Genomic DNA, 57671 nt, shown 5'->3' with positions numbered 1-57671 from the left:
ATCATTCGTCAAAAAACAGCTACTTTAATTTCAGCTTGTTGTGGTATTGGTGCCGCATCTGTTGGAAGTTCTGAGGAGGAAATTCAAAAAATGAGAAAATTTGGAGAGCTGATAGGAATTGCGTTTCAAATAAAAGACGATTTGTTTGATTATACCGATGCTAAAATTGGAAAGCCAACAGGCATTGATATTAAAGAACAAAAAATGACATTGCCTTTAATTCACGCTTTAAATACCAGTTCAGATTCTGAACGTAAATGGTTGTTGAATTCGGTAAAAAAATACAACAAAGACAAAAAAAGAGTCAAAGAAATTATAGCTTTTGTAAAAGAAAAAGGAGGTATTGAGTACACTACCGCCAAAATGAAGGCATACCAATCACAAGCCTTAGAAATTTTAAATAGCTACCCAGACTCACCATACAAAGACTCTTTATTAACAATGGTTAACTATGTTATTGAGCGTAAGATATAGTAATTAGAGTCTATTTTAAACTTACTATTTAATAAAAATTAACAACCAACAGCAAATTCCATTTCTAACAATTCATCTAGGTGTTTACGCGAATTAGACAAGCGGGGAATTTTATGTTGTCCACCTAATTTTCCTTGTTTTTTTAGCCATTTATAAAACAGTCCTTTTTTAGCCAAATTTATTTTTGGTTCGGTCAAAGTCATATTTAAATAACGTTTGGCTTCGTAATCAGAATTGATTTCTTTTAAGGTATTGTCTAGTATTGTGGCAAATGTATTTAAACATTTAGGTTCAGTTTTAAATTCAATTAACCATTCATGCGCACCACTTTTTTCATCAGTCATAAAAATTGGTGCAACAGTATATTCAGACACTTCGGCACCCGTTTTTAAACACGCTATATGAAGTGCTTCTTCTGTATTTTCAATAATTAATTCTTCACCAAAAACATTGATAAAATGTTTGGTTCTGCCAGTAACTCTTATTCTGTATGGTTCTAATGAAGTAAATTTAACAGTATCCCCAATTAAATAGCGCCACAAACCACCGTTGGTTGTAATTACAATAGCATAATTGATGTTGAGTTGCACTTTTTGTAGCGGAATTGCATTTGAATTCTCGCCATTAAACTCATTCATTGGAATAAATTCATAAAAAATGCCATAATCTAACATCAACAATAAATCTTGCGAATCGTTTTGGTCTTGTAGTGCAAAAAAGCCTTCCGAAGCATTGTAAATTTCAAAATATTTAAAGTCTTTTTTTGGAATTAATTTTTTAAACTGCTCACGGTATGGGTTAAAATTTACACCTCCGTGAAAATAGACTTCTAAATTTGGCCAAACCTCTAAAATGTTTTCTTTTCCTGTTCGCTCTAAAACTTTATTTAAAAGTACCAACATCCAAGACGGTACACCCACCAAGCTTGTAATGTCTTCGTGAATGGTTTCTTCAACAATGGCTTTCATTTTACTTTCCCATTCGCCCATTAAAGCAATTTCTTGTTTTGGCGAGCTGCTAAAATCTGCCCAAAAAGGCATATTTTCAATAATAATAGCCGATAAATCGCCAAAAAAAGTTTCGTTATCTTCATAAACGGCGCTACTACCCCCTAAACGCAATCCTTTTCCAGAGAAAAGTTCGGTATCTGGGTTGTTGTTAATGTACAGGCAAAGCATGTCTTTTCCGGCTTCAAAATGGCAATCTTCTAAAGCTTCATCGCTAACAGGGATAAATTTACTTTTAGAATTGGTAGTGCCACTTGATTTTGCAAACCATCTAATAGGCGTTGGCCAAAATACATTTTGTTTGCCTTTGCGAGTAGATTCTATCAAAGGTTCTATAGATTCGTACTGCTGAATAGGTACTTTATTGGCAAAATCTGTATAGTTTTTTATAGCAGAAAATTGGTATTTTTGTCCTATTTCTGTTAATTCTGCTTTGCTAAGTAAATTAAAGAGTAATTCATGCTGAACATCAATTGGATATTTTAAAAATAACTCCATTTGGTGTTTGCGTTTTTTTAAAAACCAAGAAATTATCGAGTTTACTATTGTAAATGGCATATTTTATTAAGTATCTTTAACCTGTTAAAAATAAGAAAAACTTTTATGCAATATCAAACTGTATTGAAAAAAATGATGACAGAACTAAATAAAGTTGTTCACTATTATTTAGATGTTGAAACAGATTTCTTAAATATGAATCAATTATTGGACCGTGAAATTGAAATTAGTTTTGAAGGTTATCAATGTTTAAACTGCGGTAAAGAAAAGAAAATTTTTAGACAAGGTTTTTGTTACGATTGTTTTTATGAAAGTGCTTCAGTAGGAGATTGGGTGATGAAACCCGAATTAAGTAAGGCGCATTTAGGTATTGAAGATCGCGATTTAGAGTTCGAAAAAAACGTGCAATTAAAACCGCATATTGTTTATTTAGCATTGTCTAGCAATGTAAAAGTGGGGGTAACACGCAAAACACAGGTGCCAACTCGCTGGATAGATCAAGGCGCTACAAAAGCCATTGAAATTGTTGAAGTACCAAACAGGTATTTGGCAGGTATTACGGAGGTTGCATTAAAAGATTATGTTGCTGATAAAACAAGTTGGCAAAAAATGTTGAAAAATGAGGTGTTAGATGCTGATTTGTTTGAAGAACGTGAAAAATTAAAAAAATATATTCCTGCGGAAGCACAACCTTATTTTTTAGCAAACAACGGAAAAGTTACTGAAATTGAATATCCGGTTTTGCAATATCCAAAAAAAATTAAAACTTTAAATTTAGAAAAAAGTCAGCATTATGTTGGTAAATTAAAAGGTGTAAAAGGTCAATATTTAATTTTTGAAGACAATACGGTTTTCAACGTTCGTAATAGTGAAGGTTATAAAGTAATAATTAATATAAAATAGCAGGTTAGGACAAGTATGAATAGATATTTTCACAATATAATTGCTGAAACTGTAAAACGCAGATTCAAAAAAAATAGAGATGTAAAACGCAGACGACTTTCTGAAGAGGTTAAAATTTTAGAAGTAAGTATTTCGCATATAATTCACGATGTGTTTTTTATTGTTATTGGTGTTATTTCGGCAGGTTTTGGGTTAAAAGGTTTTTTGCTGCCAAACTCTTTTATTGATGGTGGCGCTATGGGAATTTCACTTTTAATTTCGGAAGTTACAGCCTATTCATTATCGTTGCTAATTGTAATTGTCAATTTTCCGTTCATTATTTTGGGCTATTCAAACCTAGGAAAACAATTTGCTTTTAAAAGTATTTTAGCCATTGTTGGTTTGGCATTAACGGTGCACTTTATTCCGTATCCTGTGGTGACATCAGATAAATTATTGATAGCCGTTTTTGGTGGATTTTTTCTGGGAGGCGGTATAGGATTGTCTATTAGAGGTGGTGCTGTAATTGATGGTACTGAGGTGTTGGCTATTTATTTAAGTAAAAAAACGGGTTTAACAATTGGAGATATTATTTTACTTTTTAACATAATTATATTTTCATTTGGCGCTTATATTTTGTCGGTTGAAGTGGCTTTATACGCCATGTTAACTTATATGGCAGCTGCAAAAACAGTAGATTTTATTATTGAAGGTGTTGAAGAGTACACCGGAATTACCATTATTTCGGTAAAGAGCGAAATGATTAGATCTATGATTACTGAAAAATTAAGACGAGGTGTTACGGTTTATAAAGGTAAAGGCGGATTTGAAAAATCAGATATGTCTTTAACGGAATATGATATTATTTATACCATTGTTACCCGATTGGAAATTGCCAATTTAAAAACTGAAATTGATAAAATTGACGAAAATGCTTTTATTATTATGAATAGCATTAAAGACACAAAAGGTGGTATGATTAAAAAACGTCCGCTGAAATAAGTTTGAAAGTCGAAAGTTTGAAAGTTATTGGTCGCTGAGCGGAGTCGAAGTGATAATTATAAAGGTTGAAAAGTTAGATGTACGCTAATAGAAGTCTTTTTTATTTTTTCCAACCACAAAGTTCACCAAGTTTTACACAAAGAAAGCAGAGTTGACTGTGTTTGTAGTTTAACTTTTGAATTTTTCATTCTTAATTTTTCATCATTCATTATAAAACCTAATCAAACAACTCAATCTCTTCGCCATCTTTTAAATGAAATCTTCTTTTAAATAAATACACTATAAAATAAAGAACAGGTGTGTCTAGCAATGCAATAATTATTTTAAATAAAAAACCACTAATTACCAAGGTTGTAAACAAACTCCAAGGCAACACTTTAAAAATTGAAAGTAATGTTACAACTGTAAGTGTATCAATAAATTGTGAAGAAAAAGTAGAGAAGTTGTTGCGCAGCCAAAGGTGTTTTCCGTTGGTTTTTCTTTTCCAAAAATGAAATATCCGTATGTCTATAAATTGCGCAAATAAATACGCCAACATAGAGGCTAAAACGGCAATTGGCGACAATCCAAATACCTTTGAAAATAAGGTGTTATTAATTGGAGAACCTTCAATAGCGGGTGTGTAGTTGGCCAATAAAACAATAAACATAGCAAAAAAGGAGGCAAAAATACCAGCAATTACAACCTGATTGGCTTTCTTTTTACCATATATTTCTGAAATAATATCGGTTATTAAAAAAGTAATTGGGTAAGGTAAAATGCCAACCGACAACTCAAATCGAAACCAGCCAAACGGATTCCAGTAAAAAAATTTCTGAAATATTAAATTTGAAGCTACCAATGCAGCAATAAACATGGAAGCTAAAATAAGATAAATAGTAAATGCTTCAGATTTTAGATTTGAATTCATTGTTAGTGTATTGATACGAATATAGTAAATTATTACTATTTTTGCATTTTCAAATAAATTCGATAAAATAATATTATAATGAAAGCATATATTTTTCCAGGTCAAGGAGCACAATTCTCAGGAATGGGATTAGATTTATACAACAACTCGCCATTGGCAAAAGAACTTTTTGACAAAGCAAACGAAATTTTAGGATTTGAAATCACAAAAATTATGTTTGAAGGTACTGCTGAAGAGTTAAAACAAACAAAAGTAACACAACCAGCCATATTTTTACATTCAGTAATTTTAGCTAAAACTTTGGGTGAAGATTTTAAACCAGAAATGGTTGCGGGTCACTCTTTAGGTGAACTATCTGCATTGGTAGCAAATGGGGTTTTAACTTTTGAAGATGGTTTAACATTGGTTTCTAAAAGAGCTTTGGCTATGCAAAAAGCTTGTGAAGCGCAAGAATCTACGATGGCTGCAGTATTGGCTTTAGACGATGCTATTGTTGAAGAAGTTTGTGCAAGTATAGATGGAGTTGTAGTTGCAGCAAATTATAACTGTCCGGGTCAATTGGTAATTTCTGGTGAAATTGCTGCTATTGATACGGCTTGTGAAATTTTAAAAGAAAAAGGTGCAAAACGTGCATTGAAATTACCTGTAGGTGGCGCATTTCATTCGCCATTAATGGAGCCTGCTCGCGAAGAGTTAGCTGCTGCTATTGAAGCAACTACTTTTAGCAATCCAATTTGTCCTGTTTACCAAAATGTGGTAGCAAAAGCAGTGACAGAACCTACTGAAATTAAAGAGAATTTAAGAGCGCAATTAACGGCTCCTGTACGTTGGACACAATCTATTCAGCAAATGATTGCAGATGGAGGAACTGAGTTTATTGAAGTTGGTCCGGGTAAAGTTTTACAAGGTTTGATGCGTAGTATAGACAGAAATGTTGCTGCAAGTGGCGCTGAATTTAAGAGTTAATAATTATCAATTGACAATTATCAATTAACAATAAAAAATGTCTCTGATTTGTATCAGGGGCATTTTTTTTGAAAAAAAACGAATAAAATTGTAAGTAACATATTTTTGTTTCGACCTAATTAGAAACTATTTAGATATGAAAAAAATATTTACCTTTTATTGTTTGACCATTTTATTTGTAAGTTGTTCAGGAAATGATGATGATATGGTGCTTGAAACTTCAACAGAAACAGCAATGGAAATGGAAGAAGAAGTTGTAATTGAAACACTAACAGCTGTTGTTATGGGCGATTTTATTTCAGGTGCGCATCCAACCTCAGGAAAAGCTGTTGTGGATGATAAAAATACACAACTTACATTGTCTAATTTTAAAACCGATTCAGGTCCAAAGTTATTACTGTATTTATCTACTGATATTAAATCAACAGAGTATGTAGATTTGGGTGATTTGAAAGGGATTTCTGGCGATTTTACATACGTAATTCCTGAAAATACCGATTTAAAAAAATACAAATATGTGAATGTTTGGTGTGTAGATTTTTCGGTAAGTTTTGGATACGCAATTTTAAATTAACATAAAATTTTATTGCATATTAAAATTTTGTGATTACATTTGTGACATCAAAAAAGAAAAAAATGATAATTAAGTTTAACAAAATGCGTTGTATGATGTGTAAAATTTACGCAGAGGCACCTATTGTTTAAAACTTTTTAAATATAAAACAATGTAAAACCTCTGAGCAATCAGAGGTTTTTTATTTTAAAATAAGCAGAAAATGAATTTAAATTTCCAAAAAAACATGTCAAACCAATTAACAATGTGTATGCAAATGATGCGTAACACAATGATATGGTATTGCCAAAAATAAATGGAAAAATAAAATCAATATAGATTTAAGTCCCTTTGGTAATACCTAAAACCAAAGGGACTTTTATTTTTAAAAATTAAATAAAATATAAAAAAATAGAATTATGAGCACTCAAAAATTATCAACACAAGCATTACACGCAGGACACAATACAGACAATACTTCAGGAACCAGAGCGGTGCCTATTTACCAAACTTCATCATATGTTTTTGATGATACAGAACATGCTGCAAATTTATTTTCATTAAAAGAATTAGGATTTATTTACACACGTTTAAACAATCCAACAAACGATATTTTACAACAACGATTAGCTGCTATTGAAGGTGGTGTAGGAGCAGTAGTATTTGCTTCAGGTACATCAGCAATTTCAACAGGATTGTTAACATTGTTAAGAGCAGGCGATCATATTGTAGCTTCAAGCAGTTTGTATGGTGGTACGTTTACATTGCTAAATGTTACCTTACCAAGATTGGGTATTACAACAACTTTTGTTGATGCTTCAAATCCAGAAAACTTTAAAAAAGCAGTTCAAGAAAATACAAGAGCATTTTTTGTTGAATCTTTAGGAAATCCAAAATTAGATGTGTTAGATTTAGAAGCCATTGCTAAAGAATCGCAAGCTGCAGGAGTACCTTTTATTGTAGACAATACAGTTGCAAGTCCGGCATTGTTAAACCCTATTAAACATGGAGCTAATTTGGTTATTCACTCATTAACAAAATATATTGGCGGGCAAGGAAACTCATTAGGAGGTGCTATTATTGATGCTGGTACTTTTGATTGGACTAACGGAAAATTTCCAGAATTTACAGAGCCATCAGCCGGATACCACGGATTGGTTTATAGCGAAGCTTTAGGTGCAGCAGCATTTACATTTAAATTAATTTTAGAAGGTTTACGTGATTTTGGTGGTGCTTTGAGTCCGTTTAACGCTTTTCAAATTATCCAAGGATTGGAAACTTTACCAGTTCGTATTAAGCAACACAGTGCAAATGCATTGGAATTGGCAAAATGGTTAGAGGATAGAGAAGAAGTTGCTTGGGTAAATTATCCAGGTTTAGAAAGTAGCAAATACTACGATTTGGCTAAAAAATATTTACCAAACGGACAAAGTGGATTGGTTACTTTTGGTTTAAAAGGTGGTTTTGAAGCAGCCAAAGCAGTTACAGATGCAACTCAATTATTTTCGTTATTGGCAAATATTGGAGATACCAAATCGTTGATTATTCATCCTGCAAGCACAACGCATCAGCAATTAACTGAAGATCAGCAAATTGCATCGGGTGTTACACAAGATTTAATTCGTTTATCAGTTGGTCTTGAGGATATTGAAGATTTAAAAAATGATTTAAAAGAAGCTTTTGCTAAGGCAGCTGAACAATCAAAATAATTTGACTTAAATTTTTGTGTGAGAACAATTTATTGCGTTAATTTGCGGCTTAGTTCATAAACTTATTGACTATTGTTATCAAGAAAGGCAGAGGGAATAGACCCGTTGAAGCCTTAGCAACCCTTTACATAATAAAGAAGGTGCTAAATTCTACCCAATTTGGATAGATAACTTTTACGTAATTACCTTCGTAATTTAAGCATTTCTCACAACAATAATTTATAAGTAGCAAACGGCAAAAATTGTACGTTTTATATTTTTTAATGAAATAGTAATGAATCAATTACAACATATATCGCTCACTAATTTTATTTCTGAAAAAGGAATAAAAAGTGAGCGTATTCAACTTTCTTATGAAGTTTTTGGGAAAGCACTGCATACGGCTCCAATTATTTTAGTCAATCACGCTTTAACGGGCAATAGCAATGTTGCTGGTGAAAACGGTTGGTGGATTGATTTGGTGGGTGAAAACAGGGTAATTGATACCAATCAGTACACGGTTTTATCGTTCAACATTCCAGGGAATGGTTACGACGGATTTGTAATTGAAAATTACAAAGATTTTGAAGCGCGTGATATTGCAAATATCTTTTTATTGGGTTTAAAAGAACTTAAAATTGAGCAGCTTTTTGCTTTAATTGGGGGGTCCTTAGGTGGCGGAATTGCTTGGGAAATGGCAGTAATTAACCCTGTGATTACAAAAAATTTAATTGTAATTGCTACCGACTGGAAATCAACAGACTGGTTAATTGCCAATTGTCAAATTCAAGAACAGTTTTTAGTCAATTCGTGCAATCCAGTTCACGATGCGCGTATGCACGCAATGTTGTGTTATAGAACACCCGAATCTTTTAAAGCACGTTTTCAACGTTCAAAAAACAAAGATTTAGAGATTTTTAATGTAGAAAGTTGGTTGTTGCATCACGGTAAAAAATTGCAGGAACGTTTTCAATTATCGGCTTATAAATTAATGAATCAGTTGTTAAGATCTATTGATGTTACTAAAGGTAGAGACGAAAGTATTTTAGATTCTATCCAAGCCAATATTCATATTATTGGGGTAGATTCTGATTTGTTTTTTACTGCTGAAGAAAATAAAGAAACACACAAACAATTGGCATTAACACATCCAAACGTAACCTATAACGAAATAAATTCGGTTCACGGGCACGATGCGTTTTTAATGGAATACAAACAGTTAGGAAAAATAATTGAACCTATTTTTAATCAAAGTTCAAAAAAAAATACAATGAAAGTAGTAAAATTTGGAGGACAATCTTTGGCCAACGGAAAAGGGTTAGATTGTGTATTGGATATTATAGAAACTAAAATTAACAACGGAGAAAGTATTGCAGTGGTAATTTCTGCACGTGGTAAAACAACCGATCATTTAGATTCTATTTTAGAAAAAGCAAAAAACAATTTGCCGTATTTAGAAGAATTTGAGAAAGTTAAAAATTACCAATTAGAAATTGATAACACTGTTGATGTTGCTGCTGAATTTCAATTGTTAGACGAGATTTTTAGAGGTGTAAACTTATTGGGCGATTACAGTCCAAAAGTAAAAGATCAAGTGTTGGCACAAGGTGAAATTTTATCTGGAAAAGTGATTGTACACTTGTTGAAAAAAAGAGGTTTAAAAGCCAATTTTGTAGATTCTAGAAAATTGATAAAAACCAACAATCAGTTTGGTAGTGCACAACCTTTTGAAAGTGTTTCAGAAGACAATGTGGTTGAGTTTTTTAGAACCCAACCGGTTGATACTACGCAAATTATTACAGGTTTTATAGGTTCAACTTTACAAGGTGAAACCACAACTTTAGGAAGAAATGGAAGTAATTATACAGCTTCTTTAATTGCTAATTTTTTAAATGCTGAAGAATTTCAAAACTACACACATGTTGATGGGATTTACACAGCAAATCCTGAATTGGTTGAAAATTCAAAGAAAATTGAAAAATTATCTTATCAGGAAGCCAATGAAATGGCAAATTTTGGCGCCAATATTTTACACGCAAAAACCATTATTCCGTTAATCGAAAAAAATATTCCTTTACGAATTTTAAATACATTCAATGCAGATAGCAATGGAACTTTAATTGGTTCTGAAACTGAGCGTGGTGGTATAAAATCATTATCAGTTGATCAAAATGTAGCTTTGGTTAATTTAATTGGTCGTGGTTTGTTGGGTAAAGTTGGTGTTGACGGACGAATTTTTGGTGCTTTAGGAAAAGAAAATATTAGTGTTAGTATCATCTCTCAAGGTTCTTCAGAAAGAGGAATCGGATTTATTGTTGATGGTAAAAATGGTTATAAAGCCAAAAAAGTTTTAGAAGAAGAGTTTCAAACAGAATTTCAAAGTAAAGATGTAAGTCAGATTTATATCAATGAAAATGTTTCGGTAATTTCAATTATCGGTCAAAGTTTGCATTCTTTCAATCAGCCATATAGCGCATTAATTAAAAATCACATCACACCAATTTTAATTAACAATACGGTTACCGGTGAAAATGTTTGTTTGGTTGTTAAGAAAACCGATTTAAAGAAAGCGGTTAACGTAATACATGGAGAAATTTTTGGGGTTTCTAAAAACATCAACATCGCCATATTTGGCAAAGGTTTGGTAGGTGGTACTTTGGTAGATCAAATATTAAAAAGCAAAGAAAATATTTTAAAACGTAAAAATATCAACTTAAATATTTTTGCAGTAGCCAATTCATCAAAAGTATTGTTAAATAAGGATGGGGTTACAGAAAATTGGAAAGAAGATTTGGCTTTAAGTAACGATAATAACAATGTTGAAACCATTATTGATTATGTAAATAAGTATCATTTAGAAAATTTAATTGCAGTTGACAATACAGCAAGTAGCGAGTTTGTTAAAAATTATATCGATTTGGTTGAAAGTGGTTTTGATTTGGTTTCTTCAAACAAAATTGCCAATACTTTAGATTATGGTTTTTATAAAGAATTACGTCAAAAATTAAAAGAAAATAAAAAAGCATATTTGTACGAAACCAATGTTGGTGCAGGTTTGCCTTTAATTGATACCATTAAATTATTACACGATTCTGGTGAAAATATCACAGGTATTAGAGGTGTGTTTTCAGGTTCGTTAAGTTATTTATTCAATAATTTTTCTGTACAAGACAGGCCTTTTAGTCAAGTTTTAAAAGAAGCTATTGAAAATGGTTATACAGAACCAGATCCTCGTGAAGATTTATGTGGAAATGATGTTGGAAGAAAATTGTTGATTTTAGCGCGAGAGTTAGATTTGCAAAACGAGTTTAAAGATGTTATTATTCAAAATTTAATTCCAGAAAATTTACGTGAAGGTTCTGCGCAAGAATTTTTGGGTAAATTAGAAGAAATGGATGCATATTACCAAAAAATTAAAGACAATCAGGAAGCAGGTCATGTATTGAGATATATTGGAGATTTGTCTGGTGATTTGCAAAAAGACAAAGGGGTGTTGGAAGTTAAATTAATTTCAGTACCTGCAAATAGTGCTTTAGGACAAATACAAGGAGCGGATGCTATTTTTGAAGTATTTACAGAGTCTTATGGCGAAAAACCAATCGTAATTCAGGGTGCAGGAGCAGGAGCAGCTGTAACAGCCAGAGGTGTTTTTGGTGATATATTAAGATTGGCAGAGAAACATTAAATTCCCCCTAACCCCCAAAGGGGGAAATATTAGTTGTAAAAGTTTCCTTCCCTTTGGGAAGGATTATGGATGGGATAAAAATAGATATAATTATGAGTAAACATTTTGAAACAGAAGCAATAAGAAATCAAATAGAAAGATCTCAATTTCAAGAGCATACCACACCAATGTATGTGACTTCAAGTTTTGTTTTTGATGATGCAGAAGATATGAGAGCGTCATTTACTGAAGAGAAAATTAAAAATATTTATTCTCGTTACAGCAATCCAAACAATACCGAGTTTATTCAAAAAGTAATGCAAATGGAAGGTGCAGAAGATGGATTTGCTTTTGCTACTGGTATGGCAGCTATTTATTCAACTTTTGCGGCTTTGTTAAGTAGTGGCGATCATATTGTTTCAGCACGTTCAATTTTTGGATCAACACATACTTTGTTTACGCAATATTTTCCAAAGTGGAATATAGAAACTTCGTATTTTGATATCAACAATCCAAGTGAAATTGAAAGTTTAATTCAACCTTCAACAAAAATATTATATGCAGAATCACCAACCAACCCAGGTGTAGATATTATAGATTTAGAGTTGTTAGGTAAAATTGCTAAAAAACACAATATCTTATTAATTATAGACAATTGTTTTGCAACACCTTATATTCAACAACCAATTAAATATGGAGCAGATTTGGTTGTTCATTCGGCAACAAAATTAATGGATGGTCAAGGGCGTGTTTTAGGAGGTATTGTGGTTGGAAAATCAGAATTAATCAGAGAAATTTATTTATTTTCACGTAATACAGGTCCTGCATTAGCACCTTTTAATGCTTGGGTTTTAAGTAAAAGTTTAGAAACATTGGCTGTAAGAGTTGATAGACATTGTGAAAGTGCTTTTGCAATAGCTAAAGCATTAGAAAGTCATTCGGCAGTTTCAAAAGTTAAATATCCCTTTTTAAAGTCGCATCCACAATATGAAATTGCAAAAAAGCAAATGAAGTTAGGTGGTAATATTATTGCTATTGAAGTAAAAGGAGGAATTGAAGCAGGTCGAAAATTTTTAAACGCCATAAAAATGTGTTCATTGTCTGCAAATTTAGGTGATACACGTACCATTGTAACGCATCCAGCTTCTACAACGCATAGCAAATTAAGTGAAGAGGAACGCTTGGCGGCAGGTATAACACCGGGCTTGGTGCGAATTTCAGTTGGTTTAGAACATGTGAATGATATTCTTGAAGATGTTGTTCAGGCTTTAAATAGTTAAAAATTTATAGATTTTTTTAAGAATATGATAAAAATTCATTTTTTTAAATTTTTATAGTCTACTAAGTTGGTAGACTATTAAATATCATGTATGTTTGCATCGCAAATAAAGAATAATATTATAACTAATGATAATAGATCAAGTTTTGACTCATAATAAACATAATTCTGAAAAAAGTTTTCAGGAGGTTAAAAACTCTGAAAAAGCAGCTAGAAGTATTGTTAAAGCAATAAGCTGGAGAGTTGTAGGTACTATAGATACCATTGTTATTTCGTATTTTATTACTGGTGAAATTACCATGGCATTGTCTATAGGTATGGTTGAGGTTGTAACAAAAATGGCCTTGTACTTTTTTCACGAAAGAGCTTGGAATGTTATAAAATGGGGAAAAAAATGAGAAATTTAGATATAGATAAAATCAATAAAGATTTACAGGGTAAAACACCTGCTGAAATAATTGCTTGGGCTTTAACGCTTGATAACAATGCAGTTGTAACAACTAATTTTAGGCCTTATGAAGTAGCAATTTTACATGCTTGTTCGCAGGTTGATGCTGATATGAAAGTTATTTGGTGTGATACAGGGTACAATACACCTCAAACTTATAAGCATGCAAATGAGGTGATACATTCATTGGGTTTAAATGTACATTTGTATGTGCCTAAACAAACTTCGGCTTACAGAGATGCAATGATGGGAATTCCTCAAATTGAAGATCCAAACCATGTTATTTTTACAGAGCAAGTAAAGTTAGAGCCTTTTAGTAGAGCAATGGCTGAGCACAAACCAGCTGTTTGGTTTACAAATTTAAGAAGTGGGCAAACTGCTTTTAGAAATAGTATAGATATTGTTTCGTTAAGTAAAGATGGCGTTTTAAAAGTGAGCCCTTTTTATCATTGGTCAGATGAAAAATTAGATGCTTATTTGGAAGAAAATAATTTACCAAATGAGTTCAAGTATTTTGACCCAACAAAAGTATTATCGAATAGAGAATGTGGATTGCATTCATAAAAAAATAAAAATGACAGATACGTTACAAATAAGCGCATTAGAGAGTGAAGCAATTTATATTTTTAGAGAAGTTGCTGCTCAGTTTGAAAGGCCAGTATTATTATTTTCTGGAGGAAAAGACTCTATAACATTGGTTAGATTGGCTCAAAAAGCTTTTTATCCAGCTAAAATTCCTTTTCCTTTAATGCACATTGATACAGGTCATAACTTTCCTGAAACAATTGAGTTTAGAGATCGTTTGGTTGAAGAATTAGGATTGGAATTAATTGTTCGTAATGTTCAGGATTCTATTGATGAAGGAAAAGTAAAAGAAGAATCTGGAAGATATTCTAGTCGTAATATGTTGCAAACTACCACTTTATTAGACGCTATTGAAGAGTTTAAGTTTGATGCTTGTATTGGTGGTGCGCGTAGAGATGAAGAAAAAGCAAGAGCAAAAGAACGTATTTTTTCTGTACGTGACGATTTTGGACAATGGGATGAAAAAAATCAACGCCCTGAATTATTTGACATGTTAAATGGTCAAATTGAATTGGGTCAAAATGTACGTGTTTTTCCAATTTCTAACTGGACAGAATTAGATGTTTGGACTTATATTGAAAAAGAAAATTTAGAAATTCCTTCTATTTATTTCTCTCACCCACGTTTAACATTTGTACGTGATGGGTTAATTTGGACTGCTTCAGAGCACGTTTATAGAGATGAAGAAGAAGAAGTAAAAGAACGTATTGTGCGTTTTAGAACTGTTGGAGATATGAGTTGTACAGCTGCGGTTGCTTCTCATGCGGCAACAATTAGCGAAGTGGTTGCTGAAATTAGAGATTCAAGTATCTCTGAACGTGGAGCTCGAATTGATGATAAAAGATCTGAAGCAGCAATGGAAAAACGTAAACAACAAGGGTACTTTTAATCCCCCTAGCCCCCAAAGGGGGTAATAAGGAGATTGTGAAAATATAAATAACATAAATTAAAAAAAATATTCCTCCCCTTGGGGGAGGTTAGGAGGGGATTATGGAAGTTTTAAAAATAGCAACAGCAGGTAGTGTAGATGATGGAAAAAGTACTTTAATTGGAAGATTATTGTATGATACAAAATCATTGACTGACGATAAATTAGAAGCAATTGAGCGCAGTAGTAAACAAAAAGGGTACGATTATTTAGATTTTTCTTTAGCCACAGATGGTTTAGTTGCCGAACGTGAACAAGGAATCACAATTGACGTAGCTCATATTTATTTTTCAACAGCAACACGTAGTTATATTATTGCAGATACTCCGGGTCACGTTGAATATACAAGAAACATGGTAACCGGAGCTTCAACTTCTCAAGTAGCCATTATTTTAATTGATGCACGTCACGGTGTAATAGAGCAAACATATCGTCACTTTTTTATCAATAATTTATTAAGAATTAAAGATGTTATTGTTGCCATAAATAAAATGGATTTGGTTGATTTTTCTGAAGAAAGATACAACAAAATTAAAGCTGATTTTCAAAAATTAGTTGACAAAAGTGATTATGAAGATCAACACATTACTTTTATTCCAGTAAGTGCTTTAAAAGGTGATAATGTAGTTGATGGGTCTGAAAAAATGCCTTGGTACAAAGGTCAAACTTTGTTAGAACATTTAGAGCAATTAGATACTAAAGATATTTACAATACAGGGAAACCTCGTTTTCCAGTGCAATATGTAATTCGTCCAAAAACAGAAGAATACCACGATTATAGAGGGTATGCTGGTAAAGTTTATGGCGGTGAATTAAATGTTGGTGATGAGATTGTTGTATTGCCTTCTGAAACAAAATCTAAAATTAAAGAGATTTATTTTTACGATAAGAAAATTGAAAAAGCTACTCGTAGATCATCAGTTACAATTACTTTAGAAAATGATGTAAATGTTAGTAGAGGTGACATGGTTGTTAAAGTTGGTGAATTGCCAACAGTTAAAAAGCAATTAACAGCTACTGTTTCGTGGATGGATACCAAGCAATTAACATCAGGTTCTAAATATGTTTTACAACATGGGGTTAATAAAGTATTGGCAAAAGTAACAGCGATTCATCATAAAATTCATCCAGATTATTCAGGAATAGAAACCGATGTAGCTGGTTTAAACGTAAATGATATTGCTTCTGTTTCATTTCAACTTAACAAGCCAATATTTTTTGATGCTTTTAAAGAACATAGAACAAATGGTGCTTTTATTTTAATAGATACACAAAGCAATAATACCGTAGGGGTAGGTTTTATTGATTAATCTAATCATTTAAAAATCAAAAACATATATTTTTTTGGTTCATAATTTATTATGGATTAGGAACCTTATTATTACTAACTAAAAAAATTGAAAACAATGCAAAGTTTTAGAACCGAGATCGAAAATCCGATCGTTGCAAAAGATATTATTGAATTAGATAAAAAAATTCAACTGTTTTACGAAGGTAAAATTGATGAAGAACGTTTTAGAAGTTTGCGTTTGGCTCGTGGTGTTTATGGGCAACGTCAGTTTGGTGTTCAAATGATTCGTATTAAATTGCCTTACGGTAAATTAACTAGCGAACAATTGCATAGAATTGCCAATGTTTCTGACGAATATTCTAGGGGAAGATTGCACATTACTACGCGTCAGGATATTCAAATTCACCATGTAAGTTTAGATAGAACTCCTGAGCTTTGGGCTGAATTGGAAAAAGATGATATTACCTTGCGTGAAGCTTGTGGAAATGCTGTAAGAAATGTTACTGCTAGTGAAACTGCTGGTATTGATAAAAATGAACCTTTTGATGTTTCGCCTTATGCTCACGCAGTTTTCGAATTCTTTTTACGTAATCCTATTTGTCAGGAATTAGGTCGAAAATTTAAAATTTCTTTCTCAGGAACAGATAAAGATACCGCATTGAGTTTTATGCACGATTTAGGTTTTATTGCCAAAATTGAAAACAATGTTGTTGGTTTTAAAATAATGATTGGTGGCGGATTGGGTTCTCAAGCTCGTTTGGCTGATACATTGTTTGATTTTATTGAAGCTGATAAAATTATTCCGGTAACAGAAGCTGTTTTACGTGTGTTTGATAGGTATGGTGAGCGTTCAAAAAGAGCCAAAGCGCGTTTAAAATTCTTAATTAAGGATATTGGATTGGATGCTTTTGTTAAATTGGTTGAAGAAGAGCAAAAAGCATTGTCTACACAATCTTTTCCAATAGATACTTCAAAATTTGATTCAGAAATAATTGTTCCAGCAATTGAAGTGCCTGCTGTAGAAATTACAGACAATGTTGCTTATGATTTATGGAAATCTACAAACGTTATTGAACAAAAACAAGCTGGTTTTAGTGCTATTGGTATTAAAGTGCATTTGGGTGATTTTTATACAGACAAAGCACGTTTATTGGCCGATTTAATCAAAAAATATGCGGGTAATGAAATCCGTTTGTCATTGCGTCAAAATATATTAATTCGTCATGTAAAAAATGAGTTATTGCCTTTTTTCTATGTCGAATTACAAAAATTAGGTTTTGTTGAAGCGGGTTACGAAAGTGCTTTAGATATCACATCTTGTCCAGGAACTGATACTTGTAATTTAGGTATTGCAAGTAGTACAGGTATTTCTGCAGAGTTAGAAAAAGTATTAAAAAGTGAGTTTCCTCAATATGCAAACAACAAAGAAATTGCCATAAAAATTAGTGGTTGTATGAATAGTTGTGGGCAACATTCAATGGCGCACATCGGTTTTCAGGGTATGACTGTGAAGTCTGGAAAATTAGTTGCACCAGCGTTGCAAGTATTGTTAGGTGGTGGAGTTTTAGGAAATGGAGCCGGAAGAGTTGCTAATAAAGTAATTAAAATTCCAAGTAAACGTGGCCCGGAAGCTTTAAGAACAATCTTAAATAATTACCAAGATAATGTAATTGTTGGAGAATCGTTTTTAGATTATTACGACCGTCAGGGTGAAATTTATTTTTACGAATTGTTAAAACCTTTAAGTGATACTACAAATTTAGTACAAAGTGATTTTATAGATTGGGGTTCTGAAGAGCAGTTTGAAATGGCTGTTGGTGTTGGTGAATGTGCTGGTGTTGTTATTGATTTAATTGCAACTTTGTTATTTGAAAGCGAAGAAAAATTAGAAAATGCAGTAGGGTCTTTAGAGTTAAATCAATATTCAGATAGTATTTATTATTCTTATTTAAGTATGGTAAATACAGCCAAAGCATTGTTATTGGCTGAAGATGTAAAAACAAATACACACGCTGGTATTATTGCAGATTTTGAAACTACTTTTGCTTCAAAAATAGATTTAGACAAACCTTTTTCAGCGTTTATTTATCAATTACAAAACAATGAGCCAAGTTTAGAATTTGCTCAAAAATATTTGGCCGATGCTCAATTGTTTTATAAAAAAGCAGACGAATTTAGAGCGAGTACTTTAGTTGATGAAGCTTAATAAAAATATAAAAGTAACTTTAATTGGTGCTGGTCCTGGTGATCCAGATTTAATTACGGTTAAGGGTGTTAAGGCATTGTCTAAAGCAACTGTTGTTTTATATGATGCCTTAATAAACCAAAATTTATTGAAGCATGCGCCCAATGCGACTCATATTTTTGTTGGAAAACGTAAAGGAATGCATAGTTTTTCTCAAGATAAAATCAATCAATTAATTGTAAGCAGTGCCTTTCAATATGGTAATGTTGTACGTTTGAAAGGAGGAGATCCTTTTGTTTTTGGACGAGGTTCTGAAGAGATTGATTATATAGAATCTTTTGGTATTGAAACCGAAGTTATTTCGGGTATTTCTTCTTCAATGGCAGTGCCTGCAAGTGTTGGTATTCCTATGACTTCAAGAGGTGTTTCTGAAAGTTTTTGGGTTATAACAGGTACAACTTCAAGCAAAAAATTGTCAAATGATATTTACCTGGCAGCGCAATCAACAGCAACTGTTGTTGTTTTAATGGGAATGAGTAAGTTGCCAGAAATTGTCGCTATTTTTAATAAATTCAACAAAGGTAATGTGCCTACTGCTATTATTCAAAATGGTACAACAGCCAGTGAAAAAATTGGTGTTGGTACTATAGATTCAATTTTAGAAGTAGTGGCGCAAAAAAAATTAGCGTCACCAGCAATTATTGTTATTGGTGAAGTTGTTAAAGAAAGTAGTAAATTGCGCCAGTTTTACGAGCGTATTGCAATTGAAAATTTGTAATACATATTTTGGGTTATAATTAAAAAATAGTTTTATTGCTTATAACCAGTTTTCTTAAATTGAATTTATAAAATGAGCCAAAACGAATTATATCCTGTATTTTTAAAAGTCAGCCAATTAAATGTGTTGATTGTTGGTGGCGGAAATGTTGGTTTAGAAAAACTAACATTTTTGTTAAAGTCTAGTCCAAATGCTAAAGTAACAATCGTTTCAATTAATTTTCATCCAGATTTGGTTGCATTGGCTAAAAAACATGATGTAATGCTTGTTGAAAGTTCTTACAATCCTTCGTTTTTAGATTGCAAACATATGGTTGTTGCTACAACAGATAATATTGATGTAAATGTGCAAGTTTATCATGATTGTAAAAGTAAAAGCATATTGGTAAATGTGGCAGACAATCCGCCGTATTGCGATTTTTATATGGGTGGAATTGTAACCAAAGGAAATATTAAAATTGCCATTTCTACCAATGGTAAATCACCTACTTTAGCAAAACGTTTACGTCAGTTTTTTGAAGAAGTAATTCCAGAAAATATAGACGAATTGGCTGAAAATTTAAATGCCTTCAGAAAAACAATTAAAGGTGATTTTCAGCAAAAAGTAGATTCTTTGAATGAATTAACCAAAGGTATTGTTCATAAAAAGGAGTAATTTTCTCGTTATTTAAAAAAGTATTTTACAACGTTTTATAGTTACTTCAATTTTTGAGAAGTAAAATTAACATTTTGTACTTTTTTAACGATTAAGTTGATGTTTTTATTGGTTTTTATTAATAATGAAATATTATTTTTAGTAAAAATCAGTTTTCTTTGAAATATTACTAAATTTAGCTTTTGATTGTAAAATGTATTTCATTGTATTTTTTATAAAAAAATCATTTATTTTAAAATTATCTTATGGCGCTAAAAATTGTAATTTCTCATAAAACAACTTATAAATATGATCGTGCGGTTTCCTTGTCTCCGCATATTTTCAGGTTAAGGCCTGCACCGCATTGCAGAACTCCAATTGAATCATATTCCATAAAAATTAAGCCTGAAAATCAATTCTTAAATTGGCAGCAAGATCCTTTTGGAAATTATATGGCGCGCCTTATTTTTCCTGAAAAAACAAAAGAATTGTCTGTTGATGTTGAAATTATTGCCGATTTAAAAACCATCAATCCATTTGATTTTTTTGTTGAAGAAGCTGCAGAAGAATATCCGTTTGAATATTCTGAAACCATTAAAAAAGAGCTAATACCTTATTTAGAAATTAGAGAAAATGGAAAACTTTTACAAGATTTCTTAAAAACCATAGATTATACACCGCGTAAAACCATCTATTTTTTAATTGATATCAATAGAAAAATTTATGAATATTTAAATTACAATATTCGATTAGATCCAGGAGTTCAAACTTGTGAAGAATCTTTAAAATTAAAAAGTGGCTCGTGTAGAGATTACGCTTGGTTGTTTGTACAAACATTACGTCATTTAGGTTTTGGAGCACGTTTTGTTTCAGGATATTTAGTGCAGTTGAAATCCGATGAAAAATCATTGGATGGGCCATCTGGTCCTGAAGAAGATTTTACCGATTTACATGCGTGGGCTGAGGTTTATTTACCAGGTGCGGGTTGGATTGGTTTTGATGCAACTTCGGGCTTGTTAGCAGGTGAAGGTCATATTCCATTAGCTTGTACGCCTAGCTTTGAAAGTGCTGCGCCGGTTGAAGGGATGACAGATATTTGTGAAACCGAGTTCTTTTTTAAAAATTCAGTAAAACGTATTTTTGAATCGCCACGCGTTACAAAACCATATACAGATGAGCAGTGGAATGAAATTTATAAACTTGGTTTTAAAGTTGAAAAGCAATTAGAAAAAGGGGATGTTCGCCTAACTATGGGAGGTGAACCTACTTTTGTTTCTATTGACGATATGGAATCTGCAGAATGGAATACCGATGCAGATGGACCAAATAAAAGAAGGTTAGCTTCAAATCTTACAAAAAGATTATACGATAAATTTGCGAAAGGTGCTGTTTTACATCAAGCACAGGGAAAATGGTATCCAGGTGAGCCATTGCCTCGTTGGCAATTTGAATTGTGTTGGAGAAAAGATGGGAAACCTATTTGGCATAACGAAAAATTATTGGCTGAATTTTCGCCCAAAGTTGAATTGCCTGAAAATGCAGATATTAAATTCTTAGAGAAACTTACAAATTATTTAAGAATTTCAAATCAACATATTATTCCTGCCTATGAAGATGCTTTTTATTTTTTATGGGAACAAGGTAAATTGCCAGTTGATGTTGATCCTTCTAAAGATAAAGATGCTTCTTTGGTTCGAAAAAAATTAAATGAAATTTTAGAAAACGGAACTTCAAATGTTGTTGGTTATGTGTTGCCTTTGAATAATTCAGACGGGCAATGGTATACCAATAAATGGGAATTTAGGAGGCAACATGTGTTTTTAATTCCAGGAAATTCACCCGTAGGATTAAGATTGCCGTTAGATTCGTTGATTCAGAATTCAGGTAATGAATTTCCAAGGTACGAACCTGATAATTTTTCGAAAAAGAAAAAACTGCCAAGTTATAAACGACTTGCTTTGATAAGACATAAAGCTTTTTTAAGTGATGGTATTTTAGAAAACAAGCATAATTATTTTGTTAGAACCGGATTGTGTGCTGAAGTTAGAGAAGGTAAATTGTATTTGTTTTTACCGCCTTTAGATAGTGCCGAAATATTTTTAGATTTAATTGCATCTATTGAATTAACTGCGCGCGATTTAAAAATCCCTGTTGTTTTAGAAGGTTACGAGCCACCAAAAGATCACAGGTTAGAATCTATGAAAATTACACCAGATCCTGGAGTAATTGAAGTAAATGTGCATCCTACTCACAATTGGAAAGAGCTTACAGAAAATACTTTTACCATTTACGAACAAGCAAAATTAGCAAGGTTAGGAACTGAAAAGTTCATGTTAGATGGTAAACATACTGGTACTGGTGGTGGAAATCATGTTACTTTAGGTGGTACAACTCCAGCCGACAGCCCGTTGTTAAGAAAACCAAGTTTGTTAAGAAGTTTGTTAACTTTTTGGCAACATCATCCAGGACTTTCATATTTGTTTTCAGGAGCATTTGTTGGTCCAACAAGTCAGGCGCCAAGAATTGATGAAGCTCGTTTAGAAAATTTATATGAACTTGAAATAGCTTTTAGTCAAATTCCTAAAGATGGAGAAGTGCCTTTTTGGTTAACAGACCGTTTATTTAGACATTTATTAACCGATTTAACCGGAAATACACATCGTGCAGAATTTTGTATAGATAAGTTGTATTCTCCAGATTCTTCTTCAGGAAGATTGGGAATTTTAGAGTTGAGAGGTTTTGATATGCCGCCACATCCACAAATGAGCTTAATGCAAATGTTGTTGGTAAGAACGTTGGTTGCTTGGTTTTGGAAAAAACCCTACGAACACGATTTGGTACGTTGGGGTACTGAATTACACGATAAGTTTTTAATTGAACATTATGTACGTGAAGATATAAAAGATGTTGTTGAGCAGTTAAATAGGGCAGGATATAAATTTAAAGAAGATTGGTTCAATCCGTTTTTTGAGTTTAGATTTCCGTTGCACGGAATGGTGGATATCAACAATATTCATATTGAATTGCGTTCAGCCATTGAACCTTGGAATGTATTGGGTGAAGAAATGACCGGTGGAGGAACTGCCAGATATGTAGATTCTTCTTTAGAGCGTATTCAGGTTAAAGTAGCTGATTTTAACCATGAAAGATATGTTTTAACTTGTAATGGTGTAAAAGTTCAGCTAAATAGTACCACTGTAAAAGGAGAATATGTGGCAGGAATTAGATACAAAGCTTGGGATCCATATTCGGCATTGCACCCAACAATTGGGGTAGATACGCCGTTGGTTTTTGACATTGTTGATACTTGGAATAGGCGTTCTATTGGTGGTTGCACCTATTTTGTTGCACATCCAGGAGGTAGATCTTATGATACTTACCCAGTAAATAGTTACGAGGCTGAATCTCGAAGAATCAATCGTTTCTGGGAATTTGGACATACTCAAGGTGAAATTGAACCAGTTGAAGAAACAATTCAAGACGATGATAATTCGGCTAGAAGCGTTCAAGAAAAAGAAAGTTCAAAAAAATTCAGTTATAAAGAAATTCCGATTAATTTTGAATTTCCGCATACGCTGGATTTAAGAAAAAAATAATAACCATAATGTCAATTAGTACAAACAGTTTATTTAAAGATTATTTTAAAGATTTCAAAGGCTACGATGAGGTTTTTACTTCTGATTTAGGAATCGATAAAAATTGGGATAAATTACTAGATAATCTTTCAGATTTAGGTGCTAATAAATTAATAGATAGACAGTTAGAGGTTGATTGGTTGTTGGCTGAAAATGGCGTTACTTACAATGTTTATAATGATCCTAAAGGCTTAAATCGTCCTTGGAAATTAAATGTTGTTCCGTTTATAATTCAAAAAAATGAATGGAAAACCATTGAAAAAGGAATAGCACAACGATCTGAAGTATTGAATCTTTTATTGAAAGATATTTATGGGAAACGTGAATTAATCAAAAAAGGGATTGTTCCTTTTGAAGTTATATTTTCACATAGAGGTTTTTTAAGGGCTTGTGATCAAATTCAATATAAAACGGCAAAACAATTATTAATTCATTCGGCTGATTTGGCAAGAGGTCCAGACGGCCGCATGTGGGTGGTAAATGATAGAACCCAAGCACCATCTGGTATGGGGTATGCTTTAGAAAATAGATTGTCTATAAATAAAGTAATGCCAGAAATATTTGGAGATATTAGTGTTGAGCAGCCATCTGCTTTTTTTAAAGATTTTAACGAGTTATTGTTAAAAGCAGCGCCTTCAAATAGAGAAAATCCTACAGTTGTAATTTTAACACCAGGACCTCACAACGAAACTTATTTTGAGCATTCTTATTTGTCGTCTTTTTTAGGATATCCCTTGGTAAAAGGTAATGACTTGGTTGTTAGGAGTGGTAAATTATGGATGAAATCGTTGAAAGGATTGAAGCAGGTTGATGTTGTTTTAAGAAGGGTTGATGATGTTTTTGTAGATCCTTTAGAATTGCGTGAAGATTCTTATTTGGGAGTTGCAGGTTTAATGGAGGTGGTAAGACTTCAAAATGTTGCAATTGTAAACCCAGTAGGTAGTGGAATTCTTGAAAACCCAGGCTTGATACCATTTATGAATGGTATTTGTAAGTATTTTTTAAATGAAGATTTAATATTGCCACAAATTGCTTCGTGGTGGTGTGGGCAAGAGAAAGAAAGAAAACATGTGTTGGAAAATCTTTCAAAATATGTGGTAAAAAGAATTGATCGCACGCATAGAGAACATATCTATTTTTGTGAATTTTTAACAAAAACACAATTAAAAAATCTTAAAATTGAAATTTTAAAAGCCCCATACCAATTTGTAGCTCAGGAAAATATTAATTTTTCTACAGCTCCAAATTTTGTTGAAGGGCATTTAGAGCCTCGTAAAATAGTTTGTCGTACTTTTTCTGTAGCCAAAGATAATGGGTATAGTGTAATGCCTGGAGGTTTGGTACGTGTTGCTGCTGAAAGAGAAGAATTGTTAGTTTCCAATCAAAAAGGAGGAACAAGTAAAGATTTTTGGGTGGTAAGTGATAAAAAACAATACAATATTCAGCATTATTCTTGGCAAAAAACAAAAGCCAATCCGTTTGTAGGAATTGATGATGTTCCTAGTGATGCTGCTGAAAATTTATTTTGGTCTGGTAGGTATTTGGGTAGAACCATTGTAACAGCTCGTTATTTAAGAATGGTTTTAAATCAAATGGCAAATGTTCAGTTTAACCATAGAAAATCAGATTCTGAAAGTTTAAGAATTCTTTTTCAATCGGTTACCAATATAACTTCAACTTTTCCTGGTTTTACGGGAAAAAATGAAGAACAAGCCATGCAAAACCCCTTAAAAGAAATTGAATCTATAATTTTAGATGAGAAAAGAGATGGAAGTTTTGCGCAAACCATTTCAAGTTTCAATTATTCATATTACAATCTTAGAAATTTATGGTCACGAGATATGTGGCGTGTTTTTGACAGCATTCAAAGTTTATGGCAAAATTTGAAGTCAGAAAAAAATATTACGATTCCTGTGCTAGTTAAATTTTTTGATAGAATTATAACAAGACTCATTGCTTTTATGTCGCTTACCGAAGAAAGTATTTTGGTAAAACAGGGTTTGTTGTTGTATTTTATTGGGTTGCAAATGGAGCAGGCATTTACAACCATAGCTAAATTTAGGTCGTTAATAATAGTGCAACATAAGGAAGATCTGGAATATGAGATTTTAGAATCGTTATTAAATAGCCATGAAAGTTTAAATATTTACAGGTATAGTTATAAATCTTATTTAAGTATAGAAAAAGTCCTCAATTTGGTTTTGCTAGATAAGGATTATGCAAAATCGCTTACTTTTCAAATAAAAAGATTGAAGAAAGATATCAATCGATTGCCAAATAACAACAATCAAGAGTTTACAGAGTGCCAAAAAAACATTTCAAAAGCGCTTGATAAAATTAAAAGTTTAACAGTTGAAGATCTAATAAAAGTTGATGAAGAGTCAAATATGAGATTGCAATTGGATGAATTATTAGAAGAATTGAGCGATTTATTACATTCAACAAATTTGTCAATTTCAAATACATATTTTAATCATACTTACCAACAAACGCAATTGGTAAACACAACTTTATAAAATTAAAAAAATGGTTTTTGACATAATTCATACTACAAAATACAAATATGAAGATGGTGCTTCTTTTTGTCACAATCTTGCCACGTTAAAGCCTAAAAATATTCCAGGGCAAACAGTTTTGGAATATAATTTGTTTATCAGCCCAACGCCGAATGATATTTCTGAAAGATTGGATTTTTTTGGCAATACAATTACGCGATTTTCTATTCAAGAATTTCATAAGGAATTAGAAGTAACAGCAAAAAGTAAAGTGTTAAGAGATTTTGCTGTACAATTATTAGATTTTGATGTTGAAAAGGCTAAAAAAATAACTGTAAAAGAGGCTAAAGAATTATTAATTGGTTGCACTGAAGAGTTAATTGATGCTAAGCAGTTTACTTTAAAATCGCCTCTTATTTCTAGTATTTCAAAAGAAATTAAAGCGTATGCTAAAATATCTTTTAAACCAAAACGATCTTTATATGAAGCTTCTTTTGATTTGATGGAGCGTATTTTTAACGACTTTGATTTTGTGTCGGGTTTTACCACTATTGCAACGCCTTTAGATGTGGTAATGAAAGAAAAAAAAGGTGTTTGCCAAGATTTTGCACAAATAGCTATAGCATGTGTTCGATCGGTTGGGTTACCTGCCAGATATGTAAGTGGTTATATTGAAACATTGCCTCCAGAAGGTAAAGAAAAATTAGTGGGTACAGATGCTTCACACGCTTGGTTTGGTGTTTATATACCTACTTTTGGTTGGGTAGATTTTGATCCAACCAATAACCAAATTCCTAAAAATCAGCACATCGTAGTAGCGTATGGGCGTGACTATCTTGATGTGCCGCCTTTAAAGGGAGTTACCTATAGTTCAGGTAAAAATGTGTTGGAAGTCTCTGTTGATATTAGACCAAGTTTAGTGCAGTTTCAAAATCAAAATCAAACACAAATACAAGCTCAAAGTCAATCTCAGCAATAAGATTGACTTTTTTTATTGCTTTTGTGTTGATGATATGTTGTTTGTTTTTGAAACAGGAGCTTCGGGTATTTTAAAATAGTTATCGTCTAATTTTAAACCAATAATTATTAATTTATTGATAAGGTCTCTTATAAAACCTTCAGTATCTTTTTCAATATCTTCTATTAATTTATATTCAAATTCGCAGTGTAGTTTTCCTATTAAAAAGGATGCAGAATTAGTGGACCCCTTTTGATTTACCGCAAGTTTTTGAATGTATTTTTTAATTAGAAAAAGACTACTTTTGATAGATCTAGGACAGTCTGAATTTAAAATTAAAAATTCTAATGTTGTTTTTTTGGTAGGTGTTTTTTTGTAGAATCTACGCATCATATCATATGAAAAAACACATTTTAATAAGGTAGACCATTGGTGGCTGTCATCTATAACAGTATCTTTATATTTACTTTTTTCAACAGCGGCATCACTGCATTTTGAATTGATGATACGGGTAACTTGCAAGGCTCTTTCTAAATAAATTCCAAGCATTATAATCGCATAGGCTTCATCATGTAAAATAGTTCCCTTAATTTTACTTCTAATTTCAGCAGTAGATTTTGTAATCATAGATGTAAAGTCGTACAATCCATTTTTTACAAAAGTATCTGGGTTGTAGTTTTTTATGCTATGATTGATTCTGTTTATAGATTCAAAAAGTTCGGTTGAAATTAAATCTCTAGAGCTTCTTGCATTTTCATAAGCCGAGTTAAAAGAGGTTATAATAGAGTATGGTTTTTCAGTATTTAAACCAACATTAAATAATACTTCTTCTTCTTTTAATTTGATATCGGATTCAATTATTTCATCATTAACCATGTACATAATTGATCTTAACACAAAATCTCTGGATTGTGACAGTTCGTTTGGTGCATCTAATGATGAAAAATAATTTACATTTAAATATCTTGCCAAATGCTCCGAACGTTCTATATAACGTCCCATCCAAAATAAGTTATTTGCTACTCTTGCTAACATATATTTACTATTTTAATACCCAGGTATCTTTTGAACCACCACCTTGAGATGAGTTTACTACTAAATTTCCTCTTCTTAACGCAACTCTTGAGAGTCCGCCTTTTAAAACATATTCTTTGTCTTTTCCTAGCAAAGTAAATGTTCTTAAATCCACATGTCTTGGTTCAAACGATTCAGTTTCTTCAATGTATGTTGGATGTGTTGATAGTGACATAATTGGCTGGGCAATATATTTTCGTGGATTTGCCTTTATTGTATCTTTAACTTTTTGAATTTCTTCTTTTGTTAATTTATTACCTATGGAGATTCCATAACCACCAGATTCATCAACAGGTTTTACTACTAATTTATCTATGTTTTCAAGCACATAACTCATCTCTTTTTCTCTACTGCAGTGGTAAGTATGAACATTGCTTAAAATTTGATCTTCATCCAAATAGTATTTAATAATTTCGGGCATGTAGGTGTAAATTGCTTTGTCGTCTGCAACACCAGTTCCAGGAGCATTTACCAAGCAAACATTTCCTTTTTGATATGCTGAAAAAAGTCCAGGAACACCTAAAACAGATTCGGGTTTAAATGCCAAAGGATCAATAAATAAATCATCAATTCTTCGGTAGATAACATCGACCTTTTGAGGGCCGTAAATTGTGCGTTTATAAACAAAATCATTTTCAACAAATAAATCTCTTCCTTCAACCAAATCAATTCCCATTTGTTTTGCTAAAAAAGAATGCTCGTAATAAGCCGAATTGTAAACGCCTGGTGTAATAATTACACAAACAGGATTGTCAACGCCTTTTGGTTTTACAGATTCCATAATTTCTAATAAATTGGCTCCGTAATCAACCACTCTATGCGTATTGTATTTGTTAAATACACCAAATAATGCATGTTTTACGGCAGTTCTGTTTCCAATTACATAACTTACGCCCGATGGGCATCTAATGTTGTCTTCAAGTACGTAATAATTTCCGTCTGCGTGTTTGATTAAATCGGTTCCTGAAATGTGGTTGTAAACACCTTCAGGCGGATCTAAACCCTTCATTTTGGTTATAAAATTTTCAGAAGAACTTATCAGTTCTATAGGGACTATGCCTTGTTTTATAATTTTTTGGTCATGATAAACATCCCATAAAAAAAGGTTTAGCGCTTTGCTTCTTTGTAAAACACCTTTTTCAATAGTGTCCCATTCTTTTTGTTCAATAATTCTAGGAAACAAATCAAAAGGAAATATTTTTTCTTGAACAGAGTTTTCTCCATACACCTGAAACGTAATTCCAAGGTTGAAAAAGGATTCTTTTGCTCTTTCATTTAATGCATTAAATTCTGTAACCGAATATTGGCTAAATAATTTAAATAATGTTTTGTAAATATCTCTAATCTCTTTGTTTTTATTAAAGAGTTCGTCATAAAAATTTGAATCAAATTTATATGCAGAGAATAGCGGAAGTTCAATTGTGTTTTTCAAATTTCAAATTTTTATAAATGTATAAATAATTTATAAAAACAGGCTAAATAATGATTATAATTTTATAAAATAAATGTACTAATAAATATAATACATTAAATATTTAAAAACATTGCAAATAATGTAATTTGTGTAATTTAAATAGTATGGGGTTTGGTTTTAAGGTAAAAAAAGCACCTTTTTTTTAATAGGGTGCTTTTAAAAAAAGGGTTTTTAAAGCTTAAATTGTAACTAATTTATAGGTATTTTTTGAAGATTCGCAAACTGAACAGCTATAATCTAAAGGAAGTTCGTTAAAAGTAGTTCCTGGTGCAATATTTGCTTTTTTGTCGCCAAAGTCGGTATCGTAAACAGTGAGGCATTCAGTACATTGATATACTTCTTTTTCAGGTTTGTGTTCTAATTCATTATTAGATTTTATTTCGTCTTCTTTGCCTAAATTTTCAAAATACAATTTGCTTAATTCCATTAATAAACCTGGTAGTTCCATTTTATCAACATCTTGTGCGTACATTAAATATTCGCGTGTGTTTGGGTTGAAGTTTTTACAATAAAGTACATTGTAAGTAGGTCTTATTTTAAAATCTTTGATAATGGTTGGAGATTGGTTTTTTTCAATAACTGTTGAAGTGAAATAAGTGTCTTTCAACGCGCTATCACTAACGCCAAAGTTTAAACCATAGGTGCTAATATCATTTTGATCAAAATTACGGACAATAAATTTTTTGAGTTCCAAAGCCTCTGTATCATCAACAGGTAAATGCCAGTTTAATTCTAATGAAGAATGTCTTACGTTGATACCGCGTTTTCCTAATAATTTTTCTAAACTCAATTTGTGATTTCTGTGTAATCCTTTTATGATAAAAGATTTCCACGGAGTGATGCAAATTTTACCAACATTGCTATCTAAACAAAATTCACAAAAATCTTTTAAAAATGATAAATCATATTCGTTGTTTCTCCAATATAAACCTAGCCAGTAATCGTTATCACTCATTTTATTCATTCCTTCATAATATGGGAATGGGTGAAATGGAACTTCTAATTTGTGTTCAATAGTTCTATTGTTGGTTTCAATTTTTTCATTTATTAAATTGAATAGTAAATTAATATCGGTTGTTTCTTCGTAAAATTCTTCAATAGCTGCTGCAATTTTAGGAATATCCCAGCTGTATATTAAAACAGGGTATTCTACTTCACTTTCCCAATTTGGTAATTTTAAATTTAAGTGCCAGTAATCTTCATTTTCCGAAGCAATAAAATTTATTTGTCCGCTAAATAGAGGAACTAATTGTTGTTTTGGGTCGGTAATGTTAATTTTTAGGGTAGGATTGTATTTAAATTCTTCTAAAATATACAAGTAGGTTGAGCCTTTTAACCAAGGTGTTGAAGGAAAAATATCAGCAGAAACATAGGAGCAAACAATGTTTTGGAAATTTCGTTTTGCGCTACTGTCAATGTTTAAATTTGGGTATTGCTCTATAATTTCTTTATTTGCTGGGTTGTAAGGAAATAAAATATCTTGTCTAGAGCCAAATTTTATGGTTGAAAATCCCAAACTTTCGGCCATTTTAATGATTTGTTTTAATTCGCCTGGAGATAAAACGCCTCCTTTTGTAAAAATACGTTGTAATTTACTTCTCATAACTTTATTATTTAGCCTTTAGTAAAATATCGTTTATTTCTGGTTTGCAGCTTCCGCAGCCCAATCCAGCACCTGTTTTGGAGCATAGTTCGTTAAAATCCTTGCAGCCAGCATTGATTGCTGCTGTTAAGTTTCCTTCGCCTACTTGACTACAAGAGCAAATCAGTTTTCCAATTACAGGTTTTGATTCTGTTTTACCTCTCAATAATTCTGTTCTTTTTTCTGAAAGTTCAATTTTATCTTCAATAAAACGCTTAAACTCTGCAAATTCATTTTTATCGCCCATTAAAATAGCACCAACCAATAAATCGTTTTTTACAATACACTTTTTGTAAAAATGTTGGTTGATATCTTTCAAAATAATTTCTTCATATGATGGGTCGTTTTTTGGTGTAACAACCATGCCAATACTGCATAAGTCAAGGTCTTCAAATTTTAAAATATTCATTAAAACCGAACCTTTGTAAATGCTATTTAAATCGCCTAAAATAAATTTAGCAGCAATGTCTGCTTGTTGTTCTGCGGCAGAAGTAATTCCGAAAAGTGAGTTTTCAAATTCAGCAATTTCACCCAAAGCAAATATTTTTGGATCGCTTGTTTGTAAGTATTGGTTTACAATTACACCTCTTCGGTGTTCAATATTACAACCTTTTGCCAATTCTATATTTGGCAATGTTCCTATGGCATAAACAATGGCATTTGCATTTATAATTTTACCTGTTTTTAATGAAATAGAAAGTTTGTTTGGTGTAAACTCATCTTCAAAAACAGTACTTACTTCGTTGTCAAAATAAATTTGAATGCCTCTTTCTTGTACGTTTTCACCCAGCAAAGTACTAGCAACTCTATCTAATTGTCGTTCCATTAATCTTGGTGCTCGCTGAATAATAGTAACATTAACATCTTTCTTTTTTAATGAAGCTGCCAATTCTAATCCCAATAATCCGCCACCTACAATTGCTACATGTTGTTCGTTTTCAGGTAGATTGGTGCTTTTTAAGTAGTTTCTTAAATTGTCGGCATCAGCTTTTGTGCGCATTGTAAATCGGCCTGGTAAATGTAAAGGCACATCATTTGGTACAAATGCACGGCTACCAGTTGCCATAATTAATATGTCGTAATTGTGTTTTTGGTTGTTGCTATCTACAATAAACTTTTCTTGGGAATTGATTTTAGTAACAGAAACATTGGTGTGTAGATCTAACTTTAATTTTTCAACTTCTCCTTTTTTTAATTTTTGAAGTTGCTCCCAAGTGAGGTCTTCGCTTACGTATTCAGGTAGTAAAACCCTGTTGTAAAACGGATTTTCCTCTTTTGAAAAAATGGAAATTTCATCTGTTTCATTGAAGCTTCTGTATGTTTGAACAAATCTGTATGCTGCTGCGCCTGCGCCAATAATACAAATTTTCTCTTTTTCTTTTTTATGTTTTACAACTTGAACAGCTGAAAATTTAAAATCTGGTTCTTTTGAAGTTGGGTCAACCAAATTGTTGGTTAAATTGTTGGCTCTACCAAAATCGTTTCCGCGAATTTTACCCCAATGCATTGGTAAAAATACAACACCTTCTTTTATGTCGAAATTCAATTTAACTTTTACGTTAACACAACCACGATTGTTATAAATCTTAACAATATCGTTGTTTTTGATATTGCGTTCCATGGCATCAATGGTGTTCATTTCTAAATAAGGTGAAGGAATATGTGTGGTTAAACGATTCACTTTTCCTGTTTTGGTTCTGGTGTGCCATTGGTCTCTAATGCGACCTGTTGTTAATATCAACGGAAATTCAGCAGAAATTTTTTCCGACTTATTTAAAATGTGTTTTGGAGTGTTAAAATGCGCTTTTTTATCTGCAGTTTCAAACTGACGATCTTCAAAAAGTCGAGGAGTTCCTGGGTGAGCCGAGTGTGGTACAGGCCATTGAAAGCTGCCTTCTTCAATCAATCGTTTGTGCGATAAGCCCGAGATGTCTATGTTGGTACCTTTTGTTAAGGCGCAATGTTCGTCGTAAACCTGACCAACATTTTCGTAGTCAAATCCTTGAAAATTCATTTTTTGAGCAAATTTCCAAATAATTTCAGCATCCGGAAGTGCTTCACCAGGAGCGTCAATTACTTTTGGTAAATAACTAATTCTACGTTCAGAATTGGTCATTGTTCCTTCTTTTTCAATCCAGCCTGCTGCAGGTAAAATTAAATCAGCATATTGTGTTGTTTCCGAATTGTGTGAAATTTCTTGTACCACTACAAAGTTGGCTTTTTCAAGCGCTCGTTCTACTTTTTTAGCATCGGGTAAACTTACAACTGGGTTGGTACAAACAATCCAAATTGCTTTTAATTTTCCGCTATCCAAAGCGTCAAACATTTCTGTAGCGGTTAATCCTGGTTTTGGAGAAATTGGATTACTTCCCCAAAAATTGGCAACTTCAATTCGATCTTGTTCGCTTAATAAATTTTTATGAGCAGCCAATAAATTAGCCATACCGCCAACCTCACGACCACCCATGGCGTTTGGTTGACCTGTTAAAGAAAATGGTCCAGAGCCCGGTTTACCCACATGACCTGTCATTAATGAAAGGTTGATAAGTGCTATATTTTTATCAACGCCAATAACACTTTGATTTAAGCCCATTGTCCACATGTTGATAAATCCTGTTGCTTTTGCAATGTAGCCTGCAGCTTTTTTTATGTCACTAACTGAAACGCCACAAATGTTTGCAGCTTCTTTAAATGAAGTTTGAAGTACTAGATTTTTGTAGTCTTCAATACCAGTAGTGTGGTGTTTTATAAAGTAATTATTGATTTTTTTTTGTTCAAATAACCTGCGTGCTATGGCATTGTACAAAACCACATCGGTACCCGGTGTAATTTGCAAATGTAAATCGGCTATAGAGGCTGTTTGTGTTTTGCGTGGGTCAACAACTACAATTTTTATATTGGGATTGGCTTGTTTGTGTTGTTCTAATCTTCTAAAAAGAATAGGGTGGCACCAAGCTGGATTTGCTCCTGCAATTAAAAAGGTATCTGCCAATTCAATATCTTCATATGAAATTGGAACATTGTCATCTCCCAACGATTTTTTATACCCAACAACTGCTGAACTCATACAAAGTCGCGAGTTGGTGTCTATATTATTGGTACCTAAAAAACCTTTGGTTAATTTATTTATTAAGTAGTATTCTTCAGTTAAGCATTGTCCTGAAACATAAAAACCTACACTGTCTGGTCCGTGTTTTTCAATAATACTTTTAAAAACGGCAGCTGCTCTGTCTAAAGCATCGTCCCAAGTAACACGTTGCATTGGGTGATTTTTGCTCCAACGCATTTCAGGATATAAAATTCTGTCTGAAGTTTCTTGAGCCACATAATTCAAATTCATACCTTTTGTACAAAGCATTCCTTTGTTTACAGGATAATCTGGATCTCCTTTTACAGTAATTTTTCCGTTTGAATCTTGATTCACTAAAATTCCACAACCAACTCCGCAATAAGAGCAAATGGTTTTGTGCGATTTTGATTTTAACATGCCTTTACTTTTTTAAGATTCATAAGTGTAAGGCAAATATAGTAATTTACGTATAAATACGTAATAAAATACGTAATTTTTTAAAATTAAAATAAAGTAAGGTAAAAATGGTTCGTTTTTAAATGAAGCCTTGCTCTTTTGCTTTGCTTGAAAGTTCTATTAAATTTTTCACATCCATTTTTTTCATTAAGTTAAAACGATGAGTTTCAATAGTTCTTTTGCTTTTGTTTAATTCTTCTGAAATTTCTTTGTTTGTTTTTCCTAATAAAACCAATTGTAAAATTTCAATTTCTTTTTTGGTAAGATTGTAGTCGTTTTCACTTTCTTCAGAAGTAATTGTATTGCTAGGCGTGTGATCACTTGCTTTTTTTTGTAAATTATTTACAATAATGGTGCTAATATCGCCACTAAAATACTTTCCGCCATTGTAAACAGTGTGTATTGCTTTTAAAACTTCGGCCTTGCTTGCGTCTTTTAATAAGTAACCCATAGCATTTGCGTTGATAGATTCTAAAATATATTCTTCAGAATCATGCATAGAAAGTACAATGGATTTTGTAGTGTTTGGTGTTGAATTGATTCTTTTAACAGCTTCAATACCATTCATTTCGGGCATTCTAACATCAATAATTAGCAGGTCTGGTTGTAGTTTTTTTACCAGCTCAATGGCTTCAAGACCGTTAGATCCTTCACCAATAACTTTTAGTGATTCGTCTTCTTCTAATAAATATTTAATACCATCTCTGACAATTGTATGGTCGTCAACTAAAACTATGCTAATTTGATTTTTCAAGGTTTGGTTTTTTAGTAAATACGAAAGTACGGTAAAATTACGTAATTTTAAAATATACGTAGAAAAGTGTTTTTTGAAAGCTAAAAAAAATCAAATTCGGTTTTTAAAAAAGTTTGATTTTGAGGATTTGGGTGATAGAATTTTTAAAATAACCGTTACTACAATGAAGCTTTTGAAGCGATGTGAAAAATAAAAACAGTAACAATCTTTTTAATTAATTGGAAAGAACAATTTAGAATCTCAATTAACAGATTGCTTTGTTATAAACTTATTGCAGTAACGGATTGTTTTTAAAAAATTGAATGAGAATTTATGGTTAGTTTGAATGATTTTTAAATTTGTTACAAATGAAAATCATTCAAACTAAGGTGTTTTATAAAAATTTTGGTTTAAAAACTAGCATTACCCAAGCCCAGTTTTGTGTTGTAGCAGCTACACTTTCTGCAGTATTTTTTAATTCATACATACCATCTGTAGCAAACATTTGAGAGTATCCTGCTTGTAAAGTAAATCCTTTTAGTTTTTGAGTGTAAACAAGATCAACTTCAGTTCCTAACGATTTTTCGCCACTAGGCAGTGCTTTTTGACTAGAGAAATTTAAAACTTGTGCAGATAAACCTGATTTTTCATTAAATTGATAGTTTGCAGTAATGTGTATGTCTACCAAACCAACTGAGTTTGCATGATTTCCTACGTAGAAATAATCCATATATCCATTAAATTTATGGTTGGTTCCGTATAGTGGGAAAAATGCGCTGGTTTCACCTGCTGATGCATTGTTACCGCTAATTACTTCAACTCCTGCACCCAAAGTAAAAGGAACGTTAAATTTATATTTTGCCTCTAAGCTTAATAATGAAGCGTTTTTTACTTTAACTTCACCTTGTCTTTCTCCTGTTTGCATAAACAAGTTAGCTGCTAATCCTAAGCCTTTTACTTTATAGTTTAAGTGAGCTCCAAATGTTTGTAAATTGCTAATGCCATCTTGTTCGTTAAGTGTTGTGAAGTTTTGAAAACCATTGTTTAAGAACAACAAACTTCCTGAAAATGAACTCCAATCTTTTTGGAAGTGAGCATATTGCATTGTTTTATAAGAGAAAAATCCTGTTGTATTGTAAGCGTTTCCAGTCGATACAAATCCTGAAATATTATCATAATCTTGGTTGTAGGCAAATCCAACATCAAGTGCTGATTTTTCTTTAGCGTATTTAAATAAAATAGCATCATGGTTTCTGCCTTGTTGTGCCCAATCTAATCCGCCCATTATTCGTTGGTCGTCGTATGAAAGTACTTGTCTACCAATTTTTGTTTTTGTTTTTTCGCCTAATTTTATGTTTGCCCAAGCTTCAAAAATAGCAAATGAATTGTTTGCGTCTTTTGGGTCTATTTGACGATTTTCTCCCCAAACAAGTACATCTTGCATACTTATGTAAACTTCATAAGTTTCGGCTTTATAGTCAAAATTTACACGGGCTCTGGTTGAAAAACCAAAACCAGGTTCGGCATCTTTGGTAATAAGGTTTCCAAAACCATGGCGGTATTCAGTTCGTGGTCTCAATTGCCCATCTATAGAAAACTGAGCGTTACTGGTTATTGATATAAAAGCCAGTAATGTTAAAAGTGTTAGTTTTAATTTCATTTTTTGTTGATTTAATAGTTAATTGTTATTGTTTAATGTTCAAGAAAATCGATTAAGTGTTTTCTGTATTTATAATAATCGTTGTGTTCAATAATTGCTTTTCGTGTTCTTGGTCTTTCAAATTCAATATTTAAAATATCACCAATTTTAGCACTTGGTCCGCTGGTCATCATCACAACTCTGTCTGCTAAAAAAATAGCTTCATCTACGTCGTGTGTAATCATAACTGCTGTAATTTTTTCTTTATTCCAAATTTCAATAAGTACATCTTGTAGCTCACCACGAGTTAAAGAATCTAGCATTCCAAAGGGTTCATCTAATAAAAGTACTTTTGGTTTTATGGCAAAGGCTCTGGCAATTCCTACGCGTTGTTGCATGCCTTGAGAAAGTTCTGAAGCTTTTTTGTCAAACGAACCTTCTAAGCCAACTTTGCTTAAATAGTATTTGCAAATATCAATTCGTTCTTTCTTTTTAGCCTGCGGAAAAACTTGTCGTACACCCAACATTACATTTTCTAAAGTGGTAAGCCAAGGCATTAAACTTGGTGATTGAAAAATAACACCTCTGTCTGGTCCAGGTCCTTTTATAGGGTTTCCTAAAACTGAGATTCTTCCGTCTGAAATTGGGTTTAAACCTGCAATCATAGAAAGCATTGTGGTTTTTCCACATCCTGAATGACCAATAATGGTTACAAATTCTTCCTTCATTATTTGAAGATTTAAATCTTCAAGTACCACATAATCGCCTTTTGGTGTTGGGTACACTTTTTTTAAGTTTTGCAAATCGAGCATTACTTTTGAAGTGTATTCAATACCGTTTTCAATAACAATATCTGATCTTTTAGTTTTAACTTTTGTTCTCATTTTTTTGTTTTTTTAGTTAAACTTTTAATCAAAGTGTCTAGGCTCTAATTCTGGTAAAATATATTCGGTTGCTGAGGTTGTTGTGCGTTCTTGCCCAATTTCCATTAGATACTCAATAATATCGTTTCTTGTTTTTTTAAATTCAGGATCGTCATTTAGCAAAGTTTTGTCTCTTGGTCTGTCAATGTTTATTTTAAATTCTGGACCTAATGTTGCATTTGGTCCTGGGCGTAACGGAATAATTCGGTCTGCCATGTAAATTCCTTCATCAACATCATTTGTAATTAAAAGTGCTGTGCGTTTATTTTCGTCCCAAATAGATAAAATTTCATCTTGTAAATTTCCTCTTGTTAATGCATCTAAAGCGCCTAAAGGTTCGTCCATAATAATCATTTCTGGATCCATAGCTAAGGCACGTGCAATAGAGACTCTTTGGCGCATACCACCCGATAATTCTCCGGGTCTTTTATGTATTGCGGGAGTTAGATTTACCATTTCAATGTATTTTTTTACACGTGTGTCTCTAAATTGTTTCGATTCTTTTGGGAAAGTTTCTTTTACTGCAACGCTGATGTTTTGGTAGACTGTTAACCAAGGTAAAAGCGAATAATTTTGAAAAATAACACCTCTTTCATGGCTAGTGTCAATAACTGGTTGTCCTTTAAATAAAACTTCACCGCTTGTAGGTTTTAATAAGCCGTTTATAAGGTTTACCAAAGTTGTTTTGCCGCTTCCTGAAAATCCTACAATGGCTACAAATTCTCCTTCTTCAATATGAAGGTTGATATTTGAAAGTACTTCGGTAGCATTTGTGCCTTTTCCGTAGGTTTTATAAATGTTATTTAATTCTAAATAGGCCATAATTTTTAGTTTTAAGTTCCTTAATTTTTGTTGAATGAAACAAAATTTTGGATGGTTAACATAATTCGGTCTAATAAAAATCCTATGATGCCAATTACAAACATGGCAACAATTATTTTTGAATTTGAGTCGTTTGCTCCATTTTGAAATTCTTCCCAAACAAATGAACCTAATCCCGGGCTTTGTGCTAATAATTCAATGGCAATTAATACCATCCAGGCAACTGATAAAGTGATGCGTAATCCTGTAAAAATTAAAGGTAAAGATGATGGTAAAATCACTTTAAATACTTTTTGAAGTGGTCCTAATTTTAAAACTTTTGCAACGTTTAAAATATCTTTGTCTACTGTAGAAACCCCCATAATGGTATTTACCAAAGTAGCCCACATTGAACAAAGACCTACGCTTATAAATGAAATTAAAAATGAGCTGTCTGTATCTGAATTTTTATTCAATGTTTTTACAATCATAAAAACAAGTAGTAACCAAACTACGGGAGATACAGGTTTAAATATTTGAATTAACCAGTTAAGTGAGCTTTTTAATGTTTCGCTTAATCCAAGTGCAATACCAATAGGAACTGCTATAAAAATAGCTAATAAAAATCCGGCAAAAACCGTTTTTAAACTTGTTGTTATTTGGTCTACAAACGAAGGTCTTCCTGTGTAAACAATAAGTGTTTCGCCTGCTTCTGCACGTTTTTTATTTATTTCCGCAGTTTTTTCTTTAAAAGCTTTTTTATCGGCTTTAATGATTTTGTGATCTTTTAATAACGACAAAAATGAAGCTTTTACTTGTGTTGGTGAAGGCAATGTATTTGGTCGGCAGCTTACGTTGCCAGATTCAATACATAAGGCCATAGCATCTGCACCTTCTTGTCCTTGTTCATTAAATGCTTTTTCAATTCTGTGGGCTGCTTCTTTGTTGTAAAGAGCAGTAGATCCTGTTTGCCAAATGAAGAGAAAAATTAAAATTGAAGCAATTGGTGCTACAATTTTTTTAAGGATTTCTGTCAAGTTTTTTTTAGCTTCTTCGCCTCTTGCCAATCTGATAACTGGTTCTAAAAAGCCTAGTCCAATAAATCTAACAATGGTTATTAATCGATCGCTCATTTTTAAAGTATTTCTTAATTAATTGTTCTTTGGTGTTGTTTAATTGACTCTCTAAAATTTTTAAAGTTGTTTTAGAGAGTCAATTTTTTGCTAATTTTTATTTCCTATTTTAAAGCTATTGATATAGCCAATAGGGTCTTTAGCGTCAAATGTTGTACCGTCAATAAAATCGCTTGTTGCAGGTTTGTATCCGTCTGTTTCAGGAATATCAGTTGCTGGTATTTTTCCTTCTGCAACTAATAATTCAGCAGCTTTTTTCCAAATATCAGGTCTGTAAATATCTTTGATTTTACTAGCGTACCAATCTGCTGGTTTTGCTTCAGGAATTTGTCCCCAACGTCTCATTTGTGTTAAAAACCAAATACCGTCTGAGTAAAATGGGTAAGTTGCATTGTAACGGTAAAAAACGTTGAAGTCTGGCATGGCTCTTTTATCTCCTTTTTCGTATTCAAAAGTACCTGTCATTGAGTTTGCCAATACTACTTCGTCTGCACCAACATATTGAGACATTGATAATATTTTTACAGCTTCAGCTCTATTTCCAGGAGCATCTAACCATTGACCTGCTCTAATCAATGCTTTTGTAACTGCAATTGCTGTGTTTGGATTTTGTTCTACAAAAGATTTTGTCATTACAAATACCTTTTCTGGATTGTTTTTCCAAATATCATAGTTGGTTACAACTGGCACTCCAATACCTTTAAATACAGCTTGTTGGTTCCAAGGTTCTCCTACGCAATAACCGTAAATTGTTCCTGCTTCTAAAGTAGCTGGCATTTGTGGTGGAGGTGTTACAGATAGTAAAACATCAGCATCAATTTGACCTTGAATATTTTCTTTTGTGTACATTCCAGGATTGATTCCGGCTGCTGCTAACCAATATCTAATTTCATAATTGTGTGTTGATACAGGAAAAACCATTCCCATTTTAAAAGATTTTCCTTCTTTTTTGTATTCTTTAATAACTGGTTTTAGAGCTTCGGCAGTAATTGGGTGAATTGATTTCCCTTCGCTGTCTACAGGTACATTTGGTTTCATTTTGCTCCAAACATCGTTAGAAACTGTGATAGCGTTTCCGTTTAAGTCCATTGAGTATGCAGTAACCAATTCAGCTTGTCTACCAAACCCAGCTCCAGCTGCAATTGGTTGTCCGGCCAACATATGTGCACCGTCTAATTGACCGTCAATTACGCGGTCTAAAATGTTTTTCCAGTTAGATTGCGCTTCAACAGAAACAAATAAACCTTCATCTTCAAAAAAACCTTTTTCTTTTGCAATGGCTAATGGAGCCATATCTGTTAGTTTTATAAAACCAAAAGTCAATTGTGGTTTTTCTATTGCCAATTTTTCTGTTGTGCTTTTAGCAGCATCAGTTGTTGCTTCGGCTGTTTCTTTTTTAGCTGTTGAACCACCGCAAGCGCCAAGTGTTAGGGCTATAAGCAGTGTCATTGTTTTTAATAAAGTTGTTTTCATAATATTGATTTTATAGTTGTTCTTTGTTTTTATTTAAGTATAAATACTTAGTTACACTGCAAATATATACGTATGTTTTAAAAGAAAAGATGAAATATACCCTGTTTAAATGTATTTTTAAGCAGTATAAAACCTGTGTAAAAACAGTTAATTAATTTAAAGTGAAGTAAATTAGTTGAATAAGAAAATACGTAGTCCAAATTAATGAGCTACGTATTTTTATTTTTTTGGTTGAAATGTGTTTAGCTATTTAAAAAATAGTTGTGTTCTGAAATTTCTTTTTTTAAGTCGCTAACATTTTTGATGCCTATTTTTTTTCCTTGAGAAATTAATAGATTTTCTTTTTTTAATGATGAAATGGTTCTAATTACTTGCTCGTCTGTTGTTCCTGCAAAATCTGCAATTTCTTGTCGACTTAAATTGATGTTTAAAAAACCTTTTTGATTTTCGCCAAACTTTCTGTATAAATATAAAATGGTGTCAATAACTTTTTCGCGAACCGTCATTTGAGCTATGCTTTTCACTTTATTTTCTGAACGATTTAATTCTTCAGCATAAAAAAGCATAAATTCATAAGTAAGGCTTGGTATTTTTTGAAGCATTTCATTTAAAACTTCATTGGTAAAATTACAAAGTATGGTATCTTCAATGGAAGTGGCGCTAATGGTGTAGTTTTTTCCAATTCCAAATCCTCTATGGCCAATTATTTCACCATCTTTTACAAATCTAAGAATTTGCTCTTTGCCATAAATACCTGTTTTTAAAACTTTGGCTTTTCCTTGTTGAATAAAGTAAAGTCCATTAACTGGTGCGCCTTCTAAAATAAATTGCTGATTTTTTTTACACTTAACGGTGTTTTTTAGTTGTATCATTTTTTGCATAATTGCTGAAGAAAGATTTCTCTTAATTAAGCAATCTGTATTTGTACAAGCGTTGCAATCTATTTTAGATTTTAATACCATATATTATTTTATTTATCGGCTAAAGCTAATTTAGGTTCGTTGTTTGTTACAGCATTTTCGGTTTCGTCTTCAGTAGAAAATTTAATCGCCAATGTTATTGCTGAAGTAATTACAATTAAACCACCAATAATAAAAAAGCTGGTTGAAACTGCTGTTGCTGATGCTGCAGATTGTGCTGCCTGAATAACTTCTGCTCCCAATCCTTCATTGGCTGCAATGGCTGCTTTTTCGGCTACGGCAGATTTAGATTTTAATAACATTGCTGCTAAAAATGCGCCAACATTTCCACCTGCGCCCACAATACCAGAGATTGAGCCAATTGCTTTTTTGTTGATAAATGGTACTACAGAAAATGTTGCGCCTTCGGCCATTTGAACGCTTAAACTAAATGCTACTAAAAATATGATGGCTAATGGTAATAAGGTGATGCTTGAAAAAGTAGCTAACATAATTCCTTCAACAGCAAGTATGGTTGCTAAAAATAATACACGTCCTCTTAATCCAAATTTTTTCCCGAATCGATCTCCAAAAAATCCTCCCAATGTTCTTGCAAAAATATTCATCAAAGCAAAAGAAAGTACAATATTACCAGCGGTAACTCTTTCAATTTGAAAAGTGTTTTGTAAATAATCATCCATTGTTCCGTAAACTGTTAATTCAATTCCAAAACAAGCTGCGTAAACTAAAAATAAAATCCAAACTCTGTAGTCTTTTAATACTTTGGTAAAACCAACTTGGTCTTTTTTAGAGATTGAAAGTTCACCTTTTTCTTTTAATTCTTTAAAGTTTCCGTTTGGGGTGTCTTTTGTAAATAAAAAGTAGACAATACCCATTAAAAAACAAACAACACCTGCAATAATCATTGAAAATCTCCAAGCGTCAACTTCTGCAATTCCAAAACTTACAACGGCTGCAGCAATTATTGGCATACCTAATCGGTTGGCTCCACCTCCTAAATTTCCCCATCCTGCTGATGTTGCATTTGCGGTTCCAACAATATTTGGTGCAAACATAATAGAGGTATGTACTTGCGTAATTACAAATGAAGCGCCAATAAACCCAATAAACAATCTGCAAATTAAAAACTGTAAAGGTGTTTGAACAAATCCTATTAATATTACAGGAATAGCTCCTAACATTAATAACCAGGTGTAGCATAATCTTGGTCCGTATTTGTCGCAAAGTTTACCAATTAGCAAACGTGCAAAAACAGTTCCTGATACTGCTAAAATAATAGAATTCCATTTTTGATCAGGTGTTAAGCCTAAATCCCTAACAACATCTGGCATAAAAGGAACAATTCCGAACCAGGCAAAAAAGCAAAGAAAAAACGCAATGGATGTAATCCAAAATGTTCTTGTGGCAATGCTTTTAAAATTTAATAACTCTAATTTGGTCGATTTTTCAAGTTTGATTGTTTTCATATTCTAATATTTTACGTGGCGAAAATAAGTATAAATACGTAATATAAAAAACAAAACTACGTAATTTACGTAGTTTTGTGAATAATATATATTTTTAAGAAATCTATTTTGAATAATTTAAAAAGATGATTTTTAATTATTAAAATTCGTAATTTTAAAAAGAAGCGCTTAAAACTCGTTGAATTTCTTCATCTAAAAAGGCGCTGTGTTCAGTAACAACATCGCCAATAACAATAATTCCAGGTGATTTATAATCTATTTTATCAATTGTATTTTTGTAATTGTTAATAGTTTCAATAGTAATGGTTTCATTAGGAAGTGATCCATTTTGAATAATGGCAAAAGGGGTGTATTTATGTCTGAATTTTTTTATTTCTTCAGCAATTAACGAAAAATTACGTAGTCCCATTAATATAACCAAGGTAGCAGATGATTGTGCACCTAAAGTAATGTCTTTTGAAATTTCTCCATTAGAAGTGGTTCCTGTAATTACCCAAAAGCTTTCGTTTACATTTCTTTTTGTTAACGGAATTCCCTGCAATGCAGGTACTGCCAAAGCACTGCTTATTCCTGGTACAATTGCGGTTTCAATAGCGTATGATTCTATAAAGTCAATTTCTTCACTTCCTCTTCCAAAAACAAAAGAGTCTCCTCCTTTTAAACGCACAACATGTCCGTATTCAAAGGCTTTATTTACCAATAACTGATTGATTTCATCTTGACTAAAGGCGTGGTTGTTAAATCTTTTTCCTACATATAAAGTAGGGGTGCTTTTTTTTGCGTAGGCCAATATTTCAGGATTTACAAGTGCATCATATAAAATAAAATCAGCTTGCTCAATGGCTTTAACTGCTTTTAATGTAATTAAGTCTTTATCTCCTGGTCCTGCACCAACTAAGGTAACTTTTGGATTGTTTTTTTTTGTTTTCATGCCTTGTTTTTTAAGTACTTAAATTATGATACAGCAAAAATACGTAAAATATTTTTAAAATACGTAGTTTTATTAAGTAAAAATACGTAGTTTTGTCCTGTGATACTTAAAATAGTATAAAATGAAAGTTGTGTAATTCAATTTTAAACAAATTTCATTTTACAAATTAACGCAATAAAATACAAACAGATGAAATCAATTTTAGTAATAGGTAATGGAATGGTTGGTTATAAATTTTGTGAAAAATTTGTAGCAAAAGAAGGTGCTGAGAAATTTAAAATCACTGTTTTTGGTGAAGAGCCAAGGCCAGCTTATGATAGGGTGCATTTGAGTTCTTTTTTTGAAAATGGGGATGCAAAGGCATTGGAGATGGCTCCAAGGTCTTGGTACGAAGAACATAATATTGAGTTAATTACCAATGAGCGTGTTACAGATATTCATAGAGCCACAAAAACAATTTCAACAATTAGTGATAAGACCTATACTTATGATTATTTAGTGTTGGCTACAGGTTCTTCTCCTTTTGTGCCTGCCATTAAAGGGATTGAGAAAAAAGGGGTGTTTGTATATCGAACTATTGAAGATTTGGAAGGGATGATGGCGTATGCTGATGCGCTTAAAAAACGTAACCCAGAAGCTAAAGCGGCTGTTTTAGGTGGTGGATTGTTGGGGTTGGAAGCTGCAAAAGCGGTAATGGATATGGGTTTAGAACCTCATGTTGTTGAGTTTGCACCTAAATTGATGCCAAGACAATTGGATACGCGTGGTAGTAATGTGTTGAAAAACAAATTAGAAACTATGGGTATTCATATTCACATGTCTAAAGCTACCAATAAAATTTTGGGTGATGATGCTATTACGGGTATGGAGTTTGGTGAATACGATAAAATTAATGTAGAAATGTTGGTGGTTTCTGCTGGGATAAAGCCGCGTGACGAGTTGGCTAAAACTTGTGATTTGGCAATGGGTGTTCGTGGTGGAATTGTGGTAAACAATAAAATGCAAACCAACGACGAATCGATTTTTGCGATTGGTGAAGTTGCCCTGTATAACAATATGATTTACGGTTTGGTTGCGCCTGGTTATGAAATGGCCGATGTTGCTGCTGATCAAATTTTAGGTAAAACGGAAACTTTAATGGCTGCAGATATTGATATGTCTACCAAATTAAAATTAATTGGTGTTGATGTTGCTAGTTTTGGTGAGCCTTTTATGCCTGTTGAAAAAGGATATTCTATTTTATTTGAAAATAAAACGAAGGATTTATATAAAAGAATCAATGTTAGTCACGACGGAAAAAAACTTTTAGGTGGTATTTTAATTGGCGATGCTTCTGATTATAATATGTTTCATCAAATATATTTAAACGGATTGCCAATTCCTGAAGATGCTGAAGAATTGATTATTGGAAGTAGGGGTGAAGGTGGAAAATCGTTTGGCAGCGCTATGGATATTCCTGATGCTGCGCAAGTTTGTTCTTGTGAAAGTGTTACAAAAGGAACTATTTGTAATTCAATAAAAGATGGAAGTTGTAATAATTTGGCCGATGTAATTGCCAAAACAAAAGTAACAACTGGTTGTGGAGGTTGTAAACCTATGGTGGTTGATTTGGTAAATGAAACCTTAAAATCATTAGGAAAAGAAGTTAAAGAAACCATTTGTGAGCATTTTGAATATACGCGTCAGGAGTTATACGGAATTTTAAAAATTAAAAAAGTAACCACATTTAATGAAGCACTTTCAACTTGTGGAAAAGGAAAAGGTTGTGAAACTTGTAAGCCTTTAGTAGCTTCAATTTTTGCAAGTTTATACAATGATACTGCAAATAAAGAAGCTGTAATTCAAGATTCAAATGATAAGTTTTTAGCCAATATTCAGCGTAACGGAACGTATTCAGTGGTGCCACGTATTCCTGGAGGTGAAATTACGCCAGACAAATTAATTGCTATTGGTTTGGTTGGTAAAAAATACGATTTGTACACTAAAATTACTGGTGGTCAGCGAATTGACTTGTTTGGTGCGCAATTAAATGATTTGCCTGCTATTTGGAAAGAGTTGATAGATGCTGGTTTTGAAAGTGGTCACGCTTACGGAAAATCATTGAGAACTGTAAAAAGTTGTGTTGGTTCTTCTTGGTGTCGTTACGGTATGGATGAAAGTGTTGGTTTTGCCATTGATTTAGAAAACAGGTACAAAGGATTGCGTTCGCCTCATAAAATTAAAGGTGGCGTTTCTGGTTGTATTCGCGAATGTGCAGAAGCGCGTGGGAAAGATTTTGGTGTAATTGCTGTTGATGGTGGTTGGAATTTATATGTTGGTGGTAATGGTGGCGCAACTCCTAAACATGCGTTATTGTTGGCCGAGCAAATTGACAATGCAACTGCAATTAAATATCTAGACCGATTTTTAATGTATTATATACGAACTGCAGCGCCTTTAATGAGAACTGCAACTTGGTTAGAAAAATTAGAAGGTGGTATTGAGCAATTGAAAAAAATAGTAATCGATGATATTTTTAACATTGCTGAAGAATTAGAAATTGAAATGCAATCACTGGTTGATGCTTACCAATGTGAGTGGAAAGAAGCGATTGAAAACGAAGAAGTTAAAAGTAAATTCAAGCATTTTGTGAATTCAGACGAATCGGATGATAACTTGGTTTTTGTACCAATGAGAGATCAAAAAATGCCAAAATCTTGGGAAAATTAAAAAATTAAAATATGGAAGCAATTTTATCACAATACGAAACAGTAGCTTTAAATGATGTTAAAGTTTGGTTTAAAGCAGCACCAGTAAAAGACTTTCCAATTGATGGAGGTGTGTGTGTAAAATATAAAGAAAAACAAATAGCAGTTTTTAATTTTCAATTAAACAATGCTTGGTATGCGTGCCAAAATGTATGTCCGCATAAAATGGAAATGGTGTTGTCTCGCGGTATGATAGGCGACGATAAAGGGATGCCAAAAGTGGCTTGTCCAATGCACAAAAAAACATTTTCGTTAGAAACAGGTGAAAATTTAAACGGTGATTTGGATGCAATTGCAACATATCCGGTTAAAATTGAAGACAACTTTGTGTATATCGGATTTTCTGAATAGCTTTGGTTTTTTATTCAACCATCATGCAATCAGAAAAATTTAACAAAGCAATACAATTATTTGATGAAGCAAATTCATCAGATCCAAATACAGAAATTTTTGAAGGAAAGGAATTTCCGAAGGAATTATTATACGCAATGAGAATGACGGAGCAACTGAATAAGTTTGCTCCTAATTCTTCTGAAGCATTACAACTTACAGTGCGTTGCCAACATATTTGTCGCTGGGAAATACCAAGAGATTCTTACGAAATGAATCGTGTTGGTTATCTTAACTGGCGAAAAGATTTAAAAGATTTTCACGCTAAAAAAGCTTCAGAAATATTAAAAAGCGTTGGTTACGATGATGAGGTTATTGATGATGTTGCATTTTTACTGTTGAAAAAACAATTGAAAAAGAATGCAGATACCCAAACTTTAGAAGATGTAATTTGTTTGGTGTTTTTAGAATTTTACTTTTTAAAATTTTCTGAAAAATATTCCGAAGAAAAACTGATAGACATTGTTCAAAAAACGTGGAAAAAAATGTCGGATAAAGGTCATAAAGCTGCTTTGGAATTAAATTTACCAGCTTCAGCATTGGCATTAATCACAAAAGCACTTAGTTAATTCAATATTTTTCTTCAAATGACAAAAGAAGGCGATAGCATTTCAATAGATAATTCGACCTTTCTTAAGCTAAGAAGGTTGTATTTATTGGCTTTTTTGTTGATTGCCGCAAGTATTGTTATTGCGCAAATATTGATTCAAAAACATCTAAATTCTCAATTAAACGATTCTCGAATTGTAAACATTGCAGGAAGACAGCGTATGTTAAGTCAAAAGTTGGTGAAAGAAGTGTTGTATTTAAACAATGCTAAAACCGTTGATGATCGTTTGGCTCATGCTGAAATTATAAAAAAGGACAACGAAACTTTTTTAAATGCGCATATTGGTTTTCAAAACGAATTTAGTGAACTTCGAAATTTAATTCGTACAAGTCAAGAATTTAGGCTGCTTTTTGCGCAAATTGAAGAAGATCATCATCAAATTATTACTATTTGTAGCAATGTTTACAATATTGTAGTTGAAAATTCGCAAGATTCAGAGGTGTTGCTAAGCAAAAGGTTGAATGAATTAGCGCATGTTGAAGGTCGTTTTTTAAGAAAAATGGACGAGATAGTGTTTAAGTATGATGCTGTAAGTCAACAAAAAGTAGCAAATCTTAAGCAGATAGAGTATGTTTTACTGCTAATTTCCTTCCTTATTTTATTGTTTGAAATTCTATTTTTATTCAAACCTATTTCAATTCATATAAAAAAGGTAATAGCTGATTTAATGATTTCCAAAGGAGAAGCGCAAGAAAAGGCGCAAAAAATTGAGGAACTTTATATTGCTAAAGAAGCTTCATTACAAGAGCTACAACATTTAAATTATGCATTAGACAATGCAGCTTTGTTTGCCAGTGTAACGCGTGAAGGTACCATTGTGCATATGAGTAAAAAATTCAATCATTTATTGGGGGTTGAAAGTAGGGATACGCAAGTAAAATTTGAAGAATTGTTGCAAATTGAAATAGGTGAGCAGCAAACTATTAAAGAATTATTAAAAGGAAAAAGACATTCTATTTGGGTTGGAGAATTACAGGTTGCAACCAAAAATAACGAGAAATTGTGGTTGGAAATGTCAATTATTCCAATGAATCATTTGAATGATAATCAGCGTGTTTTAATTTTGTGTAATGATATTACAAAACGAAAAAATTCGCAAAAGCAAATTGATGAATTGAATGAGCAACGCTTTAAAGAACAAGTGAATTTGCAAAAAATTCAGGCAAGTCAAATTGTTGAGGCTCAGGAGGAAGAACGAAAAAGAATCGCCAAAGATATCCACGACGGGATTGGGCAAATGTTAACGGCTTTAAAATTTAATATAGAGTCTATAAATGCTTCAAATATTGAAAATACGGAAGTAAAAGTTGGAAGATTAAAAGATTTGTTGGGTACTTTAATTAAAGAAGTTCGTGCAGTAACGTTTAATTTAACACCACCAGAATTGGTTGATTATGGCATTGTGCCTACCATTCAAAAATTGGCAGATCGACTTTCAGATTTCACAGGAAAAAAAATATTTTTTGAAAACAAAACCAATTTTAAAGGCAGATTCGATTCTTTGGTCGAAACCAATTTGTACCGTGTTGTTCAAGAGGCTGTAAATAACTCTTTAAAGTATGCCGAATCTAACTTTATTTTAATTTCAATTAGTCATTCTGCTCAGGTATTAAGTATTGTAATTGACGATGACGGAAAAGGGTTTGATCCTGAAAAATTGGTAGAAACAAAAAATGAGACAGGAATGGGGTTATTTTTTATGAGAGAGCGCATTCATTATATAAATGGTAGGATTTTTATTAATACTTCAAAAAATAATGGAACTCGTATTACAATTAATATAAATCTGCCAAATTCATAAAAAAACTATCAAGGTTTCATTTTCAAAATGGAATGTCCTATATTTGCACGCAAGTTCATAAACGCATTGAAATTAGTTATTAAGAAAGGCAGAGGGAATAGACCTTATGAAGCCTTGGCAACCCTTTATACATAAAGAAGGTGCTACATTCTACCTCAATTTTGTGGGAAGATAACATAAGAAAACTTCATAAAAAGGAAATTCTTTAATTTAATAACTATCAAAATTCATATAAAAGTTTATACGAATACATAATTATGGAAAATATTCAGAAAATAATACAAGATAAAATTTTGGTGCTTGATGGCGCTATGGGAACTATGATTCAACAGTATAAATTTACTGAAGAAGATTATAGAGGTGAGCAATTTAAAGATTTTAAAATTTCAGTAAAAGGAAATAACGATATGCTTTCTATTACCCAACCTGAAGCTATCAAAGAAATTCATAAAAAATATTTAGAAGCCGGTGCTGATATTATTGAAACAAACACTTTTAGCAGTACAACCATTGCTATGGCCGACTATGAAATGGAAGATTATGTATATGAGTTAAATTACCAATCGGCTAAAATTGCCAAAGAAGTTGCTGATGAATTTACGGCTAAAAATCCTGATAAACCTCGTTTTGTAGCAGGTTCTATAGGTCCAACAAACCGTACTGCAAGTATGTCTCCCGATGTAAATGATCCTGGTTTTAGAGCAGTAACTTTTGAAGATTTAAGAGTTGCTTACAAACAACAAGCCGAAGCTTTGATTGACGGTGGTGTTGATGTGTTGTTGGTTGAAACTGTTTTTGATACCTTAAATGCCAAAGCAGCCTTGTTTGCTATTGAAGAAATAAAAGCTGAAAGAAATATTGATATTCCAATTATGTTAAGTGGTACAATTACCGATGCTAGTGGAAGAACATTGTCTGGACAAACAGCTGAAGCTTTTTTAATTTCAGTATCACATATCCCATTGTTATCTGTTGGTTTCAACTGCGCTTTAGGAGCCAGTCAATTAACACCGCATTTAGAAGTGTTGGCACAAAAATCAGATTTGGGTATTTCGGCACATCCAAATGCAGGATTGCCAAATGCTTTTGGTGAATATGATGAAACGCCAGAAATGATGGCAAATCAAATTAAAGAATATTTAGATAAAAACTTAATCAATATTATTGGAGGTTGTTGCGGAACAACACCTGCGCATATCAAAGCAATAGCTGATATGGTAAAAGATTATAAACCAAGAGTGGTTACTAGTTGTTAGCTGTTGGTTAATTAGTACAAATTGAATTTATACGTCATTTTGAACTTGTTTCAGAATCACATCAGAATAAAATGAATAAAGAAAAAAAATATTTAAGGTTATCAGGACTTGAACCTTTAGTAATTACGCCAGAAAGTAATTTTATAAATGTTGGTGAACGTACCAATGTTGCGGGTTCTCGTAAATTTTTACGACTGATAAAAGAAGAAAAGTTTGATGAAGCTTTAGCTATTGCACGTCATCAGGTTGATGGTGGAGCGCAAATTATCGACATTAATATGGATGATGGTTTGTTAGATGGTAAAGAAGCAATGGTTCGTTTTATGAATTTAATTGCTGCAGAACCAGATATTGCTCGTGTACCTATTATGATTGATAGTTCTAAATGGGAAATTATTGAAGCTGGTTTGCAAGTTGCTCAAGGTAAATGTGTGGTAAATTCAATCAGTTTAAAAGAAGGTGAAGCAAATTTTATAGTGCAAGCCAAAAAAATTAAAATGTATGGTGCTGCCATTATTGTAATGGCTTTTGATGAAGTTGGTCAAGCCGATAATTACGATAGAAGAATTGAAATAGCCAAACGTTCTTATGATGTTTTGGTTGATAAAGTTGGTTTTCCTTCGGAAGATATTATTTTCGATTTAAACATTTTTCCTGTTGCCACAGGAATGGATGAGCACAAAAGAAATGCCATAGATTTTATTGAAGCTACGCGTTGGGTTCGTGAAAACCTGCCAAATGTAAATGTTAGTGGAGGTGTAAGTAATGTGTCGTTTTCTTTCCGTGGAAATGATGCGGTTCGTGAAGCTATGCATTCGGTATTTTTATATCACGCCATCAAAGCAGGGATGAATATTGGAATTGTAAACCCAACAATGTTAGAAGTTTACGATGAAATTCCGAAAGATTTATTAGAACGTGTTGAAGATGTTATTTTAGATAGAAGAGAAGATGCAACAGAACGTTTGTTAGATTTTGCAGAAAGTGTTATTAGCACAACCAAAGAGCGTAAAGTTGATTTGTCTTGGCGTGAAAAACCTTTACAAGACAGAATTACACATTCGTTGGTAAAAGGTTTAGATGAATATATTATTGAAGATATTGAAACAGCAAGATTAGAAGCTGAAAAACCCATTCAGGTTATTGAAGGTAACTTAATGATTGGGATGAATGTAGTTGGAGATTTATTTGGATCGGGTAAAATGTTTTTACCTCAGGTGGTAAAATCTGCGCGTGTAATGAAAAAAGCGGTAGCGTATTTATTGCCTTTTATTGAGCTTGATAAAGATGGTGCAAACCAATCAAATGGAAAAATTTTATTGGCTACCGTAAAAGGTGATGTGCACGATATTGGTAAAAATATTGTGGGTGTTGTTTTGGGTTGTAACAATTATGATATTGTAGATTTAGGGGTAATGGTTGCTCCTGAAAAAATTATTCAGGCGGCTAAAGATCAAAATGTTGATGCCATTGGTTTAAGCGGATTGATAACGCCAAGTTTAGATGAAATGGTGTATTTGGCCAAAGAAATGGAGCGTCAAAATTTTGAAGTGCCTTTGTTAATTGGTGGCGCAACTACTTCAAAAGCACATACAGCTGTAAAAATTGATCCTCAATATAAAAATGCAGTTGTTCACGTTCATGATGCTTCAAGAGCAGTAACTGTGGTTGGTGATTTGTTAAATAAAAGAACCAATCAAAAGTACATTAGCGATATTAAAGCTGATTATGTAAAAGTGCGTGAAGGTTTTGAAAACAGGTCAAATAATAAAGAGTATGTTTCTTTGTCTGATGCTCGTAAAAATAAATTTAAAATAGATTGGAATTCTACAGAAATTAAAGCGCCTAATTTTATTGGTACGCAGGTTTTTGAAGAATTTGATTTAACCAAGTTGGTTGATTATATAGATTGGAGTCCGTTTTTTAGAACTTGGGAATTGGCAGGTAAATTTCCTGCTATTTTAACTGATGAGGTTGTAGGTGAAGCGGCATCAAATTTATTTAAAGATGCTAAAATAATGTTGGCAAAAGTTTTGGATGAAAAATTGCTTACAGCAAAAGCGGTGTTTGGAATTTTTCCTGCAAATACGGTGAATGATGATGATATTGAGATTTATGCTGATGCTGAAAGAAATAAGGTAAATGTGCAATTTGTAACTTTGCGTCAGCAGGCAAAAAAGAAAGATGGCATTCCAAATATTGCCTTGGCAGATTTTGTGGCGCCTAAACAAACAGGTATAAACGATTATATGGGTGCATTTTGTGTGTCGACCGGATTTGGAACTGCTGAATTGGCTGCTGAATTTGAAAAAGACCACGACGATTATAATTCGATTATGATCAAAGCCTTGGCAGATAGATTGGCGGAAGCTTTTGCTGAGTATTTACACAAAAAGGTTCGTAAAGAATATTGGGGTTATGCAAACGCTGAAAATTTATCGAATGAAGAATTGATAAAGGAAGATTATAAAGGAATAAGACCAGCACCGGGATATCCTGCTTGTCCGGATCATACTGAAAAATGGACTATTTGGGATTTGTTAAGTGTAAAAGAAACCATTGGTGTTGAGTTGACAGATAGTTTGGCTATGTGGCCAGCGGCATCGGTTTCGGGATATTATTTTGGAAATGAAAAAGCAAAATACTTTGGTTTGGGTAAAATTACCGAAGAACAGGTAAAAGATTTTGCTGTAAGAAAAAATATGGATTTAGAAACGGCTAAAAAATGGTTGAATCCGAATTTGGTTTAATCCCCTAACCCTCAAAGGGGGAATTTTGGGGTTTAACAGTTGAAGGGTTGAATGGTTGAAAAAATATTCATTAGTAATTGATAATTGATAATTGATAATTGATTTGCGTTAGGGATAGCAGCGGCATCCTTTTTTACAATGTAACGCAGTGGAATTGTAAAAAAGATATAGCGTATAGCCCGACCCCTTGTGGGTAACGCCCTTAAAATTAAGTTTAAAGGTTGAATGGTTTAAAAGTTCAAGGTTAGAGCGTTGTTTTGAGGATTTAGGAATAAGAATTAAAATAGTAGCAATTTCCTTCTCTTAGGGAAGGATTAAGGATGGGATAAAATGAAAGTAACAGAGCATATTAAAAATGCGAACGGAAAAACATTGTTTTCGTTTGAGATTGTTCCGCCACAAAAGGGACAAAATATTCAGGATTTATACAATAATGTTGATCCGTTAATGGAGTTTAAACCGCCTTTTATTGATGTAACAACATCAAGAGAAGAGTATGTTTATATTAAAAAGGAAAACGGTTTATTGGAGCAAAAAATGACTCGTATGCGTCCGGGAACAGTTGGTATTTGCGCGGCTTTAAAGTATAAATACGATGTAGATGCCATACCGCATGTGCTGTGTGGAGGTTTTACCAAAGAAGAAACAGAGTATGTTTTGGTTGATTGTCATTATTTAGGTTTGGATAACATTATGGCTTTGCGCGGTGATGCCATGAAACACGAGCCTTATTTTGTGCCAACACCAGGAGGTAATGAATATGCGGTTGATTTGGTAGATCAAATACGTGAATTGAATCAAGGTAAATATTTGCACAATATTATTGAAACAACTAATAGACCCGATTTTTGTATTGGTGTTGCTGGTTATCCGGAAAAGCATTTAGAGTCGCCAAGTATGGATGCCGATTTGCGAAGATTGAAAGAAAAAGTAGATGCTGGAGCAGATTATGTGGTTACGCAAATGTTTTTTGACAATTCGAAATATTTTAATTTTGTAGAAAAGGCACGTAAAATAGGAATTACCGTACCTATTATACCAGGAATTAAGCCAGTAGCAGTTAAAAGACATCAGCAAATATTGCCACAGATTTTTAGGTTGGATATGCCTGAGGATTTAATTTCGGCCATTGAAGGTTGTAAAGACAATGTGCAAGTTAGACAGGTTGGTATTGAATGGGCGATACAACAATCTAAAGAATTGATGGCTCATGGAGCGCCCGTTGTTCATTTTTATTCGATGGGAAAATCGGATAATATCAAAGCAATTGCAAAAGAAATATTTTAAAGAATTGTTAAAATCAGTTTTGTTAATAGCTTTATAGATAAAAGAAATTATAGAGCGATTGGTTAGGTGAAATAATTGTGTACTTTTGTAATAGACAAATATTAAAATATATATATCATGGCAATAGAAGTAACAGATGCAACTTTTGATGAAATAGTGTTAAAATCGGAAAAGCCAGTAATGGTTGATTTTTGGGCAGCTTGGTGTGGTCCTTGTAGAATGGTCGCTCCAATTATGGATGACTTAACATCAGAATTTGATGGTAAGGCTGTAATTACAAAAGTAGATGTTGATGCAAATCAAGAATTTGCATCAAAATATGGTGTGCGTAATATACCTACTGTATTGGTTTTTAAAGGTGGTGAAGTTGTTGAAAAACAAGTTGGTGTTGCACCAAAAGCTACTTATGCTGAAAAATTAAATGCGCATTTATAAAATGTAATTTTAATATATAATTTATGGAAAGCCCGACAAATTTGTCGGGCTTTTTCTTTTTAAATGCTATATTTACAATGATTAATAATTTTTAATGAGCGATTTATCAATACAACATATATCCGAATTGAGCAACCTTGAATTGTTAGCAAGTCAGGTTGTAGAAGGGTTTATTACGGGTATGCATAAGAGTCCGTTTCATGGTTTTTCGGTTGAATTTGCAGAGCATAGATTGTACAATGCAGGTGAAAGCACCAGACATATAGATTGGAAATTATTTGCCAAAACAAAAAAACTATTTGTAAAACGGTATGAAGAGGAAACAAATTTGCGATGTCATTTAATTATAGACAATTCTGCATCTATGCATTTTCCTGAAGTTAAAACCCTATCGTTACAAAAATTATCGAAAATTGCATTTTCAACAGTTGCATCAGCAGCTTTGATGGAGATTTTAAAGCGTCAGAGAGATGCAGTTGGTTTAAGTGTTTATAGTGATGTTAATGAGTATTACGCGCCTTCAAAGGGAGGAGAACGACACAGAAGGATGTTATTGGCGCAATTGGATTTACTTTTAAAAAACACATCGACCAAAAAAACAGATACGTATAAAGCATTGCATGAAATTTCGGAAAAGATACACAGAAGGTCTTTGATATTTTTATTTACAGATATGTTTCAGTCTGATAAAAATGAAATGGCTCTTTTTGAAGCGTTACGACATTTAAAATACAACAAACATGAGGTAGTTTTGTTTCATACTTATGATGGAAAGTTGGAATTAGACTTCGATTTTGAAAATTCTCCGAAAAAATTTGTTGATGTTGAAACGGGTGAAGAAATTAATTTATATGCTTCAGAAGTTCAAGAAAAATACAAAATTGAAGTTGAAAAATATTTTAATGAATTGAAATTGAAGTGTATGCAGTATAAGATAGATTATGTTCCTGTTGATATTCATAAGGGGTTTGATCAGGTTCTTATTTCGTATTTAGTAAGTAGAAAAAAATATTTTTAAAATAATTGAAAAAAAGTTTTGCAGAAGTCAAAAACAGATGTATATTTGCAACCGCTAACAGCAACGGTCTGGTAGTTCAGCTGGTTAGAATACCTGCCTGTCACGCAGGGGGTCGCGGGTTCGAGTCCCGTCCAGACCGCAAAAGCCTTCTCATTGAGAAGGCTTTTTTTATGCGTTTTTGTTTGTGAGCCTAGTGTTGAATCAATAACAATTGTTGTGTTTATGCAAATATTGTTGTTAATCTAAAAAGGAAGAACTCAACGTTTCTAACTCCTCTAAATTGAGCTCTAAACGCTTTTATTTTAGCATTGAATGATTCAGCTGAAGCATTAGTGCTTCTATTTATAAAATAGTTTAGGATTGACCTATAATTGAGTGTTATCGTATTTGCAATTGTGTTGAACGCTTTAAAACCTGTATTTTCTACATCTTTATACCAATGTGCTAGCTTTGTATATGCTACTTCTATAGTTTTGGCTGTATTGAATATGTTCCTTAGTCCTTGAGTAAGATCAAAAGCGATTTTTATATCAGGATATTGATCGAACAATATTTTGCTTCTACTGTATTGGCTTTCTGTCCAATTTGAGGGGGCTTTGTATAGCAAGTACCTACTTCTAGCCAAAAGTTGTTTTCTTGTGTCTCCGTTGCTAAACTCTTTGGGAGAGCATGTGCTGTTCTTTGCTTTTGCTAGTTTTATCTGTTCATTCTCTAGTTCTATAGCGTCCCATCTATGCTTGATTCTTATATCCTGAAGTGCTTCCAGTGCAAGTTTTTGTACGT

At 32.6% G+C, this 57671-nt stretch carries 43 protein-coding genes, 1 tRNA gene and 2 riboswitches (1 of these 46 running past the window's edge); of the genes, 28 read left to right on the top strand and 16 right to left on the bottom strand.

Features of this window, described 5'->3' with window-relative positions:
• Positions 1–474 carry the end of a polyprenyl synthetase family protein gene (locus EC396_RS08350; RefSeq protein WP_129366254.1) on the top strand. Its footprint begins 504 nt before the window's first position, so the window shows 474 of its 978 coding nt (coding positions 505–978); its start codon lies beyond the left edge, outside the window; its stop codon occupies positions 472–474.
• A 38-nt stretch (positions 475–512) separates the two neighbouring features.
• On the opposite strand, the gene EC396_RS08345 is transcribed toward EC396_RS08350, so the two are convergent.
• On the bottom strand, positions 513–2039 hold the full coding sequence (locus EC396_RS08345; RefSeq protein WP_129366253.1) for a GH3 auxin-responsive promoter family protein: 1527 nt from the start codon (positions 2037–2039) through the stop codon (positions 513–515).
• A gap of 45 nt (positions 2040–2084) precedes the next feature.
• Here EC396_RS08345 and EC396_RS08340 point away from each other — a divergent pair, with 45 nt between their 5' ends.
• Both EC396_RS08340 and EC396_RS08335 read left to right on the top strand, forming a co-directional pair.
• Positions 2085–2882, top strand: coding sequence for a DUF2797 domain-containing protein (locus EC396_RS08340; protein WP_129366252.1), 798 nt, complete (start codon positions 2085–2087; stop codon positions 2880–2882).
• Positions 2883–2897: 15 nt separating this feature from the next.
• Positions 2898–3863, top strand: coding sequence for a YitT family protein (locus tag EC396_RS08335; RefSeq protein WP_129366251.1), 966 nt, complete (start codon positions 2898–2900; stop codon positions 3861–3863).
• 217 nt (positions 3864–4080) lie between these two features.
• Here the strand turns inward: EC396_RS08335 and EC396_RS08330 are convergent, their stop codons facing one another.
• Positions 4081–4773 carry a queuosine precursor transporter gene (locus tag EC396_RS08330; protein ID WP_129366250.1) on the bottom strand — a complete coding sequence of 231 codons (693 nt, stop codon included), beginning with the start codon at positions 4771–4773 and terminating at the stop codon, positions 4081–4083.
• A 78-nt stretch (positions 4774–4851) separates the two neighbouring features.
• On the opposite strand from EC396_RS08330, the gene fabD reads away from it, so the two are divergent.
• The 15 genes from fabD to EC396_RS08255 all read left to right on the top strand — a co-directional run bounded on the left by fabD (position 4852) and on the right by EC396_RS08255 (position 26880).
• Positions 4852–5739 carry an ACP S-malonyltransferase gene (gene fabD / locus EC396_RS08325; protein ID WP_129366249.1) on the top strand — a complete coding sequence of 296 codons (888 nt, stop codon included), beginning with the start codon at positions 4852–4854 and terminating at the stop codon, positions 5737–5739.
• Between the two features lie 136 nt (positions 5740–5875).
• Positions 5876–6313 carry a DM13 domain-containing protein gene (locus tag EC396_RS08320; protein ID WP_129366248.1) on the top strand — a complete coding sequence of 146 codons (438 nt, stop codon included), beginning with the start codon at positions 5876–5878 and terminating at the stop codon, positions 6311–6313.
• Positions 6314–6711: 398 nt separating this feature from the next.
• Entirely contained in the window at positions 6712–8001 is a 1290-nt protein-coding gene (locus tag EC396_RS08315) for an O-acetylhomoserine aminocarboxypropyltransferase/cysteine synthase family protein (RefSeq protein WP_129366247.1), read from the top strand.
• 72 nt (positions 8002–8073) lie between these two features.
• A riboswitch (SAM riboswitch) is annotated at positions 8074–8175 on the top strand.
• A gap of 100 nt (positions 8176–8275) precedes the next feature.
• Positions 8276–11665 (top strand): bifunctional aspartate kinase/homoserine dehydrogenase I, encoded by a 3390-nt coding sequence (thrA, locus tag EC396_RS08310; RefSeq protein WP_129366246.1) that lies wholly within the window; start codon positions 8276–8278, stop codon positions 11663–11665.
• Between the two features lie 92 nt (positions 11666–11757).
• Positions 11758–12924, top strand: coding sequence for a PLP-dependent aspartate aminotransferase family protein (locus EC396_RS08305; protein ID WP_129366245.1), 1167 nt, complete (start codon positions 11758–11760; stop codon positions 12922–12924).
• A 127-nt stretch (positions 12925–13051) separates the two neighbouring features.
• Positions 13052–13321 carry a DUF2061 domain-containing protein gene (locus EC396_RS08300; RefSeq protein WP_129366244.1) on the top strand — a complete coding sequence of 90 codons (270 nt, stop codon included), beginning with the start codon at positions 13052–13054 and terminating at the stop codon, positions 13319–13321.
• Positions 13318–13935 (top strand): phosphoadenosine phosphosulfate reductase family protein, encoded by a 618-nt coding sequence (locus tag EC396_RS08295; RefSeq protein WP_240665664.1) that lies wholly within the window; start codon positions 13318–13320, stop codon positions 13933–13935. The genes EC396_RS08300 and EC396_RS08295 overlap by 4 nt, the downstream gene beginning before the upstream one ends.
• 10 nt (positions 13936–13945) lie before the next feature.
• Positions 13946–14845 (top strand): sulfate adenylyltransferase subunit CysD, encoded by a 900-nt coding sequence (cysD, locus tag EC396_RS08290; RefSeq protein ID WP_129366242.1) that lies wholly within the window; start codon positions 13946–13948, stop codon positions 14843–14845.
• A gap of 101 nt (positions 14846–14946) precedes the next feature.
• Positions 14947–16194, top strand: coding sequence for a sulfate adenylyltransferase subunit 1 (locus EC396_RS08285; RefSeq protein WP_129366241.1), 1248 nt, complete (start codon positions 14947–14949; stop codon positions 16192–16194).
• Positions 16195–16290: 96 nt separating this feature from the next.
• A complete protein-coding gene (locus EC396_RS08280; RefSeq protein ID WP_129366240.1) occupies positions 16291–18381 on the top strand; it encodes a HEPN domain-containing protein in 2091 nt (696 codons plus the stop codon).
• Positions 18371–19138, top strand: a complete 768-nt coding sequence (gene cobA / locus EC396_RS08275) for a uroporphyrinogen-III C-methyltransferase (RefSeq protein ID WP_129366239.1) — start codon at positions 18371–18373, stop codon at positions 19136–19138. Before EC396_RS08280 ends, cobA (EC396_RS08275) begins: the two co-directional genes overlap by 11 nt.
• 72 nt (positions 19139–19210) lie before the next feature.
• Complete coding sequence (locus tag EC396_RS08270; protein WP_129366238.1) at positions 19211–19792, top strand: bifunctional precorrin-2 dehydrogenase/sirohydrochlorin ferrochelatase; 582 nt, start codon at positions 19211–19213, stop codon at positions 19790–19792.
• Positions 19793–20037: 245 nt separating this feature from the next.
• On the top strand, positions 20038–23367 hold the full coding sequence (locus EC396_RS08265; RefSeq protein ID WP_129366237.1) for a DUF2126 domain-containing protein: 3330 nt from the start codon (positions 20038–20040) through the stop codon (positions 23365–23367).
• A gap of 8 nt (positions 23368–23375) precedes the next feature.
• On the top strand, positions 23376–25922 hold the full coding sequence (locus EC396_RS08260; protein ID WP_129366236.1) for a circularly permuted type 2 ATP-grasp protein: 2547 nt from the start codon (positions 23376–23378) through the stop codon (positions 25920–25922).
• A 10-nt stretch (positions 25923–25932) separates the two neighbouring features.
• On the top strand, positions 25933–26880 hold the full coding sequence (locus EC396_RS08255) for a transglutaminase family protein (protein ID WP_129366235.1): 948 nt from the start codon (positions 25933–25935) through the stop codon (positions 26878–26880).
• Positions 26881–26892: 12 nt separating this feature from the next.
• Here the strand turns inward: EC396_RS08255 and EC396_RS08250 are convergent, their stop codons facing one another.
• The 13 genes from EC396_RS08250 to cobA (EC396_RS08190) all read right to left on the bottom strand — a co-directional run bounded on the left by EC396_RS08250 (position 26893) and on the right by cobA (EC396_RS08190) (position 44594).
• Positions 26893–27894, bottom strand: coding sequence for an alpha-E domain-containing protein (locus EC396_RS08250; RefSeq protein ID WP_129366234.1), 1002 nt, complete (start codon positions 27892–27894; stop codon positions 26893–26895).
• 7 nt (positions 27895–27901) lie between these two features.
• Positions 27902–29365 carry a circularly permuted type 2 ATP-grasp protein gene (locus EC396_RS08245; RefSeq protein ID WP_129366233.1) on the bottom strand — a complete coding sequence of 488 codons (1464 nt, stop codon included), beginning with the start codon at positions 29363–29365 and terminating at the stop codon, positions 27902–27904.
• A 220-nt stretch (positions 29366–29585) separates the two neighbouring features.
• Positions 29586–31010 (bottom strand): rubredoxin domain-containing protein, encoded by a 1425-nt coding sequence (locus tag EC396_RS08240; RefSeq protein ID WP_129366232.1) that lies wholly within the window; start codon positions 31008–31010, stop codon positions 29586–29588.
• 7 nt (positions 31011–31017) lie between these two features.
• Positions 31018–34536 carry a nitrate reductase gene (locus EC396_RS08235; protein ID WP_129366231.1) on the bottom strand — a complete coding sequence of 1173 codons (3519 nt, stop codon included), beginning with the start codon at positions 34534–34536 and terminating at the stop codon, positions 31018–31020.
• A 118-nt stretch (positions 34537–34654) separates the two neighbouring features.
• Positions 34655–35329: a response regulator transcription factor gene (locus EC396_RS08230; RefSeq protein WP_129366230.1), complete on the bottom strand. Its 675-nt coding sequence runs from the start codon at positions 35327–35329 to the stop codon at positions 34655–34657.
• 373 nt (positions 35330–35702) lie between these two features.
• A complete protein-coding gene (locus tag EC396_RS08225; protein WP_129366229.1) occupies positions 35703–36968 on the bottom strand; it encodes an alginate export family protein in 1266 nt (421 codons plus the stop codon).
• Positions 36969–37000: 32 nt separating this feature from the next.
• Complete coding sequence (locus EC396_RS08220; RefSeq protein WP_370276450.1) at positions 37001–37759, bottom strand: ABC transporter ATP-binding protein; 759 nt, start codon at positions 37757–37759, stop codon at positions 37001–37003.
• A 96-nt stretch (positions 37760–37855) separates the two neighbouring features.
• The gene (locus tag EC396_RS08215) at positions 37856–38692 is read right to left on the bottom strand and encodes an ABC transporter ATP-binding protein (RefSeq protein ID WP_205757930.1); all 837 of its coding nucleotides are present in this window, start codon (positions 38690–38692) and stop codon (positions 37856–37858) included.
• A 20-nt stretch (positions 38693–38712) separates the two neighbouring features.
• Positions 38713–39804, bottom strand: a complete 1092-nt coding sequence (locus tag EC396_RS08210) for an ABC transporter permease (protein ID WP_129366227.1) — start codon at positions 39802–39804, stop codon at positions 38713–38715.
• A gap of 90 nt (positions 39805–39894) precedes the next feature.
• On the bottom strand, positions 39895–41277 hold the full coding sequence (locus EC396_RS08205) for a CmpA/NrtA family ABC transporter substrate-binding protein (RefSeq protein WP_129366226.1): 1383 nt from the start codon (positions 41275–41277) through the stop codon (positions 39895–39897).
• 242 nt (positions 41278–41519) lie between these two features.
• Positions 41520–42149, bottom strand: a complete 630-nt coding sequence (locus tag EC396_RS08200; protein ID WP_370276447.1) for a Crp/Fnr family transcriptional regulator — start codon at positions 42147–42149, stop codon at positions 41520–41522.
• A 98-nt stretch (positions 42150–42247) separates the two neighbouring features.
• Entirely contained in the window at positions 42248–43663 is a 1416-nt protein-coding gene (locus tag EC396_RS08195) for an MFS transporter (protein ID WP_129366225.1), read from the bottom strand.
• A 154-nt stretch (positions 43664–43817) separates the two neighbouring features.
• Positions 43818–44594 (bottom strand): uroporphyrinogen-III C-methyltransferase, encoded by a 777-nt coding sequence (cobA, locus tag EC396_RS08190; RefSeq protein ID WP_129366224.1) that lies wholly within the window; start codon positions 44592–44594, stop codon positions 43818–43820.
• 189 nt (positions 44595–44783) lie between these two features.
• On the opposite strand from cobA (EC396_RS08190), the gene nirB reads away from it, so the two are divergent.
• The 10 genes from nirB to EC396_RS08140 all read left to right on the top strand — a co-directional run bounded on the left by nirB (position 44784) and on the right by EC396_RS08140 (position 57027).
• Positions 44784–47303 (top strand): nitrite reductase large subunit NirB, encoded by a 2520-nt coding sequence (gene nirB / locus EC396_RS08185; RefSeq protein WP_129366223.1) that lies wholly within the window; start codon positions 44784–44786, stop codon positions 47301–47303.
• A gap of 11 nt (positions 47304–47314) precedes the next feature.
• A complete protein-coding gene (nirD, locus tag EC396_RS08180; RefSeq protein WP_129366222.1) occupies positions 47315–47692 on the top strand; it encodes a nitrite reductase small subunit NirD in 378 nt (125 codons plus the stop codon).
• A 23-nt stretch (positions 47693–47715) separates the two neighbouring features.
• Positions 47716–48300, top strand: coding sequence for a DUF4202 domain-containing protein (locus tag EC396_RS08175; RefSeq protein WP_129366221.1), 585 nt, complete (start codon positions 47716–47718; stop codon positions 48298–48300).
• Positions 48301–48318: 18 nt separating this feature from the next.
• On the top strand, positions 48319–50142 hold the full coding sequence (locus EC396_RS08170; RefSeq protein ID WP_129366220.1) for an ATP-binding protein: 1824 nt from the start codon (positions 48319–48321) through the stop codon (positions 50140–50142).
• 73 nt (positions 50143–50215) lie between these two features.
• A riboswitch (SAM riboswitch) is annotated at positions 50216–50320 on the top strand.
• Positions 50321–50399: 79 nt separating this feature from the next.
• Positions 50400–51398 (top strand): homocysteine S-methyltransferase family protein, encoded by a 999-nt coding sequence (locus tag EC396_RS08165; protein WP_129366219.1) that lies wholly within the window; start codon positions 50400–50402, stop codon positions 51396–51398.
• A 71-nt stretch (positions 51399–51469) separates the two neighbouring features.
• Positions 51470–54148, top strand: a complete 2679-nt coding sequence (gene metH / locus EC396_RS08160) for a methionine synthase (protein WP_129366218.1) — start codon at positions 51470–51472, stop codon at positions 54146–54148.
• Positions 54149–54478: 330 nt separating this feature from the next.
• Positions 54479–55435 (top strand): methylenetetrahydrofolate reductase [NAD(P)H], encoded by a 957-nt coding sequence (metF, locus tag EC396_RS08155; RefSeq protein WP_129366217.1) that lies wholly within the window; start codon positions 54479–54481, stop codon positions 55433–55435.
• Positions 55436–55552: 117 nt separating this feature from the next.
• The gene (trxA, locus tag EC396_RS08150; protein ID WP_129366216.1) at positions 55553–55870 is read left to right on the top strand and encodes a thioredoxin; all 318 of its coding nucleotides are present in this window, start codon (positions 55553–55555) and stop codon (positions 55868–55870) included.
• Between the two features lie 94 nt (positions 55871–55964).
• On the top strand, positions 55965–56888 hold the full coding sequence (locus tag EC396_RS08145; RefSeq protein WP_129366215.1) for a DUF58 domain-containing protein: 924 nt from the start codon (positions 55965–55967) through the stop codon (positions 56886–56888).
• Positions 56889–56953: 65 nt separating this feature from the next.
• Positions 56954–57027 (top strand) — tRNA-Asp (locus tag EC396_RS08140).
• A gap of 81 nt (positions 57028–57108) precedes the next feature.
• Here EC396_RS08140 and EC396_RS08135 read toward each other — a convergent pair.
• Positions 57109–57671, bottom strand: a 563-nt coding sequence (locus EC396_RS08135) for a transposase (RefSeq protein WP_164975229.1), incomplete at its 5' end; no start/stop codon positions are given.

Origin of the sequence: Lutibacter sp. HS1-25 (assembly GCF_004121075.1) — a bacterium.
GTDB lineage: Bacteria > Bacteroidota > Bacteroidia > Flavobacteriales > Flavobacteriaceae > Lutibacter.
The sequence above is the reverse complement of the archived record's forward strand: the minus strand, read 5'-3'. Positions and strand labels throughout refer to the sequence as shown.

Bases quoted from the DNA above. Each gene is read 5' to 3' on its own strand.
- EC396_RS08345 (WP_129366253.1), bottom strand. From the start codon at position 2,039: ATGCCATTTACAATAGTAAACTCGATAATTTCTTGGTTTTTAAAAAAA.
- EC396_RS08340 (WP_129366252.1), top strand. From the start codon at position 2,085: ATGCAATATCAAACTGTATTGAAAAAAATGATGACAGAACTAAATAAA.
- EC396_RS08335 (WP_129366251.1), top strand. From the start codon at position 2,898: ATGAATAGATATTTTCACAATATAATTGCTGAAACTGTAAAACGCAGA.
- EC396_RS08330 (WP_129366250.1), bottom strand. From the start codon at position 4,773: ATGAATTCAAATCTAAAATCTGAAGCATTTACTATTTATCTTATTTTA.
- fabD (WP_129366249.1), top strand. From the start codon at position 4,852: ATGAAAGCATATATTTTTCCAGGTCAAGGAGCACAATTCTCAGGAATG.
- EC396_RS08320 (WP_129366248.1), top strand. From the start codon at position 5,876: ATGAAAAAAATATTTACCTTTTATTGTTTGACCATTTTATTTGTAAGT.
- EC396_RS08315 (WP_129366247.1), top strand. From the start codon at position 6,712: ATGAGCACTCAAAAATTATCAACACAAGCATTACACGCAGGACACAAT.
- thrA (WP_129366246.1), top strand. From the start codon at position 8,276: ATGAATCAATTACAACATATATCGCTCACTAATTTTATTTCTGAAAAA.
- EC396_RS08305 (WP_129366245.1), top strand. From the start codon at position 11,758: ATGAGTAAACATTTTGAAACAGAAGCAATAAGAAATCAAATAGAAAGA.
- EC396_RS08300 (WP_129366244.1), top strand. From the start codon at position 13,052: ATGATAATAGATCAAGTTTTGACTCATAATAAACATAATTCTGAAAAA.
- EC396_RS08295 (WP_240665664.1), top strand. From the start codon at position 13,318: ATGAGAAATTTAGATATAGATAAAATCAATAAAGATTTACAGGGTAAA.
- cysD (WP_129366242.1), top strand. From the start codon at position 13,946: ATGACAGATACGTTACAAATAAGCGCATTAGAGAGTGAAGCAATTTAT.
- EC396_RS08285 (WP_129366241.1), top strand. From the start codon at position 14,947: ATGGAAGTTTTAAAAATAGCAACAGCAGGTAGTGTAGATGATGGAAAA.
- EC396_RS08280 (WP_129366240.1), top strand. From the start codon at position 16,291: ATGCAAAGTTTTAGAACCGAGATCGAAAATCCGATCGTTGCAAAAGAT.
- cobA (WP_129366239.1), top strand. From the start codon at position 18,371: ATGAAGCTTAATAAAAATATAAAAGTAACTTTAATTGGTGCTGGTCCT.
- EC396_RS08270 (WP_129366238.1), top strand. From the start codon at position 19,211: ATGAGCCAAAACGAATTATATCCTGTATTTTTAAAAGTCAGCCAATTA.
- EC396_RS08265 (WP_129366237.1), top strand. From the start codon at position 20,038: ATGGCGCTAAAAATTGTAATTTCTCATAAAACAACTTATAAATATGAT.
- EC396_RS08260 (WP_129366236.1), top strand. From the start codon at position 23,376: ATGTCAATTAGTACAAACAGTTTATTTAAAGATTATTTTAAAGATTTC.
- EC396_RS08255 (WP_129366235.1), top strand. From the start codon at position 25,933: ATGGTTTTTGACATAATTCATACTACAAAATACAAATATGAAGATGGT.
- EC396_RS08250 (WP_129366234.1), bottom strand. From the start codon at position 27,894: ATGTTAGCAAGAGTAGCAAATAACTTATTTTGGATGGGACGTTATATA.
- EC396_RS08240 (WP_129366232.1), bottom strand. From the start codon at position 31,010: ATGAGAAGTAAATTACAACGTATTTTTACAAAAGGAGGCGTTTTATCT.
- EC396_RS08235 (WP_129366231.1), bottom strand. From the start codon at position 34,536: ATGTTAAAATCAAAATCGCACAAAACCATTTGCTCTTATTGCGGAGTT.
- EC396_RS08225 (WP_129366229.1), bottom strand. From the start codon at position 36,968: ATGAAATTAAAACTAACACTTTTAACATTACTGGCTTTTATATCAATA.
- EC396_RS08220 (WP_370276450.1), bottom strand. From the start codon at position 37,759: ATGCTCGATTTGCAAAACTTAAAAAAAGTGTACCCAACACCAAAAGGC.
- EC396_RS08215 (WP_205757930.1), bottom strand. From the start codon at position 38,692: ATGGCCTATTTAGAATTAAATAACATTTATAAAACCTACGGAAAAGGC.
- EC396_RS08210 (WP_129366227.1), bottom strand. From the start codon at position 39,804: ATGAGCGATCGATTAATAACCATTGTTAGATTTATTGGACTAGGCTTT.
- EC396_RS08205 (WP_129366226.1), bottom strand. From the start codon at position 41,277: ATGAAAACAACTTTATTAAAAACAATGACACTGCTTATAGCCCTAACA.
- EC396_RS08200 (WP_370276447.1), bottom strand. From the start codon at position 42,149: ATGATACAACTAAAAAACACCGTTAAGTGTAAAAAAAATCAGCAATTT.
- EC396_RS08195 (WP_129366225.1), bottom strand. From the start codon at position 43,663: ATGAAAACAATCAAACTTGAAAAATCGACCAAATTAGAGTTATTAAAT.
- cobA (WP_129366224.1), bottom strand. From the start codon at position 44,594: ATGAAAACAAAAAAAAACAATCCAAAAGTTACCTTAGTTGGTGCAGGA.
- nirB (WP_129366223.1), top strand. From the start codon at position 44,784: ATGAAATCAATTTTAGTAATAGGTAATGGAATGGTTGGTTATAAATTT.
- nirD (WP_129366222.1), top strand. From the start codon at position 47,315: ATGGAAGCAATTTTATCACAATACGAAACAGTAGCTTTAAATGATGTT.
- EC396_RS08175 (WP_129366221.1), top strand. From the start codon at position 47,716: ATGCAATCAGAAAAATTTAACAAAGCAATACAATTATTTGATGAAGCA.
- EC396_RS08170 (WP_129366220.1), top strand. From the start codon at position 48,319: ATGACAAAAGAAGGCGATAGCATTTCAATAGATAATTCGACCTTTCTT.
- EC396_RS08165 (WP_129366219.1), top strand. From the start codon at position 50,400: ATGGAAAATATTCAGAAAATAATACAAGATAAAATTTTGGTGCTTGAT.
- metH (WP_129366218.1), top strand. From the start codon at position 51,470: ATGAATAAAGAAAAAAAATATTTAAGGTTATCAGGACTTGAACCTTTA.
- metF (WP_129366217.1), top strand. From the start codon at position 54,479: ATGAAAGTAACAGAGCATATTAAAAATGCGAACGGAAAAACATTGTTT.
- trxA (WP_129366216.1), top strand. From the start codon at position 55,553: ATGGCAATAGAAGTAACAGATGCAACTTTTGATGAAATAGTGTTAAAA.
- EC396_RS08145 (WP_129366215.1), top strand. From the start codon at position 55,965: ATGAGCGATTTATCAATACAACATATATCCGAATTGAGCAACCTTGAA.